Source organism: Humidesulfovibrio mexicanus, from assembly GCF_900188225.1.
Lineage (GTDB): Bacteria > Desulfobacterota > Desulfovibrionia > Desulfovibrionales > Desulfovibrionaceae > Humidesulfovibrio > Humidesulfovibrio mexicanus.
Genome location: NZ_FZOC01000002.1, coordinates 1 through 55,632, shown reverse-complemented (window position 1 = coordinate 55,632; position 55,632 = coordinate 1). Strand labels below are relative to the sequence as shown.

At 65.4% G+C, this 55,632-nt stretch carries 55 protein-coding genes and 2 tRNA genes (1 of these 57 only partly in view); 32 read left to right on the top strand and 25 right to left on the bottom strand.

The features are described from left to right. The 4 genes in view from lpxB to CHB73_RS04030 are tightly spaced (at most 56 nt apart) and all read left to right on the top strand, a layout consistent with a single transcriptional unit that may run on beyond the window. Nucleotides 1-1,114, top strand: the 3' portion of a protein-coding gene (gene lpxB, locus CHB73_RS04045; protein ID WP_089272389.1) for a lipid-A-disaccharide synthase. 62 nt of this gene lie to the left of the window's left edge; 1,114 of the gene's 1,176 nt are visible here — the last part of the coding sequence; the start codon falls outside the window, past its left edge; the stop codon is at nt 1,112-1,114. 9 nt (nt 1,115-1,123) lie between these two features. Then, nucleotides 1,124-1,447 (top strand): hypothetical protein, encoded by a 324-nt coding sequence (locus CHB73_RS04040; RefSeq protein WP_089272387.1) that lies wholly within the window; start codon nt 1,124-1,126, stop codon nt 1,445-1,447. A gap of 56 nt (nt 1,448-1,503) precedes the next feature. Further along, nucleotides 1,504-1,902, top strand: a complete 399-nt coding sequence (locus CHB73_RS04035) for a YccF domain-containing protein (RefSeq protein WP_089272385.1) — start codon at nt 1,504-1,506, stop codon at nt 1,900-1,902. 47 nt (nt 1,903-1,949) lie between these two features. After that, complete coding sequence (locus CHB73_RS04030; protein WP_089272383.1) at nt 1,950-2,975, top strand: DUF3644 domain-containing protein; 1,026 nt, start codon at nt 1,950-1,952, stop codon at nt 2,973-2,975. A 47-nt stretch (nt 2,976-3,022) separates the two neighbouring features. Here CHB73_RS04030 and CHB73_RS04025 read toward each other — a convergent pair whose 3' ends face one another. From CHB73_RS04025 to CHB73_RS04015, 3 genes are all read right to left on the bottom strand, one after another. Beyond that, a complete protein-coding gene (locus CHB73_RS04025) occupies nt 3,023-3,250 on the bottom strand; it encodes a cold shock domain-containing protein (protein WP_089272381.1) in 228 nt (75 codons plus the stop codon). Between the two features lie 217 nt (nt 3,251-3,467). Next, a complete protein-coding gene (infA, locus tag CHB73_RS04020) occupies nt 3,468-3,686 on the bottom strand; it encodes a translation initiation factor IF-1 (RefSeq protein ID WP_089272379.1) in 219 nt (72 codons plus the stop codon). Nucleotides 3,687-3,766: 80 nt separating this feature from the next. Further along, nucleotides 3,767-4,486, bottom strand: a complete 720-nt coding sequence (locus CHB73_RS04015; protein WP_089272376.1) for a phosphoribosylanthranilate isomerase — start codon at nt 4,484-4,486, stop codon at nt 3,767-3,769. Between the two features lie 76 nt (nt 4,487-4,562). Here CHB73_RS04015 and CHB73_RS04010 point away from each other — a divergent pair, with 76 nt between their 5' ends. Further along, nucleotides 4,563-5,777 (top strand): GAF and HD-GYP domain-containing protein, encoded by a 1,215-nt coding sequence (locus CHB73_RS04010; protein WP_089273349.1) that lies wholly within the window; start codon nt 4,563-4,565, stop codon nt 5,775-5,777. Here the strand turns inward: CHB73_RS04010 and CHB73_RS04005 are convergent. The 3 genes from CHB73_RS04005 to CHB73_RS03995 form a co-directional block, all read right to left on the bottom strand. After that, entirely contained in the window at nt 5,774-6,679 is a 906-nt protein-coding gene (locus CHB73_RS04005; protein ID WP_089272374.1) for a HesA/MoeB/ThiF family protein, read from the bottom strand. The genes CHB73_RS04010 and CHB73_RS04005 overlap by 4 nt on opposite strands. Before the next feature lie 2 nt (nt 6,680-6,681). Continuing rightward, nucleotides 6,682-6,909, bottom strand: coding sequence for a MoaD/ThiS family protein (locus CHB73_RS04000; RefSeq protein ID WP_089272372.1), 228 nt, complete (start codon nt 6,907-6,909; stop codon nt 6,682-6,684). Between the two features lie 115 nt (nt 6,910-7,024). Next, entirely contained in the window at nt 7,025-8,575 is a 1,551-nt protein-coding gene (locus CHB73_RS03995; RefSeq protein WP_089272370.1) for an L-lactate permease, read from the bottom strand. Nucleotides 8,576-8,891: 316 nt separating this feature from the next. Here CHB73_RS03995 and CHB73_RS03990 point away from each other — a divergent pair, with 316 nt between their 5' ends. Further along, a complete protein-coding gene (locus CHB73_RS03990) occupies nt 8,892-9,395 on the top strand; it encodes a hypothetical protein (protein ID WP_089272368.1) in 504 nt (167 codons plus the stop codon). Here CHB73_RS03990 and CHB73_RS03985 read toward each other — a convergent pair. Both CHB73_RS03985 and CHB73_RS03980 read right to left on the bottom strand, forming a co-directional pair. Further along, nucleotides 9,352-9,966, bottom strand: a complete 615-nt coding sequence (locus CHB73_RS03985) for a flavodoxin family protein (RefSeq protein ID WP_089272366.1) — start codon at nt 9,964-9,966, stop codon at nt 9,352-9,354. The genes CHB73_RS03990 and CHB73_RS03985 overlap by 44 nt on opposite strands. After that, nucleotides 9,966-10,277, bottom strand: coding sequence for an MTH1187 family thiamine-binding protein (locus CHB73_RS03980; RefSeq protein ID WP_089272364.1), 312 nt, complete (start codon nt 10,275-10,277; stop codon nt 9,966-9,968). The genes CHB73_RS03985 and CHB73_RS03980 overlap by 1 nt, the downstream gene beginning before the upstream one ends. A 365-nt stretch (nt 10,278-10,642) precedes the next feature. Here CHB73_RS03980 and CHB73_RS03975 point away from each other — a divergent pair, with 365 nt between their 5' ends. The 4 genes from CHB73_RS03975 to CHB73_RS03960 all read left to right on the top strand — a co-directional run bounded on the left by CHB73_RS03975 (nt 10,643) and on the right by CHB73_RS03960 (nt 14,280). Next, nucleotides 10,643-11,620, top strand: a complete 978-nt coding sequence (locus tag CHB73_RS03975; RefSeq protein ID WP_089272362.1) for a hydrogenase small subunit — start codon at nt 10,643-10,645, stop codon at nt 11,618-11,620. Between the two features lie 77 nt (nt 11,621-11,697). Beyond that, complete coding sequence (locus CHB73_RS03970) at nt 11,698-13,398, top strand: nickel-dependent hydrogenase large subunit (protein WP_089272360.1); 1,701 nt, start codon at nt 11,698-11,700, stop codon at nt 13,396-13,398. 74 nt (nt 13,399-13,472) lie between these two features. Beyond that, the gene (locus tag CHB73_RS03965; protein WP_089272358.1) at nt 13,473-14,012 is read left to right on the top strand and encodes a HyaD/HybD family hydrogenase maturation endopeptidase; all 540 of its coding nucleotides are present in this window, start codon (nt 13,473-13,475) and stop codon (nt 14,010-14,012) included. Between the two features lie 4 nt (nt 14,013-14,016). Further along, nucleotides 14,017-14,280, top strand: coding sequence for a HypC/HybG/HupF family hydrogenase formation chaperone (locus CHB73_RS03960; RefSeq protein ID WP_089272356.1), 264 nt, complete (start codon nt 14,017-14,019; stop codon nt 14,278-14,280). 86 nt (nt 14,281-14,366) lie between these two features. Here CHB73_RS03960 and CHB73_RS03955 read toward each other — a convergent pair whose 3' ends face one another. Then, nucleotides 14,367-14,882, bottom strand: coding sequence for a hypothetical protein (locus CHB73_RS03955; RefSeq protein ID WP_179216886.1), 516 nt, complete (start codon nt 14,880-14,882; stop codon nt 14,367-14,369). After that, nucleotides 14,879-15,991 (bottom strand): 4Fe-4S dicluster domain-containing protein, encoded by a 1,113-nt coding sequence (locus tag CHB73_RS03950; RefSeq protein ID WP_089273347.1) that lies wholly within the window; start codon nt 15,989-15,991, stop codon nt 14,879-14,881. Before CHB73_RS03950 ends, CHB73_RS03955 begins: the two co-directional genes overlap by 4 nt. Before the next feature lie 313 nt (nt 15,992-16,304). Here CHB73_RS03950 and CHB73_RS03945 point away from each other — a divergent pair, with 313 nt between their 5' ends. Together CHB73_RS03945 and CHB73_RS03940 are read left to right on the top strand one after the other, a co-directional pair. Next, the gene (locus tag CHB73_RS03945; RefSeq protein WP_089272353.1) at nt 16,305-17,585 is read left to right on the top strand and encodes a citrate synthase; all 1,281 of its coding nucleotides are present in this window, start codon (nt 16,305-16,307) and stop codon (nt 17,583-17,585) included. A 111-nt stretch (nt 17,586-17,696) separates the two neighbouring features. Next, a tRNA-Leu gene (locus tag CHB73_RS03940) sits at nt 17,697-17,783 on the top strand. A gap of 417 nt (nt 17,784-18,200) precedes the next feature. Here CHB73_RS03940 and CHB73_RS03935 read toward each other — a convergent pair. Beyond that, nucleotides 18,201-19,484 carry a nitrogen regulation protein NR(II) gene (locus tag CHB73_RS03935; RefSeq protein ID WP_089272350.1) on the bottom strand — a complete coding sequence of 428 codons (1,284 nt, stop codon included), beginning with the start codon at nt 19,482-19,484 and terminating at the stop codon, nt 18,201-18,203. A gap of 626 nt (nt 19,485-20,110) precedes the next feature. Between CHB73_RS03935 and CHB73_RS03930 the strand changes: the two genes are divergently transcribed. The 15 genes from CHB73_RS03930 (at nt 20,111) to CHB73_RS03860 (ending at nt 39,830) form a co-directional block, all read left to right on the top strand. Beyond that, on the top strand, nt 20,111-20,767 hold the full coding sequence (locus tag CHB73_RS03930; RefSeq protein WP_235641508.1) for a FadR/GntR family transcriptional regulator: 657 nt from the start codon (nt 20,111-20,113) through the stop codon (nt 20,765-20,767). A 4-nt stretch (nt 20,768-20,771) separates the two neighbouring features. Next, the gene (locus tag CHB73_RS03925; protein ID WP_089272346.1) at nt 20,772-21,020 is read left to right on the top strand and encodes a hypothetical protein; all 249 of its coding nucleotides are present in this window, start codon (nt 20,772-20,774) and stop codon (nt 21,018-21,020) included. A 35-nt stretch (nt 21,021-21,055) separates the two neighbouring features. Next, on the top strand, nt 21,056-22,459 hold the full coding sequence (locus tag CHB73_RS03920; protein WP_089272343.1) for a hypothetical protein: 1,404 nt from the start codon (nt 21,056-21,058) through the stop codon (nt 22,457-22,459). Between the two features lie 24 nt (nt 22,460-22,483). Next, nucleotides 22,484-23,650, top strand: coding sequence for an MBL fold metallo-hydrolase (locus tag CHB73_RS03915; protein ID WP_089272341.1), 1,167 nt, complete (start codon nt 22,484-22,486; stop codon nt 23,648-23,650). Nucleotides 23,651-23,711: 61 nt separating this feature from the next. Next, nucleotides 23,712-25,535: a CobW family GTP-binding protein gene (locus tag CHB73_RS03910; protein ID WP_089272339.1), complete on the top strand. Its 1,824-nt coding sequence runs from the start codon at nt 23,712-23,714 to the stop codon at nt 25,533-25,535. Then, nucleotides 25,532-26,134 carry a MotA/TolQ/ExbB proton channel family protein gene (locus CHB73_RS03905; protein ID WP_089272336.1) on the top strand — a complete coding sequence of 201 codons (603 nt, stop codon included), beginning with the start codon at nt 25,532-25,534 and terminating at the stop codon, nt 26,132-26,134. Before CHB73_RS03910 ends, CHB73_RS03905 begins: the two co-directional genes overlap by 4 nt. Further along, nucleotides 26,131-26,571: an ExbD/TolR family protein gene (locus CHB73_RS03900; RefSeq protein ID WP_089272334.1), complete on the top strand. Its 441-nt coding sequence runs from the start codon at nt 26,131-26,133 to the stop codon at nt 26,569-26,571. Before CHB73_RS03905 ends, CHB73_RS03900 begins: the two co-directional genes overlap by 4 nt. After that, on the top strand, nt 26,568-27,095 hold the full coding sequence (locus tag CHB73_RS03895; protein WP_089272332.1) for an energy transducer TonB family protein: 528 nt from the start codon (nt 26,568-26,570) through the stop codon (nt 27,093-27,095). Before CHB73_RS03900 ends, CHB73_RS03895 begins: the two co-directional genes overlap by 4 nt. Nucleotides 27,096-27,134: 39 nt before the next feature. Further along, nucleotides 27,135-29,552, top strand: coding sequence for a methyl-accepting chemotaxis protein (locus CHB73_RS03890; RefSeq protein WP_089272330.1), 2,418 nt, complete (start codon nt 27,135-27,137; stop codon nt 29,550-29,552). Nucleotides 29,553-29,766: 214 nt separating this feature from the next. Beyond that, the gene (locus tag CHB73_RS03885; RefSeq protein ID WP_235641507.1) at nt 29,767-31,080 is read left to right on the top strand and encodes a hemolysin family protein; all 1,314 of its coding nucleotides are present in this window, start codon (nt 29,767-29,769) and stop codon (nt 31,078-31,080) included. 130 nt (nt 31,081-31,210) lie between these two features. Beyond that, nucleotides 31,211-33,952 (top strand): cation-transporting P-type ATPase, encoded by a 2,742-nt coding sequence (locus CHB73_RS03880; RefSeq protein WP_089272328.1) that lies wholly within the window; start codon nt 31,211-31,213, stop codon nt 33,950-33,952. A gap of 31 nt (nt 33,953-33,983) precedes the next feature. Next, nucleotides 33,984-36,035, top strand: coding sequence for a cation:proton antiporter domain-containing protein (locus tag CHB73_RS03875; RefSeq protein WP_089272326.1), 2,052 nt, complete (start codon nt 33,984-33,986; stop codon nt 36,033-36,035). A 24-nt stretch (nt 36,036-36,059) separates the two neighbouring features. Then, entirely contained in the window at nt 36,060-37,517 is a 1,458-nt protein-coding gene (locus tag CHB73_RS03870) for a hypothetical protein (protein ID WP_089272324.1), read from the top strand. Next, the gene (locus CHB73_RS03865) at nt 37,498-38,625 is read left to right on the top strand and encodes a pyridoxal phosphate-dependent aminotransferase (RefSeq protein ID WP_089272322.1); all 1,128 of its coding nucleotides are present in this window, start codon (nt 37,498-37,500) and stop codon (nt 38,623-38,625) included. The genes CHB73_RS03870 and CHB73_RS03865 overlap by 20 nt, the downstream gene beginning before the upstream one ends. Continuing rightward, the gene (locus CHB73_RS03860) at nt 38,622-39,830 is read left to right on the top strand and encodes an MFS transporter (RefSeq protein ID WP_089272320.1); all 1,209 of its coding nucleotides are present in this window, start codon (nt 38,622-38,624) and stop codon (nt 39,828-39,830) included. Before CHB73_RS03865 ends, CHB73_RS03860 begins: the two co-directional genes overlap by 4 nt. A gap of 23 nt (nt 39,831-39,853) precedes the next feature. Here CHB73_RS03860 and CHB73_RS03855 read toward each other — a convergent pair whose 3' ends face one another. From CHB73_RS03855 to CHB73_RS03825, 7 genes are all read right to left on the bottom strand, one after another. Then, nucleotides 39,854-40,240, bottom strand: a complete 387-nt coding sequence (locus CHB73_RS03855) for a zinc ribbon domain-containing protein (RefSeq protein WP_089272318.1) — start codon at nt 40,238-40,240, stop codon at nt 39,854-39,856. Between the two features lie 13 nt (nt 40,241-40,253). Beyond that, nucleotides 40,254-41,048 (bottom strand): M48 family metallopeptidase, encoded by a 795-nt coding sequence (locus CHB73_RS03850; protein WP_089272316.1) that lies wholly within the window; start codon nt 41,046-41,048, stop codon nt 40,254-40,256. Nucleotides 41,049-41,151: 103 nt separating this feature from the next. Continuing rightward, nucleotides 41,152-42,735: a DNA repair protein RecN gene (locus CHB73_RS03845; protein WP_089272314.1), complete on the bottom strand. Its 1,584-nt coding sequence runs from the start codon at nt 42,733-42,735 to the stop codon at nt 41,152-41,154. After that, nucleotides 42,728-43,393, bottom strand: a complete 666-nt coding sequence (locus CHB73_RS03840; RefSeq protein ID WP_089272312.1) for a YkgJ family cysteine cluster protein — start codon at nt 43,391-43,393, stop codon at nt 42,728-42,730. Before CHB73_RS03840 ends, CHB73_RS03845 begins: the two co-directional genes overlap by 8 nt. 12 nt (nt 43,394-43,405) lie before the next feature. Further along, nucleotides 43,406-44,200: an ABC transporter permease gene (locus CHB73_RS03835; protein WP_179216932.1), complete on the bottom strand. Its 795-nt coding sequence runs from the start codon at nt 44,198-44,200 to the stop codon at nt 43,406-43,408. Nucleotides 44,201-44,295: 95 nt separating this feature from the next. Next, nucleotides 44,296-45,297, bottom strand: coding sequence for an ABC transporter permease (locus CHB73_RS03830; RefSeq protein WP_089272308.1), 1,002 nt, complete (start codon nt 45,295-45,297; stop codon nt 44,296-44,298). Nucleotides 45,298-45,356: 59 nt separating this feature from the next. Then, nucleotides 45,357-46,262, bottom strand: coding sequence for an NAD(P)-dependent oxidoreductase (locus CHB73_RS03825; RefSeq protein ID WP_089272306.1), 906 nt, complete (start codon nt 46,260-46,262; stop codon nt 45,357-45,359). 190 nt (nt 46,263-46,452) lie between these two features. Between CHB73_RS03825 and prxU the strand changes: the two genes are divergently transcribed. The 3 genes from prxU to CHB73_RS03810 all read left to right on the top strand — a co-directional run bounded on the left by prxU (nt 46,453) and on the right by CHB73_RS03810 (nt 49,675). Next, entirely contained in the window at nt 46,453-47,172 is a 720-nt protein-coding gene (gene prxU, locus CHB73_RS03820) for a thioredoxin-dependent peroxiredoxin (protein ID WP_089272304.1), read from the top strand. Between the two features lie 91 nt (nt 47,173-47,263). Next, complete coding sequence (locus CHB73_RS03815; RefSeq protein ID WP_089272302.1) at nt 47,264-48,460, top strand: TsoY family (seleno)protein; 1,197 nt, start codon at nt 47,264-47,266, stop codon at nt 48,458-48,460. A gap of 117 nt (nt 48,461-48,577) precedes the next feature. Beyond that, complete coding sequence (locus tag CHB73_RS03810) at nt 48,578-49,675, top strand: glycerol dehydrogenase (protein ID WP_089272300.1); 1,098 nt, start codon at nt 48,578-48,580, stop codon at nt 49,673-49,675. Nucleotides 49,676-49,777: 102 nt separating this feature from the next. Here the strand turns inward: CHB73_RS03810 and CHB73_RS03805 are convergent, their stop codons facing one another. From CHB73_RS03805 to CHB73_RS03795, 3 genes are read right to left on the bottom strand one after another with little or no spacing between them, the layout of a single operon-like run. Then, nucleotides 49,778-50,836, bottom strand: coding sequence for a glycosyltransferase family 2 protein (locus CHB73_RS03805; RefSeq protein WP_235641506.1), 1,059 nt, complete (start codon nt 50,834-50,836; stop codon nt 49,778-49,780). Continuing rightward, on the bottom strand, nt 50,833-51,822 hold the full coding sequence (locus CHB73_RS03800; protein WP_089272298.1) for an ATP-binding protein: 990 nt from the start codon (nt 51,820-51,822) through the stop codon (nt 50,833-50,835). The genes CHB73_RS03805 and CHB73_RS03800 overlap by 4 nt, the downstream gene beginning before the upstream one ends. Before the next feature lie 4 nt (nt 51,823-51,826). Further along, nucleotides 51,827-52,024: a ubiquitin family protein gene (locus CHB73_RS03795; RefSeq protein ID WP_089272296.1), complete on the bottom strand. Its 198-nt coding sequence runs from the start codon at nt 52,022-52,024 to the stop codon at nt 51,827-51,829. Nucleotides 52,025-52,205: 181 nt separating this feature from the next. Here CHB73_RS03795 and CHB73_RS03790 point away from each other — a divergent pair, with 181 nt between their 5' ends. Beyond that, nucleotides 52,206-52,577 (top strand): response regulator, encoded by a 372-nt coding sequence (locus CHB73_RS03790; protein ID WP_089272294.1) that lies wholly within the window; start codon nt 52,206-52,208, stop codon nt 52,575-52,577. On the opposite strand, the gene CHB73_RS03785 is transcribed toward CHB73_RS03790, so the two are convergent. Next, on the bottom strand, nt 52,574-53,299 hold the full coding sequence (locus CHB73_RS03785) for a glycosyltransferase family 2 protein (protein ID WP_089272292.1): 726 nt from the start codon (nt 53,297-53,299) through the stop codon (nt 52,574-52,576). The two genes, CHB73_RS03790 and CHB73_RS03785, sit on opposite strands and share 4 nt — an antisense overlap. A 106-nt stretch (nt 53,300-53,405) precedes the next feature. Here CHB73_RS03785 and CHB73_RS03780 point away from each other — a divergent pair. After that, nucleotides 53,406-53,482: transfer RNA gene (locus CHB73_RS03780), tRNA-Met, on the top strand. Between the two features lie 6 nt (nt 53,483-53,488). Here CHB73_RS03780 and CHB73_RS17325 read toward each other — a convergent pair. The 3 genes from CHB73_RS17325 to CHB73_RS03770 all read right to left on the bottom strand — a co-directional run. Beyond that, the gene (locus CHB73_RS17325) at nt 53,489-53,920 is read right to left on the bottom strand and encodes a hypothetical protein (RefSeq protein ID WP_407656597.1); all 432 of its coding nucleotides are present in this window, start codon (nt 53,918-53,920) and stop codon (nt 53,489-53,491) included. A 235-nt stretch (nt 53,921-54,155) separates the two neighbouring features. Next, nucleotides 54,156-54,455: a hypothetical protein gene (locus CHB73_RS16385; RefSeq protein ID WP_143337305.1), complete on the bottom strand. Its 300-nt coding sequence runs from the start codon at nt 54,453-54,455 to the stop codon at nt 54,156-54,158. A gap of 4 nt (nt 54,456-54,459) precedes the next feature. Beyond that, the coding region (locus CHB73_RS03770) for a VENN motif pre-toxin domain-containing protein (protein WP_089272288.1) at nt 54,460-55,632 on the bottom strand (1,173 nt) is incomplete at its 5' end.

Here is a 55,632-nt window from a genome sequence, read left to right as displayed (position 1 = left end):
CGAGGCCTCCGGAGACATCCACGCCGCCAGCCTGCTTGGCGCCCTGCGCGAGTTGGAGCCCGGCCTCTGCGCCGTGGGCATGGGCGGTCCGGCGCTCTACAAGGCCGGGTGCCAGGTGCGCTTTCCCATGCGCCTCATCTCGCTGGTGGGCTTGACCGAGGTGCTTTCCGGCCTGCCGCGCATCCTGCGCCTGCTGGGCGAGGTCAAGCGCGCCCTCATGGAGCTGCGGCCCAGGGCCATCGTGCTCATCGACTGCCCGGACTTCCACTTCCGCGTGGCCCGCATGGCCGAAACACTCGGCATTCCGGTATACTACTACGTCAGCCCGCAGGTGTGGGCATGGCGCTCCGGCCGGGTGGAATTCCTGCGCCGGTTCACGCGCCGCGTGCTGTGCATCCTGCCGTTCGAGAAGGACTTCTACGCTGCGCGCGGCATGGACGTGGATTACGTGGGCCACCCGCTCATGGACCAGATGCCTCTTGCCGAATTGGACGCCCTGCACCCGGACCCCAACCAGCTGGGCATCCTGCCCGGCAGTCGGCGCAAGGAAATCAGCGCGCTGCTGCCGGAGTTCGCCCGCGCGGCGCTGCTGCTGCGCCGCCAGCTGCCCGGCCTGACCCTGGCCCTGGCCCGCGCGCCGGGCGTGGATGAGAACTTCCTGCGGCTGTTCCTGCCGCCGGAGCTGCCCGTGCGCGTCCTGCCGCCGGAGGACCGCTACCGCGTCATGCGCACCAGCCGGGCGCTTCTGGCCGCCAGCGGCACGGTGACGCTTGAAGCCGCGCTCATCGGCACGCCCACGGTGGTGGCGTACAAGCTTTCGGCCTTAAGCTTCGCCATCGGCAAGGCCGTGGTGCAGGTCAAATACGCCAGCCTGCCCAACCTCATCATGGGCCGCGAAATTTTCCCCGAAATGCTGCAGGGCAAGGCGCGCGGCGACCTGCTGGCGGCGCGCCTGCTGCCCTGGATGGCCGACGGCGACGCCCTGGCCAGCGCACGCGAGGACCTGGCCGGACTGCGCGCGCTGGTGGGCGGCCCCGGCGCGGCGCACCGCGCGGCGGCCATCGTGCTGGACGACCTGCGGACCCTGGGCGAATCGCCCGCAACAACGGCATAAGGACACGACATGGAAGCCGTGCGCGTGTACGCAGACATCCACGGGCTCTCGCCCGAGGCCTTCGAGGAAATCCGCCAGTCCATGCCCTTCGACCAGGTGGTCTACAAGGACCGCCTGCTCGCCGTGGACTTCGAGGGGCACTACATCGACGTGGAGCCGTTTTTGAACGACGTGGCGCGGCTTCTGGACGACGACGGCTGGGGCAAGCTCGATTTCATCGACCAGATCGACTACGCGCTCACCCGCTACGTCATCAAAAAAGGCCACTGGCAGGCCAAGGACGTGCTGGTGGACAACGTGGTGGAGAAGGTGCACCTGGAATCGGGCGTGTAGCCCCAAACAGTCAACGCCGCCCAAAGCTCTTGCGGGCGGAAAAGGAGGACGCGCTCGTGCGGCTTCTGGGCAATCTCATCTGGTTCGTGTTTGGCGGGCTCGCCATGGGCCTGGGCTGGTTCGTGGTCGGGCTGTGCATGTTCGCCTCGATCCTCGGCATCCCCTGGGGGCGGGCCTGCTTCATGCTGGGCCTGTTCTGCCTGTGGCCCTTCGGGCGGGAGGTGGTCATCCGCAGCGCCGTCACCGGGCAGCAGGACATCGGCACAGGCACGCTGGGCGCGTTGGGCAACCTCATCTGGTTCCTGGTGGCGGGCTGGTGGCTGTTCTTGGGGCACTTCATCTCGGCGCTGCTCTGCTTCATCACCATCATCGGCATCCCCTTCGGCGCGCAGCACATGAAGCTGGCCGGGGCCAGCCTAGCGCCCATTGGGAAGACGGTGGTGGAGGTGGGGTAAGACCTGTTTTCCCCAGTCAACATTTCCGATGTGCGAGGAGTGAGCTTATGAGACGGCCATTATGTAAAAAATTCCTAGATAAATCATATGCAGCGATTATAGGTGCAATCGAGATTTACAACAAGCCGAACGCTTTTTACAGAGAAGAAGCGTTTGCCATACTGTCAGTTAATGCATGGGAACTATTGCTAAAAGCAAAAATACTCAAAGATAACAACAATAATAAAAAATCAATCTGCGAGTACAAGAGTAGAAGCACCAAAAGAGGTGAAAAGACTAAAAGGCAGTACCTCTGCCCAAATAGGGCTGGAAATCCGAAGACGATTTCTATTCTAAACTGCATATCAGTAATTGCAAAAACACCTTCAAGCTTGGATAAAGAAATAGTAGACAATGTTAACGCCTTAATCGAAATCAGAGATAACGCCACACATTGCGTAAATACAAACCCAATTCTCGTAAAACAAATTTTCGAAATATCTTGCGCTTGTATTAAAAACTTCATTCTTCTTGCGAAAAAATGGTTTAGCCAGGATTTCTCAAACTCCATCTCACTGGTTGTCCCACTAGCATTTATCGATGGGAGCAAAGAAGTGGAATCAATCACGGTAAGCCCTGACGAGAGCAGGCTTATCAAGTATCTTCAACATATTGCAAAAGAGAATGGATCCACCGACAGCGAATACTCCGTCGCGATACGCCTTGATATAAAATATGAGAAATCGAGCTTAGCTAGTGCAACAAAAGTCATCTCATCAAAAGACCCAGATGCAATCAAAATCGAGCTAACTGAAGAAGACTTTAAACGCATCTACCCCTGGGATTACGGAGAATTGCTCACTCGACTCAAGAATAGATATATTGACTTTAAGCAAAACAGAAAATTTTACGACACTAAACGTCCGCTCATGAATAATCCTCAGCTTGTCCAGCCAAGGTACCTTGATCCAGACAATCACAATGGCACCAAAAAAGACTTTTATAGCCCCAATATTATGTCAAAATTCGACCCCTACTACAAACGAGCAGAAGAAGCCACTAGCTTGCCGATAAACCTTCAAGATAATCAATAAAAAGGGGCCAAACGGCCCCTTCGTCATTTCCTCGTCCAGCGGAAGCCCTACCCCCGCCGCGCCTTCTCGTCGCGCAGCTCCACATTCACCGCGCGCAGGGCGTTGCCGCCCTCGGCCAAATCGAACAGCACGGCCTCGCCCGGCGCCAGCGTCTGGAAGCCCTCGCGCTGAATCTCCGCATAGTGCACGAACACGTCGCGCCCGGCCTCGTCGGTGATGAACCCAAAGCCCTTGCGCTCGTCGAAATAGCTCACCACGCCCCGCAACCGCCGCATACCGCGCCTCCCTGCCGCGCGGGCGCGAAAAGCCCGGCGGACGCCGTGAGCATAGCCCAGGCGGAGCCGTTCCGGCAATGGCCCAGACGTTGCGGGGACGCGCACGCGCTGCAGCGATAAGGCTGGCACGAACGTTGCGCGGTCGCCCAACGGCCCAAACAAACACAAAAAGCCCGCCAAAGGCGGGCCTGAGGTGCTTCGTGTATGCGAGGGGGGATTAACGCAAGCGGAAGGTGATGCGGCCGCGGGTCAGGTCGTAGGGGGAAAGCTCCACCTTGACCTTGTCGCCGGGCAGGATGCGGATATAGTGCTTGCGCATCTTCCCGGAAATGTGGCCCAGGATGCTGTGCCCGTTCTGCAACTCGACGCGGAACATGGCGTTGGGCAGGGCTTCCTGGATGACGCCCTCAACCTCAATGGCTTCTTCTTTGGACATGCAGTCTCCTCAAAATTGCGTCCGGCGCGTTGGGAATTCCCAAAGCATTTCGCGCCAGAACTCTCGAAAGGTGCAGCTTTCTACGCCGAATCGCAATCTTTGGCAAGCCCCGCCGCCCCAAGCGCGGCGAACGCGGCCCGCGCCTGGGTCACAAAACGCCGCAAAAGGGCCTCGTCCTTGCGGCCCTGCGTATCCTCCAGGCCGGTATGGGCGTCTACTCCACCGGGTTGGACTGTGCGGATGGCCTCGGCCACGTTGTCCGCGTCAAGCCCCCCGGCCAGGATAAGGGGCCGGGGCAGGGCGCGGGCCAGGCGCGCGCTCACGGCCCAGTCATGGACCTTGCCCGTGGCGCCGCTGGCCCCGCTGGCCGGGTCAAAGGTGTCGGTGAGAAAGGCGTCCACTAGAGGGGCGTGGGCCTGGGCCTGGGCGAGGATGTCGGCCTCGGGAGCGGTCCCGATCACCAGGCTCTTGATGACGAACAGCTCCGGCGCGGCGGCGCGCAGCCGGGCCGCATGGGCAAGGGGCATGTTTCCGTGCAGCTGCAGGCCGGAAACGCCCAAATACCGACACAGGGCGAGCGCCTCCTCGGCGTCGGAAAGATAGGTGATGAGCACGGCCTGGGCCCCTGAACCGGCCAGGGCCGCCACGATGGCGCGGGCTTCCTCGTCCGTCACGTCGGGCCGGTGCACGGGCAGACGCAGGGGCAGGCCGACGTAACTCACGCCGCAACGCGCCAGCATGAGGGCCTCGCCCACGGAAACGGCCCCCGCAGCCTGGATCAGTTCTGTTCGCCTTGACATATTTCCCCTTCGGTTTCACAACTCAAGCTGCCGCGAAGGCGGAAGGCACACAACCCAGGAGCCCAGCGTGGAGTACATGGACAGAAAACCATACGACATCGTCCGCGAGATCCTCAAGGTCATCGAGGAGCTGAACACCCTCAAGGACGTGGACGCCATTCTGGACAAGGTGCTGGAGGAGGCGCGCGCCATGACCATGGCCGATGCCGGGTCCATCTTCCTGGTGGAGGGCGAGGCGTTGCGGTTCCGCTACGTGCACAACGACACCCTGTTCACCGCCACCGAGGCCAGCCGCCAAATTTATACCGACTACAGCCTTCCGATCAATGACAAGTCCATCGTGGGCTACGCGGCCATGACGGGAGAAATCGTCAACATCCCGGACGCCTACAGCCTGGGCGGAGACGAGCCTTACAGCTTCAACAAGAACTTGGACCAGGAGACCGGCTATCGCACCCGCTCCATGCTGACCCTGCCCCTCAAGACCTTCCAGAACAAGATCGTGGGGGTCATGCAGCTCATCAACGCCAAGGACCGCGAAGGCCAGCCCGAGCCCTTCAGCGAATACGCCCTGCAGTACGCGCCGCTCTTCGCCAACTCCGCCTCGGTGACCATAGAGCGCGGCATCATGACGCGCGAGATCATGCTGCGCATGATGAAGATGGCCGAGATGCGCGACCCCAAGGAAACCGGGGCGCACGTGCTGCGCGTGGGGGCCTACAGCGCGGAGGTATACCAGCAGTGGGCCAAGCGCAAGGGCGTGGACGACCTGACCATTAAACGGCGCAAGGACACCCTGCGTCTGGCCGCCATGCTGCACGACGTGGGCAAGGTGGGCATCGCCGACGCCATTCTGAAAAAGCCCGGCCGCCTCACGCCGGAAGAATTCGCGCTCATGAAGTGGCACTCCATCTACGGGGCCGCGCTCTTCGCCAACACCACCTCGGAACTGGACCAGCTCTGCCGCGAGATTGCCCTGCGCCACCACGAGCGCTGGGACGGCACGGGCTACCCCGGCCGCCTGCCCGACGACCTGTCCCAGGTGCGGGAGCTGTGCGTGGCGCCGCTCTCCGGCGAGGACATCCCCATCGCCGCGCGCATAACCGCCCTGGCCGACGTGTACGACGCGCTCATCTCCACCCGCGCCTACAAGGACGCCTGGCCCGAAGACAAAGTCATTGAGGAGATTCTGCGCAGCCGGGGCACCCAGTTCGATCCCGAGGTGGTGGACGCTTTCATGGAAATCCAGGACGTCATCCGCGCCATTCGCGCCAAGTACCAGGAAGACTAGAGCGAAAACGTCTCGAAGCGCATGTCCGCAAGGTCGAAGGCGAGGAGCTTACCCGCCAGCGCAGCGGGGCGTCCGCACAGAATGTTCAGCGCCTCTCCCGCCATGAGCGAGGCCGCAACGGCCACCGCCGGGGCTGGTGTGCCCTGGGACTCCTCCGCCCCCGCGCCGGACCCGAAGAACTCCGCCGGGCTTTTGCCTCCGGGCAACACCGTGGCCACCAGGCCAGACTGCCCGGACACCGCCGCCGTCACCAACGCAATGCCAGCCTGGTCGGCGGCGCGCGCCAGCTCGGCCCTGCCCGCAAGCCCGCCCAGTGCGTCGAGGCAGACCTGCGCATCGGCCGACAGCTCCGCCATGCCCGCCTCGTCCACGTAATCCGCCACAGGCTCGAACGCCACGGCCGGGTTCACCAGCCCAAGCCGCGCCGCGGCGGCGGCCGCCTTGTAGCCGCCCAGGCTGTGCCGCGTGGCGTACAACTGGCGGTTCAGGTTCGAGGGCTCGAATTCGTCGCCATCGGCGGCGCGCACGGCCCCCACTCCGGCCCGGGCCAGCAGTTCCAGCACGTGGCCGCCCAGCCCGCCAAGCCCGATGAGCACCGCGCGCGACTCCGCCAGGCGCAGCTGCTCGGCCGCGCTGTAGGTGTCGAAATTGCGCAGGTAGCGCTCCGGCCACACGCCCAGGGCCAGCGCCGCGCGCTCCACTTGGGCCAGGGCTCGGCCACGCGGTCTGCCCGGCTGGCCGCTCGTGCCGCGCTGCGCCCCCCTGGGCAGGCTGCGCGCAAGTTCCTTGGCCGCATAAAACCCCAGCACGGACAATTCGCGGCCGTCTGGCAGGCGCCTGGACCGCGCCGTCTCAAGAATGCGCGCATTGAGCTGCGCGACGCAATCAGCTGTGCTCCTCATGGCTAGCCGCCTCCCACGGCGGGGAACAGGCCCAGCCGGTCCCCTTCGGCCAACTGGCGGGACAGTTCGGCGTGGATGCCGTTGACGAAAATCAGCTTCAATTCCTCCGGCGCAATGCCCAGGCGGGCCACCACTTCGGCCACGCGCTCCCCGGGGGCCACGGGGAAGGCCTCCGCGTCCTGCGGGGTGTGGCGCGAAAGGCTGGCGAAGCACTTGACGGTGATGTTCATGCTGCCTCTCTATCGTGCATTCTGGGGCACGTCAAAGGGGTCTGTGCTTCAATAAAAGGGGCCTGACCACCGGTGGCTGCGGCGGCCAGGCCCCGCAAGGGCTGGGAAGTCGGCCCTAATAGGCCCAGAGCATGGTCATCACGGCGCACACCCCAGTAATGAGCATGGAGACCACGAAGGCCGGACGTATGGCGGCGCTGGCCTCGCGGATGCGGTCGATGCTGGAGGCCGCGTTCTGCAACTTTGCCGGGGAAATGACGCTGGCCAGACCGCCGCCGATGGCGCTGCCCGCCGCGATCACCACGCCGGACGCGCCGATGTGCTCGGCAGTGGAGAGGTGCAGCTTGGTCAGCATGGCGATGGACGAGGTCTCCGAACCGGAGATGAAACCGCCGAGCAGCCCCAGGAACGGGGCCACGGCCGCGTAAAACTGGCCGAATGCGTTCGCGGAGGCGCTGGCCATGACATGGATCATGTTGTGCATGGGGTTCGCAAGCGTCCAATCCGCGCCCTTGCCTGAATGGTTCATGACATAGGCGATGGCGAAGAACACCGAGGCGCTCATGATAGGCCGCCCGGCGCGCTTGGCGGCGGTTTTCAGGCCGCGCCGCACCTGCTCGCCCGTGGCGCGCATGATGGGCAGGGCCAGGAACGTGCATATGGCCACCCAGAAGTACGCCTGCCAGAACAGGCGGATCTTTTCCGGATTGCCGGGGATGATCTCAAGCGGCATGGCCCAATCCACGAAGGTCATCTTGAAGAAGGGCAGGAACGGCGCGTTCAGAATAAGGGAAAGCACGGTGAGGATGATCCAGGGCGACACCGCGCGCGGCAGGGAGATGCGCGCCTCGGCGGCCAAGTCCTTTTCGGAGAGCATTCCCCGGTCCTGCAGGGTCTTGCCCGTCAGCTTCACGTAGGCCACCAGCACCAGAATGACCGCAAGCCCGGCCGCGATTCCGGTTATGGTGACCAGCCCGGCATGGGCCATGAGAATGGCGACGCCTCCGGCCGTGACGCCCGCGAGCAGCGCGGGAAACAGGCCTTCCCTGACCATCTTGGCGCCGCCGGTGAGCTGCAGCATCCCAAGGGCGATGCAGGTGCTGATGACCGGCATGAAGTAGGCGAAGTGCAGGCCGACCTCCTGCACGGGCTGGCCCACGAACTGCGCGAACACCACGGCCGGGATGCCAAGAAGCGCATAGGTGCACAAGGCGTCGTAGCCGATGGCCGGGAGCAGGATTGCCGCAACGGTGGAGTAGCCCAGGGCGATCATGATGGGCGGCAGAATGGACACGGTGACCGCGCCCAGACTGGTGAGCAGGATGCCGAAGCCCACGTTGATGATCATGATCTGCACCACCTGCTGGCCGGGGGCGATGGTCTTCATGAGGGCCACCACGCGTGCAACCGCGCCGGTCTCCTGCATGAGGGTGATCTGCATGATGCTGGCCGCCATGACCAGGGCGATGGGCAGCGAGGCCACCAGCCCGGCCGCCGAGGCGGTCAGCACCACCTCCACCGGGGTCTGAAAATACAGCCAGGCCACCAGCGCTGCCACGCCCCAGCCGATGTAGCCCGCGGTGTCCGCGGCCACACGGTACACAAGCAGCAGGAAAAAGATGGCGAGAACAGGAAAAAACGCCAACAAGACCGAAAGAATATCCATTATGATTGCCCACCCTCCCCGAAGATGAATCTGCAGCCTTGCGGCGGGCCGCCGCGTTCCGCGCAGAAAGTGAGCGCCCGCATTCAGGCATATGCTTCCTGCCGTGCGCGGACGCGGTGCGCCCGCGCCGTGCTGCCGAACCTGCCGGAATGCTAGTGACGCGGAATGCTGCGGGACTCGACGGCCGTCATGCGGGCAAACGCCCGCATCGCGGCTTCGCCTGTTGCCTTATGCGTTTGCACCGCACAACGCAAGCCCCGAACAGCGTTTTTCCAGCCGCGTTGCAATCCGCGCCCGGCTGTGCAAGGATACGTACATGTCCACTACGCTGTGCCGCGCCGTGACCGCATTGGCCTGCCTGCTCCTTTGCGCCTGTTCCAGCCCCATCGATGTGGTGCGCGAGGCGCGCCTGCCGTTGGACGAGACCGTCACGGTGGAGCAGGCGCTTGCGCGCTACCCCTACTTCACCGGCATCGAGTGGAACACCTATGAGGACGAACACGGCAAACGCATCGTGGAGGCCGTGTGCGACATTGATGTGGCCGCCACCTGCCGTGGGGTGAATCCGGAAGGGTTGAAACTTGCCCGCCGCGATGTTGAGCGCGACTGCTTCGTGGCCCGCTTCGTGGTGGACGGCCTGCCGCGCCAAGTGCGCGCCCTGGAAGCCCAGCACCTGACCCGCTGCACGAACGGCGCGCGCCTCGTCATGGCTGACCCCAAATACCTGCGCGCCATCTACAACCGCGAGCAGGTGCGGCTGTTCTGCCTGGAGGGCCTCAACTGCCCTGGGGCCGGGCTGGCGACGGGGACGGGCCAATAGCCAGCTCGCGGCCAAGGGCGCGGGCCTGGTCCAGCACCTCGTCCCGGCGCTTGGCGTCGCCCAGATGGTACACCTTGCAGGCGCGCAGCACCCTGCTTTCGGTGAAGCCGAGCCAGTTGAAGAAATACGCGTAGCGCGGAAAGATGTCCGTGAACAGGTCCTCGCGGGGGTGCCCCTGGGCAATGACCATGCAGAAGGTCTTGCCGGGGACAAGCCGCGTGCGCTTCTCCTTGTTGCAGGCATAGTCCGGGGTCAGAAAGCTGTAGCAGCGGTCGATGAAGCCCTTGAGCTGGGCGCTGACCTCGCCAAAGTACACCGGCGTGGCCAGCACAAGCGCATCGCAGCCGCGCACGGCCTCAAGCACTTCGGTCAAATCGTCGCGCAACACGCAGGCCTCGGCCTTGGTCTTGCATTGCAAACATCCCTGGCAGCCCTTGTAGTCCAACGTGTTCAAGGCGAAGGTCTGCGCTTCGGCCCCGGCGTTTTGCGCCGCCTCGCACAGCGCCTGGGCCATGGCGGCGCTGTTGCCGTTGCGCCTGGGGCTCCCCAGCAGGCACACGATGCGCCGCATCACTCCCCTCCCCGCGCAGCGAGCGCGCGCTCCACGCTTTCCGGCTTCGCCGCCAGCCCGCCCGACCGGCCGCGACGCCAGTCGGCCTTCATGGTCAGGTACACGCGGTCGCTGTCCGCCGCCAGTTCCCGGAAACAGGCGTCCACCACGGCCAGCACCTCGCCCCACTCCCCTTCGATGCAGGTGCCCATGGGCGTGAGTTGGCACGACAGCCCGCTGGCCCGTATTCTGCCGACAGCCTTTGCCACATATCGGCTCACGCTCTGGCCCTTGTCCATGGGGAACAACGAAAGCTCCACGATGACGCTCATTTACCCATCCTCGCTGTCTATTGATCTGCTTTTTTGCACAAGCGTGTGTCTTGGCTGAGCATGCCGCCGCAGGCCGTCCTCGTCAACGACTTCGTCCTCCCGGGACGATACCATGTCAATCCGGCTGGTTACAGATTCTCTACCGACCAAGCCCCTTGCGCCTTTCCGCTTTTTTTCCTCCAGAACCTTGCCAAGGCCACCTTGTTCATGTATGGAACAAGCAGCTAAAGCCCTGATATGGTTGTATATTTTTTTAGAAATCGTATGACGTTCGTGCCACCGGATATGTATTCGTAACACGAGCGTCGCGGTCTTCCGGTCATGAGGCGTACACGTCACGTTTTACCATAATCTGGAGGTGTTGTATGAAGGTTTCCGTAGGACATGGCTTGAGCGGCGCCGAGAAACGCCTTGAAGAACGCGGCATTTCTCGTCGCGACTTCATGAAATTCTGCGGCACTATCGCCGCGGCCATGGGGATGGGTCCGGCTTTCGCTCCTGAAATCGCCGCCGCCCTCACGTCCGACAATCGCCCGTCGGTGATCTGGCTGCACAACGCGGAATGCACCGGTTGCTCCGAAGCGATTCTGCGTCTGGCCAACCCGTACATCGACACGCTGATCCTGGACGTCATCTCCCTGGAGTACCAGGAGACCATCATGGCCGCCGCAGGCGAGATGGCCGAAAAGGCCCTGCACGACGCCATGAAGAAGCCCTACCTCTGCGTTGTCGAAGGCGCCATTCCCACCAAGGACAACGGCATCTATGGCAAGATCGGCGGCCACACCATGCTCGACATCTGCAAGAAAGTGGTGCCCGGCGCGTTGGCCACCATCGCCTATGGCACCTGCGCCACCTACGGCGGCGTGCAGGCTGCGGCACCCAATCCGACCGGCGCCAAGGGCGTTGACGAGGTGTTCCCCAAGGCCACCATCATCAATGTTCCCGGCTGCCCGCCCAATCCGGTCAACCTGCTCGGCACCGTGGTTGCGGCCATTGAGACCGTGGTGAACAAGAAGCCCCTGCCCAAGCTCGACGACCTCAAGCGCCCCCTGGCGTTCTTCGGCGAGACCGTGCACGACAAGTGCGAACGCCTGCCCTTCTTCGAGCAGGACAAGTTCGCCCCCTCCTTCGATTCCAAGGAAGCCAAGGAAGGCTGGTGCCTGTACAAGCTGGGCTGCAAGGGCCCCTACACCTACAACAACTGCCCCACCAAGAAGTTCAACCCCCTGGACAAGGGCGTGGGCGTCTCCTGGCCCGTGCAGGCCGGTCACCCCTGCATCGGCTGCTCCGAGCCCAAGTTCTGGGACACCATGAGCCCCTTCTACGAAGAACAGAAGTAGGCTGAACCGGACTGTTCGTTCCCGGTTGTGTGCACGGCAATATCCGCGACTTCAACTCCCCATTAGGAGGATACAATATGTCTGGTTCCAAACCGCAAACCATTCCGGTCACGCCCAAGGGCAATTTCTCCGGCCCGGTCATTGTCGACCCGGTCACCCGCATTGAAGGCCACCTGCGCATCGAGACCGTCGTCGAAAACGGCAAGGTCGTCGATGTGCGCAGCAGCTCCCAGCTGTTCCGCGGCCTGGAGATCATCCTCAAGGGCCGCGACCCGCGCGACGCCCAGCACTTCACCCAGCGCTCCTGCGGCGTGTGCACCTACACCCACGCCCTGGCCAGCACCCGCGCGGTGGACAACGCCGTCAAGGTCAAGATCCCCAAAAACGCCATCCTCATGCGCAACTTGGTCATGGCTTCCCAGTACCTGCATGACCACCTGGTGCACTTCTATCACCTGCACGCGCTGGACTGGGTCAACGTGGCCAACGCCCTGAAGGCCGACCCCGCCAAGACCGCCGCGCTGTCCAACAGCCTGTCGGCCGGCCGCAAGGAGACCGCCGCCCAGTTCAAGGCCGTGCAGGACAAGGTCGGCGCCCTGGTCGCCTCCGGCAAGCTCGGCATCTTCACCAACGCCTACTTCCTGGGCGAGAAGAAGAACGAGGCCTACTACCTGCCCGCCGAGGCCGACCTCATGGCCACCAAACACTACCTTGACGCCCTGCACATGCAGGTCAAGGCCGCGCGCGCCATGGCCATCTTCGGCGCCAAGAACCCACACACCCAGTTCACCGTGGTGGGCGGCGTCACCAACTACGACGCGCTGAAGCCCGAGCGCATGGCCGAGTACAAGGCCCTCACCGACGAAGTCACCGCCTTCATCCGTGACTTCTACATCCCGGACGTCATCGCCATCGGCACCTTCTACAAGGACTGGGGCTCCATCGGCGGAACCACCAACTTCCTGACCTTCGGCGAGTTCCCCACCGACGAGTACGACCTGAACGCCCGCTTCTTCGCTCCCGGCCTCATCATGAAGCGTGACCTCAAGAACCCCACCTCCTTCGATCCGAACCAGATTCTGGAGCATGTGAAGCACAGCTGGTACGTGGGCGACAAGGCCCTGCATCCTTACCAGGGCGTCACCGAACCCAAGTACACCAGCCTTGAGGACAAGGACCGCTACTCCTGGATGAAGGCTCCCCGCTACAACGGCGAGTCCTGCGAAGTCGGCCCCCTGGCCGCCATGCTCGTGGCCTACGCCAAGGGCCACAAGCCCACCGTGGATGCGGTGAACATGGTCCTGGCCAAGGTCGGCGTTGGCCCCGCGGCGCTGTTCTCCACCCTGGGCCGCACCGCCGCCCGCGCCATCGAATGCCTGGTCACCGCCAATCAGATCCCGGTCTGGCTTGAGGCTCTGAGCAGCAACGTGAAGAGCGGCGACACCGAACTCTACACCCCCTGGAAGATGCCGGACGAGGCCGAGGGCGTGGGCTACGCCACCGCCCCCCGCGGCGCACTGTCCCACTGGATCAAGATCAAGAAGGGCAAGATCGAGAACTTCCAGCTCGTGGTGCCCTCCACCTGGAACCTCGGTCCCCGCTGCGCGGCCGGCAAACTCGGCCCCGTGGAAGAGGCCCTCATGGGCACCCCGATCTTCGACCCGGCCCGTCCGGTCGAGATCCTGCGCACGGTCCACAGCTTCGACCCCTGCATCGCCTGCGGCGTGCACGTGCTCGACGCCAAGACCGGCAAGACCGCCAGCTTCAAGGTGTTGTAAACCGTAACGCCATCCTGTATTGGACGGGAATCCGGTTCGCCGGATTCCCGTCCTTTTTCCCAAAACGAGGCTCCATGACTGACACAAAAACACGCATCCTGGTTCTCGGCGTGGGCAACATCCTCTTCACCGACGAGGGCATCGGCGTTCGTGCGGTTGAAGAGCTCACCCGCCTCTATGACTTTTCCGACAATGTCACCCTCATGGACGGCGGCACCCTCGGCACGCGCCTCATGGACCCCATCATGGACAGCGACCTGCTCATCGTGGTGGACGCCGTGCTGGGCGACGGCCCGGCCGGAAGCGTCTACCGCCTTGTGGGCGAGGATCTTCGCAAGAGTTTGGCCTTCAAGGACTCCATGCACCAGACCGACCTGGTGGACACCCTCGTCATGTGCGACATCGTCGGCAACAGACCGGAAGCAGTCATCGTCGGCATGGAGCCGGAAGACTTCCACACCATGGCCTTGGAGCTTTCCCCCGTGGCCAAGGAGCGCCAGGAGGCCCTCATGGGCTTTGTGCTGGAGGAAATCGAAAAGGCCGGCGGCACCTACGCCAAGAAGGCGAACCCCGCCCCGGCAAGACGGGCCGACAGCCCGGCCCACCAGGAGTAATGTCATGTGCCTAGCCGTTCCCGCTGAAGTCATCTCCATTGAGGACCAGGTGGCCACCTGCCGCGTGGGCGAGGGCGACACCACTGTCACCGCCTCGCTCATGATCCTGGACGACACCATCGCTCCTGGAGATTTCCTCATCATCCACGCGGGCTTCGCCATCCGCAAGCTGGACCCGGTGGAGGCCCGCGAAACCCTGCAGATCCTGCGCGATGTCATCGCCGCCGCCGAGGAGGCCGGAATCAAGCAGGACAACCTGGTCATCTAGGCCCGCTTTTCCCAAACGCGACAGAAGGCCACGCGCGACTCTCCGCGCATGGCCTTCTTGTTTCATCCTGCACGCTACGCCAAATTTCAGGACACCGGGGCCCCGCGCCGCGACTCTTGCCGGACCCGCGCCCCCGCCTGCGTCCAGTACGTTCCGCCCGAGAGCTTGCGCCAAAGGGCCAGGCACCCCAGCAGAAACGCCAGCCCCAGGTGCGTCCAGTCCACCAGCATCACCGGCTGGGGCGAGAAGTTGACCCCGTGCAGGTTCTTAAGCACGCGCACCGCGCCTGTGACGATGAGCAAGCCGAGCACTGCCGCGCGCGTCCAGCCCAAAGCCGTGAGCGCATGGGTGCGCCGCCACTCCAGCGCCCAGCGGGTAACGACGTATGCGGTCAAGAAGAGCAGCAGCGCCGCCCCCAGGTAATGCAATTTGTGGGTCAGCCAGAAGTCGCCCAGCCAGCCCAGCCCAGGCACGGCCACGATGCGGTAGCGGCTGGCTATGGGCATCTGCATGGTTCCGGTGAGGGCAAGCAGGGCCACGCAGGCCACATAGAACCAGGCCACAAGACGGGATACGGGACGCAAACCATGCTGTGTGCTCATTTGCCGCCCTCCTTGCCGCCTTGGCCGTCCTTGGGCGCAGGGGAGGCGCCATCGGTGAAGCCCTTGCCGAACCCCCCGGCCAGCAGTTCACTGGCCGAAGGCCGCGCCCCCCCGCCTCCGGAGTCAGGCTTCGGGCCCTCCGGCGGATCCGGCCTGCGTCCGCCCGCAAGACGGGAGCCCAGGCGCAAGGCCCCGGCCACCACGCCAGCCACCGGGGCAAGCAGCGCCGCAAGGGCCAGCTTGTCCTCGTCGGCCATCATGTCCGCAACCGGGGAAAGGTGCGGCTTGCCCGGACCTGTGGTGGCCGCCGCGTCCAGCACATCGAAGGGCACCGGCGACACATACAGGGAGTTGGTGCCGCCATTCTCGGTCTCGCCGTAGATGTACCCGCCCATATCGCGCGCCAGAGCATGGGCCTTGGCCACAATCTCGGAACGCGGGCCGATCTCCTGCACGCCGTAAGGACATGCTTCGATGCAGGCGGGCTGGCCGCCCTTGGCCACGCGGTCGGCGCAGCGGTCGCACTTGTACATGACCCCGTTGCCGCCATAGGTGGGCATGAGCTTGAGGTACAGGCCCACGCCGGTCTGGCGCATGGGAATCTCCCAGGGGCATACCGTCTTGCATTTGGCCCCGCCCAGGCAGATTTCGTCGTCGATGCGCACGATGCCGTTGTTCTGCCGTGCGGCCGCGCCCCAGGGGCACAGGTTGGCGCAGGGAGGATTCTGGCAGTGCATACAGCGCCGGGGGATGTGGATTTCAAACGGCTGGCCCTGGTACTGCCCGCGCGCGGACTGGATGTAGAGCCAGTTGTACGGGGTCAGGCGGTCGTCCACATGCCGACGCGTGGACCAGTCTTCCGCCTTGACCGTTGCCGGGAACATGGGCGGAAAGGGTTTCTTCGGCTCCGGGAACTTGTGGGCGTTGGCCTCGCGGCAGGCCTCCACGCAGGCCCCGCAGCCCACGCACTTGGAAAGGTCATGCAGGGTGGCCAACTCCTCGCCGCCTTCCGCAGGGGCCGTGGCCGCCGCAGCAGCAGCGGCAGCGGCGGGAACCGCCAGGCCCACGCCCGCCATGCCGAGAGTCGCGAGAAACTGCCTGCGCGTCATGTTCTTTTGTGTGTTCGAATCGTCGTTCACTGGGGGATCTCCGTTGGCGTTGTTTCTTTGCCGGAAGTGGAGAGTATAAGCCTTTTGCAGCCGTGCGCAAGCCGGTCCGGCGCATGTTCCACACCTCCCGCGCATGACAGGATTGTCAAACCCGCGCGGGGCTTGCTGGACAACAGGGCTGAATCCTAGTAGGCAGCCCATTGGATTGCGAGGGCTTCGCCCGAGGGCGACAGAATTTTATTCTGCGCCGACAGACCCAGAACGGACGGCGAAACCCCATATGCGTGAACGACAGCACATTACGGAAGAGCACATGACCAAGACCGCACAGCTGATCATTGATGGCAAGACCTTTGAGCTCCCCATCATCGAAGGCGCCCTGGGCGACCGTGGCCTGGACATCACCAAACTGCGCTCGCAGACCGGGTGCATCACCTATGATCCCGGCTACATGAACACCGGGCCCTGCAAAAGCGCCATCACCTTTGTCGATGGCGAACAGGGCATTCTGCGCTACAGGGGCTACCCCATCGACCAGATCGCCTCGCGCGGCTCTTTCACCGAAACGGCCTGGTTGCTTATTTTCGGTGAACTGCCCACACGGGAACAGCTGTCGCGTTTTTCCGCAGGCCTGTGCGCCGAGGAACTGCTGCACGAGGATCTGCGCCACCACTTCGAGGGCTTTCCGCCAGGCGGGCACCCCATGGCCATGCTGTCGGCCGTGGTCAATTCCATGGGCTGCTACCATCCCGACCTGCTGGAGATCGAAAGCAAGGGCGAATTCTATCTGGCGGCCTCCAAGATCATCAGCAAGGTGCGCACCATCGCGGCCTTCAGCTATCGCAAGAGCATGGGGCTGCCGTTCATGTATCCCAACCCGGCCCTGTCCTACTGCCGCAACTTCCTGCACATGATGTTCTCCATACCGCACAAGCACTACGACCCGAGCCCGGAGGCCGTGCGGGCGCTGTCGCTCTTTTTGACCCTGCACGCGGACCACGAGCAGAACTGCTCCACAAGCACGGTGCGCATGGTGGGCTCAAGCCAGGCCAACCTGTTCGCCTCCGTATCGGCAGGCATTTGCGCCCTGTGGGGACGGCTGCACGGCGGGGCAAACGCGGGCGTCATGGAGATGCTGGAGCAGATATCCGAGGGCAAGCGCACCCCGCGCGAGGTGCTGGAACTGGCCAAGCAGAAGAAGTTCAGGCTCATGGGCTTCGGCCACCGCATTTACAAAAGCTACGACCCGCGCGCGGTGATCCTCAAGCAGGCCGCCCACGACCTGCTCACCAAGCTGGGCAAGCTGGACCGGCTCATGGACATCGCCATGGAGCTGGAGGCCCTGGCCCTGGCCGACCCCTACTTCGCCGAGCGCAAGCTGTACCCCAACGTGGACTTCTACTCCGGGCTCATTTTGCGGGCGCTGAACATCCCGATGCAGATGTTCCCGGTGATGTTCGCCATAGGCCGTATGCCGGGCTGGATCGCCCACTGGTACGAGGAGCACCAGCAGCATGGCAGCAAGATCCACCGCCCCCGACAGATTTTCACCGGGCAGGTGCTGCGCGATTACGTGCCCTTCGACGAACGGTAGGCCGCCGCAAAAAAAACGTTGCGGGAAACAAAAAAACCCTTGCCAACGGCACGCGATGCGGCTAAATGATTCCCTCGCAACGACGGGATGGCGACACGCCGCCCGGACAATGCCGAAGTGGTGGAATTGGTAGACACGCTAGGTTCAGGGTCTAGTGGTCGCAAGGCCATGGGAGTTCGAGTCTCCCCTTCGGCACCAGAATGAACAGGGGTCCCGCTAACAAGGCGGGACCCTTTTTCTTTTTCAGCCAAAGCACACGCGCTCCCGGCGGCCTCTGGACGAAGCGGGCTGCGGCGCTTTTGGAGCGGACGCGCGCGCCATCGTGATGAAGCCCACGGATGCGAGCGGACGCGCCACCGCCAATCCCGGTTTGCTCTGCGCCAGCGCTGCACGGCAAAACACGCGCCGCGCCCCAACGGCAAGGCCGAACGCTTCACGCAAGCGGCCCTGCGTGAGGGGCCTACGCAGCAGCTCCCCCACCGCAAACGAAAGAACCAGCGAGTTGCCCCGCAGGCTCCATGCATTCAACTTCCGCTAAAATCACTAAGCGTTACAAAACAAGCCGCCATTCAGCCGGATCGCACAGGCAGTGAACAACGGCGTGCAACGCAACAGCTAGCGCGCGCCCTTTCGCTTAAGGCACCGCTCCAGCCCTTTCAGAAACTCGGGGTACAGCTCGTACAACGGGGCTGGGGCCTCCGGATCGTAGCTCTCGGCCTGGCGCGAGCAAAAGATCAGCACCTTGGTCAGAACGCCATTGTCGAAAAACGGCTGCGCGTAATAGGAGCGGATGCCGCGCGGGATGAACAGCGCCCAGTCGATGGGCTTGATGCTTTTCGATGTTTCCTGGACCACATGCTGGGGCAGATTGAAGCGGACGATGTTCTCCGCGATGGAGCCCTCGTACGGATGCGTGTGGTCCTCAGGCAGGAAGTCGAAGGGCTCGCCCACTCCGGTGACCTGCACCCTGTTCTCGGCAATGAAGATGCGCGAAAGCATGATGCCGCTGGTGGGCGAATCCGGCGGCAAAACGTCGAGCATCGTTTTCAGCAGCTCCGTGATGGTCTTGCACTTGGCCATGGCCTGGATGGTTTTGCGAGGCGGCGTGGGCGCATCGCAGCGCGTCGGCGTCTCGCGGCAGGCCGTGCAGGTGTTGAGATGGGTCAAGGTGACCCAGAGCAGGCTCTTCTCGTCACGTGCAACGGCCTGCACACGGGCCATGCACTGGTGATGCCTGCCCGTGCTGTCGGTCACGATGAGCTCGCCGGCCCAGAAGTCCGAGAAGATCAGCCCCTCGTACACATGGAACATCTGCTCCCTGGTGTTCTTCTGAAACAACCGGCCCAGGTCCAGGGAGGCCATGTCGCTGGCCGAGTAGCACAGCAGGCTCCGCGCCGCGGCGTTGGCCATGAACACCCTGCGGTCGGAAAAACGGATGAGCAGCACCGGCTCGTCCAGCAGGTCGATTCTGTCGCACAGGGGGGGGCGGCCGTCGGTGGACAGAATCGCGTTCACGTGGGCGGTGATGTCCATAAACAGGCCCAAGGAGCAGGTAGGCAGCTCCGGGTCGGGCATGGACATGAGCTTGAACCAGGCGATGGTTCCATCCGCAAGGCGGATGCGGAACGTGCAGGCCGCTGGGTGGCGGTTGCGCATCTGGTCGTAGCAATGCAGAAACCGGTCGTTGTCCTGGCCCACAATCATCTGCCTGGCATAGGCGGGGTTCTGCAGGACCGCCTTGGCCTCTTCCCCAAGCGAGGGGATGGTGTAGGCGTTAAGGTAGGTTATCTCATTGGCCACAATGTCTATCCGCCAGGCCAGGGCGGGCAGCATGGCCAGATAGGCGCCCAGGCGCTGGTCCCCGTTTCCAGGTTCCGTGTTTTCAAGAGTCTTGAGCATTGAGGGTCCCTTGTCGTCGCTTCTCCGCAAGCGCGGGTGACGGGCACGTTACCCCTGTCCCGGTCTGGTTGGCAAACCATCCGGCCTGTTGGCCCCACCAGACACACCGTCAAGTCTGGACATGCACAGCGGCCCCGGCAGGAAGCAAGGCGACGGCAAACACGCGCATGGGCCTGAAAACTGGAGACAATGCCCCGCCAGATCACCAGCCCCCCCATCAGGCGGGGTGACCCGGCGCAGACGCCAAACGGGGGGTGCCCGCCATCGGCAAAACAGATTGTTCCAAAAGCCACGCCACTGGCCCAACCAAAAGACCATTCCCATCGTTTGAACGCCTCACGCCCGCACCATGCGCTAGCGCCAGTCGTCTGTCCCGACCAGCCGGGAAAAACAAAAAAATAATATACATTCAGGTTGTTACATAACAGCACAGCAGCTCCGCATCACCCGTCCCGAAATCTGGCCCAACCAGTTGTGTGTGATTTTTTTACCATTCCCTTGCACTGCCGACAAATTTGGCACTAAGTGGACTTGAAACGATCACATTGGGTCATGCAAACCCTAAACTGGTTGGACCAGATATGGCATCAGCACAACGTCCCATTCTTTGCAAACGGGTCGCGGACATGCTCAAGGGCTCCTCCTTTTCCGTGGGCGATCGCCTGCCCGGCGAACGCCGTCTTGCGGAACTGTTCGAGACCAGCCGCAACACCATCCGCGAGGTGCTCTGCAACCTTGAGACCATGGGCTATGTGGAGATCCGCCAGAAGAGCGGCTGCTACCTCAAGAGCAAGGAAGGCCGCATCAGCTGGGAGCAGCTGCGCAGGCGCAGGTCGCAAACCGCCACGCGGCAGATTCTGGACACCCTGGCCCTGGTGCTTCCCGGCCTGGCGCGCGAGCAGGCCGCGCGCCTGTCGCCCGTGGCCGTGGCTGATCTTGAAAACATCACGGCGCGCCTGGGCGAAGCCATCGTCAATTTCGACATCGCCGCCTTCAGCCGCATCTACATCGGTTTCTTCCTCACCCTGGCACGGGTCTCGGCCAACGACTACCTGATCCTGCTTCTGGAGGAGCTCCAGGCGGCGGCCCACAACCTGGACGATGCGGGCATTGGTCTTGCCGAAGCCCGGACCGGTTTCCTGTTCGAGTACCACGTTGAGCTTTTCAACGCGCTGAAAAGCGCCAGGGCCGAGGAGGCCCAGACGCTGGCCGCGAAATGTATGGATGCCTTTGCAGCAATGGTGCTGCCCGGGGAATGGCCGGGCAACGAAACCACACGGTGAACCCATGAACCGAAGAGAGTTCTTTTGCCGTTTCGTTCCCTTCTTGGGTCAGGCGGTGGATGCGGAGAAGACATCGAGTCGGCCGGAACATCCCGCGCGGATCAGGCTGACCGAGAACGAGCGCTTCCTCCGCGCCATGGCCATGGGGATCGATCCGGCAACGATGACGCCCGGGCAATTGAAGGAACTGGTTCCGGACCCGGAACCGCAAACCCCACCTCAGAAGCAAGAGCGGTTGGACAGCGAGGCCTGATCATCCTCACTGGGAACTCGCCAAGGAGTTGCAGCATGGACAACAGTAGCGTGAGCTACCTTGAAAGCCGGAAACTGGTAAAGCGCTGGAACGGCCCCATACCGGCACTGGTCAACAGCGTCATCATCATGGCGTTCTTCTACGTCACCTGGTGGATATTCCAGGACCCCCGCGGCCTGATGCGCATGTACACCCCCTACGTGGGCTACATGGTCTGCCGCTGGCTCCTCATCCTGTTCATCTGGCTGGCGTACATTTTCGATTTCTGGCCCTTCAAAAGAACCTGGCTCAACAAAACACATCCACTCGTCAAGGGCGCGGTGCTCACGCTGGTGAGCGTTGCGGCCATGGTCCTGTTGATCAAGGGCTTCTTCATTGAAATCCTTGGCAACTTCGGCATCGCCTACTTCTCGCCAAGCCGACTCATCGGCATGGGCATCACGGACTTCTACGCCGAGGAATACGCGGCCGAGGCCATCATGATGTTCGCGGCCATCGCGTCCTGGCTGGCGCCCAGCTGGGTTGTGGCCTGCGAGAACGCGCCCTGGCAAAAGCTCGGCCAGCCCGCGCGGGGCATCACCATCGCGGTGGTGACCTTCTTCATCAGCATGATCGTCTACTTCGTGACCATGCACTCGCACATGGCCATCCTCTTCTACCCCTGGCAGAAGTTCGCGGCCATCTGCCCGCCTTATTGGGAAGACTTCGCCAACACGGTCTCCGGCAACTTCCACATCGCCTGGATCATGTGCGGCACCGTGGTGGTCTGGCTCTATGAGACCATTTGGCAGCGCTACCCCTTCAACCTCATCAAGCACGACGGCCTGCGCCGCACCGCCTCCTTCTTCGGCATCCTGGGCATCGCCGTGGCCCTGTGCTTCTTCCTCTACTACGCCCAGGACCTTGTCTGGGGCGAGACCATCCGCGGCACCCGCCGCCTTGCCGCCCCGGACTGGCGCTGGCTGCACGTGGGCGAAATGGCCATCTTCTGGCTGGTGCCCACCCTGTTCCTGACCTTCTACTGCAACAACTGGCCGAACAAGTTCAGCCGCCCGGTCAACGTCTGCATCCGCACCCTGCTTACCGCCGCCATGGCCGTTGTGCTCTACGTCGTCTACTACAAGACCTCGCACCTGTTCCTGGGCACGCAGAAGGGCTTCTCGCACCCGCAGCAGTTCCCCATGATTCCCATGATCTGGCTGATCAACATCTTCCTGATCAACGTCTGGTTCATGGACGGCTGGCCGGGCTGGAAGGCCGTGCCCAAGACCGAGGCCGAGCTTGAAGAGGTGAAGGAGGAAGTTGTGGCCAGCGACGTGAAGTGGACCGCGGGTCTGGCCAAGGGCCTGGCCATCGGCCTGGCCGCCGGTGCGCTGCTCTACTTCGCCATCATCAACGTCCTGCCCTGGGTCGGCGCCAACATCACCATCATCGAATAAGCGCGGGAAGGAGGAGAAGAAGCAATGAGCGACGAAAAGAAGACGATAAGCAGGCGCGACTTCGTGAAGGGCGCGGCCACGGGTTTGGTGGCCGGGGCGTTCGCGAGCATGGGCATGTACTCGTACACCCCCTGGGCCTACGCCCGCCTTCCGGAAAAGAAGCGCACCCCGCAGGACTTCGGAACCTGCCGCAGCGTGCGCGTGACCAACATCTCGGAAACCAGCTGGTTCAACAACGCCCACCTCATCGGCGACATCAACGAGGCCGGCGGCCTGCTGGTGAACCAGTACACCCTGAACTGGGCGCCCATGGCCAACGGCAAGGGCTCGGCCAAGGGCTCCTACGAGGAAGGCATCAGCACCATCAAGGACCTGCTGCCCCACCACCTGGAAAAGGCCTGGGAAATCCAGAAGAAGCTGTCCCTGCACCCGGACAATCCGGGCGGCTTCTCCTGCCTGCTTGAGGTGGAGGCCCTGGACGGCACCGTGCGCAAGTACCTGCTGGACACCGGCTGGTCGTACGAATGGATGGACGCCTGCTTCAAGCGCGAGGGCATCGACCAGATGCTGCGCAACCGCGAAATCGAGGCCCTGTTCATTTCCCACGAGCACTGGGACCACTTCTGGGGACTGCCCGTCACCATGAAGTACGACAACCGCATTCCCCTGTACCTGCACAACGGCTTCTACAAGGAAGGCCTCCAGTACGTGAAGGACAGCGGGTACAAGGGCGCCCCGGTCATCCTGGACAAGACCATAACCCCGATCATTCCGGGCATGGCCGTGCTCAAGTTCGATGTGCCCATCATCAACCGCGTGTTCGGCGAGACCTCCCTGGCCTTCAACGTCAAGGACAAGGGATTGGTGCTCATCTCCGGCTGCAACCACCAGGGCATTCTCCAGTTCGCGGACCTCGCCTACACCAGCCTCAAGTACGACAACGACAAGTTCTACGGCATTTACGGGGGCCTGCACATCTCGCCCTTCGAGGACTGGGATCCGAAGTACGACGACCTGGTCATCTCCCTCGGCAAATGGGGCTTCGAGCGCATCGGTTGCAACCATTGCACCGGCCACCTCACGGCCAAGAAGTTCATCGAGGCGGGCTACCCCGTGGTGCGCGGCACCGCCCGGTTCCGCTCCTCCTCGCCGGACTACCTCGGCAACGGCGACAAGATAACCTTCGGCTGATCTCCCCCCCATCCTAGCGTCCGGCCCTTCGGGGCCGGGCGCGCACCACGGGTCGTCACACATGAATCTTTCCGCACTGCTCCCCCCCCTGCGCGCCAAAGGCCAGCCCGTGAACACGCCGGGCCTGCTCATGAACAGCCTGCTCGCCGCCTCGCGCCACGACGAATTCATGCGCCTTGTCGGCTGGAAAGGCATGGCCGTGTGCTCCAGGGCGAACCTCGCCTGGACCATGCGGCTGCGCAGTCGGCCCGGCATATACGGCCTGGGCGCGGAAGCGGGCGGACAAGACCAGGACATGCGGACCGCCGTATTGGGCCTGTACTATTTCCCGGCGGCCGATGAAGCGCTCCTGGAACGCATGTCCCTGGCCGCACACCTCGCCACTGCGCAACCCGATTATCTGGATCGGGTCCGCGCCTTCTCGGCCGCGCCGGACTGGGCCGCTCCGTTTCGCCTCGGAGCGGCCCGCATCCTTTTCCACCGCGACGAAAGCGCCATGGCGCTCCAGCTCCGCGCCTTCGATCGCAAGGCCTGCATCGCCATGGACGGCGTGGCCACGGACTCCGGAGACTGGCTCGTCGCTCCGGGAGAACCCGAAGAGGACATCCCCGCCCAGGACATCGCCATGGATCTGTTCCTGGTTCTCTGCGCGGCCATGTCCAACAGCCTGGGCGAGCGCCCCGCGCGCTACGGCCGGGAGGAGGCCCCCTCCGCCATCCCCGGCTACACACGGGACGGTCGGCGCGTCCACAGCGGCGGGCACTGCGCCGACATCACCCACAGCCTCGCCTGGGGCGACGATGCGGCCGCCTGCGAGCTTCTGCTCCCGCTCCGCCGGGAGGACACGCGTACCCCGGACCAGACCGGAGACATGCCGCACGCCATCGCCTCGGCCCTGCTCTGGAAAATCCACGACCTCCCCTCCCTGAGAACGGAGGAGGAGTGCGCCTTCGCCTTCGACACCCGGCCCAGGCTCATCGTCCTGAGCGGGTTCCTGGGCTCGGGCAAGACCACCTTCCTGAACCAGCTGCTGGAGTATCACGCCTCGCGCGACGAACTGGTGGCCATCATCCAGAACGAGGTGGGCCAGACCGGGGTGGACGGCAAGCTTCTGGAAGGCGACGACTCCATCGTGGAAATGGACGAGGGCTGCGTGTGCTGCACCCTGGCCGGCAACCTTTCCCGCGGCATCGAGCAACTCACGGCCCGGTTCAGCCCCAAGGTCATTGTGCTGGAAAGCACAGGGCTGGCCAACCCATTCAACATACTCAGGGAAATCAACACCCTTCGCCCCCTGGTGCGGCTGGACTCCATCACCACCCTGGTGGACGCGGTCAACGCGCCCCTGCTGCTGGACACCAGCGACATCGCCACGGACCAGATCAAGGCCGCGGACATCATCCTGCTGAACAAGTGCGACCTGGTTTCCGAACAGGAGCGCGTCCGCCTCGCCGGGCGCATCCGCGCCCTGAACGCCCGTGCGCTTGTGGCCGAAACCGAATACGGAGCCATCAATCCGGCGACGCTCTACGACTCCGACCCCTTTGACCGGAATCTTCCCGAACCGCCGCCAGGACAGTGCGGCCATGCGCACCACACCCACGCCATGGAGGGGTTCACCTCCAGGCGCTTCGCCTTTGGCGTCCCGCTGGACAGGGATGTCCTGGTCCAGACCATGGAGCGCCTGCTCCCCTGCGGCGTGTTCCGGCTCAAGGGCATTGTGGCCATAGCCGGGCTCGAACACGCCCAGGTGGTGCAATATGTCGCGGGAAGGCATGAGTTCTCCAGTCTTGGCAAGCCGTTCGACGATCAGTCCTTCCTGGTCGCCATTGGCAAGGACATGGACCTGTCCCCCCTTGAGGCGCTTCAGGAGGCGTGCGCATGAACCTGTTCCAGCAAGGCGGCCCGCTGATGTGGCCGCTTCTCGCGCTTTCCGTGGCGACCCTCGCCGTCATGGCCGAACGTTTCGTGGTATTCACCACCACGCATTTCCCGGACCGCGACAGCCTCTCCTCCATTCTGGAGATGCTGCGCCAGGGCAACACACGGGATTCGCTCGCCCTGGTTCAGGACAGCGCGCCCTTTTTCGCCGCATACTTCGTCGCGCTGCTTGCGCCGGGCACGGCGCGCCAACGCGAGGCGCACGCCCAGCTTGCCGGAGAGGAAGCCCTGTTCTCCCTGAGCCGTCGCCTGGACTTCCTCTCCACCGCGGCCTCGGCGGCGCCCCTCATCGGCCTGCTGGGCACGGTCGCGGGCATGATCTCGGCCTTCTCCAAACTGGCGAGCTCCGGCAACGTGGACATCACCATGCTGGCGGGCGGCATCTGGCAGGCCCTGCTGACCACCGGGGCGGGGCTGTGCATCGCCATACCGGCGCTGTTGGCCCACCGCTGGTTCCTGCGCCAGCACGAAAAAACGGCCTTCGCCATGCAGCGGGCCGCGGCGCTGCTTCTGGAGGTGGAGCCGCCGGAGCCGAAAGCGTGATCTCCTTCAAGCGCTGCACCCCGAAGCCCTCCTCTCCGGACATCACCTCCCTCTTGGACGTGGTGTTCATTCTTCTGCTCTTCTTCGTGGTTTCCTCGGTATTCACCGCCCGCGGCATGGACATGGAACTGCCCGATGCGGAAACCGCGCATCCGGTCTCCGGAAAGTCCATGGAAATCCAACTCGCGGCCGACGGCTCGCTTTCCTGCGACGGGAACCCGGCCACCCTGCGCGACCTCTCCTTCATACTGGAGCGCACAGCGGGCCTTCCCCCGGCCAGCCAGCCCGGCCGCATCCTGCTCAAGGCCCAGCCCGAGGCGCACGTGGATGTCTTTGTGCGCGTGGTGGACATGGTGCGCAAGCACGGGTTCAGCAACGTGGTCATCGCCACGCGCACCAGCGGGCAACCCGCCAACATCGACGGGGACGCGCAATGACGTCCAGTCCGGTGCTGAACGCCTGCGTCGCCGTCTCGCTGTGCGCGCACGTTCTGCTGTTCCAGCTGCGCTGGACTTCCGAGGCCTGTTCCGGCGGCGAGCAGCTCCTCATTCCCGCGGATTTCGACGTGGCCGTCATGCCGAGCGGCGATGCCCTGAGCCTGGGCCAGGCGGCGGATCCGACCGAGGACGGGGACAAGGGGGAAAAGGGCCAGGCGAGCCGACAACGGCAGGCGCTCCGCCAGTTCACGGCCTCCGTGTGCAAGGCCATAGAACAGCGCAAGTTCCAGCCAAGCCGCCAGGGGCTGGAAGACCTGATCGGCAACGCCAGCTACGCCTTCACCATCATGGCGGACGGCTCCTTCGCCGACCTGCGGCTGGTGCGCGGCTCGGGCGTGGCCCGGCTGGACCAGACCGCCCTGCTCGCCATCCACGCGGCCAGCGGCGTGGTCAAACGCCCCAAGATCACCGGCAGCGCGCCCCTACACATCTCCGTGACCGTCAAGTATCAGCATTCGCTGTAGAAAGTATCGAAAAATGCGACCAATTCAAGAGGGAGCATCATGAAGGCAATCGCGAGCAAACGGCTTTCCTTCCGGTACATCGGCTGTGTGGTCCTCATTCTCTGCCTGTTCCTTTCGGGCTTTGGACTGTACCTGCACAGCAACCAGGCGCGCAAGGAAACGCAATCCAGCGAAGAAAGCAGCCGCGCCGCCCTCAAGAGCGCGGCCCTGGCCCTGCACGACTGGATAGACGGGCAGGTCAAGCTCGGCACGGTGCTGTCGCACGCGCCGGAGGTGGTCCGGGCCTGCCGCAATCCTGCCGACCCGGCGGCCACGGCCCCGGCCAAGGCGCTGCTGCAAAAGGTGCACGACGCATACGGGTTTTATGAAAACATCCCCCTTGCCGCCCATGTTCCGGGGGGCGGGGCCATCACCGTCACGGTGAACGGCGAGCCGCGCAGCGTGCGCGACGGCGCGTTCTTCACCGACACGGTAAACGGCAACACCATCGGCAAGTGCGGCGCGCAGATGCGCTTCATCCAGGAATCCCGGCAAGGCCGCGACTATTTCATCAGCGACGTGTACCCAAGCCTGCTGCGGGGCAACCCCATCTTCGTCATCGCCTTCCCCGTGCGCGACCAGGGCGAGCACGTGGGCACGCTGATCCTGGCGCCGCGCATGGACAAATTCTCGGACATGTTCGTGAACACGTCCAAAATCGGCGAGACGGGGCACCTCTTCTTCCTGGACGACCGGGGCATGGTCATCGCCCACCCGGACCAGGCCATGGTGCTGAAAAAGGATCTGGGCGACCACGCGGGCTACCTGAAGCGGCTCGCGGCAGGGGAGGACAACTTCGTTGCCAGCGCCGGGGCGGAAGCCGACATCCGCTACCTCGCCCAGCCCATCGCCATCCCCGAGGCCAACATCCAAAACCGCTGGCTGCTCTGCGCCTCGCAGTCCATGGCGGAAATCAAGAGCGGAGCGGACCGCTTCGCCAAGGTCCTGGCCGTGTCCGGCGCGCTGTTCCTGGTCGTGCTGGCCTGCGCCCTCTACCTGCTGACCCGCGCCCTGGTCACCCGGCCCCTGAACACCGTGGCGGAATACGCCAAGGCCGTGGAGCAGGGCGACCTGGACGCCACGCTCACCCTGAACCGCAGCGACGAAATCGGGATGCTGGCGGACTCCCTGCGCAACATGACCGTGCACATCATCGGGGCAATCCGCGAGGAGATGGGCTTCATGCAGGGCATCCTGGGCGGCATACGCAACCCCTTCGTCGTGGTGGACACGGAGCTCAAGGTACGCAACTGCAGCCAAAGCATGGTTGAAGTCACAGGCCTGGGCGGGGACGCCAAGGACGTTCAGGGAATGCACGTGGCCAAGCTGCTCTTCGGCGATCCCGCGCGGCACGTTATTTTGGAAGATGTGCTCCGCGACGGACAACCGCGCCACAACGTGCCGTTTTCCTACACCAATCCCAAAGGCCGCGACTACGAGATGGTCATCGACGTGGTGGTCATCCGCGACGAGAAGGGGGTGCTGCTTGGCGGCATCACCTTCTGGAACGACGTCACCGAGCTCAAGGCCAGGCAACGCGCCATCGAGGCCCAGAACCGCCGCATCGAGGAGGCCGCCGCCGCCGCCGAAACCCTGTCCGTGGAGACCGACGCCTCCATCCGCACGCTGACGCAGGACATCGCCCAGTCCAGCGAGCGCACGGACCAGCAAAAGGGGCATCTGCTCGAAACCGTCACGGCCATCGACGAGTTGAGCGCCACGGTGCAGGAAATCGCGCGCAACGCCGCCAAGACCGCGTCCAACGCGGAGGACACCCGCACCCAGGCCGACAGCGGTGTCGAGGTCGTGCGCGAATCCATGCGGGCCATACAGGCGCTGCAAGGCGTGGTGGAAGCCATGGGGACCGACCTGGAGCAGCTCAGCACGCAGGCCGACGGCATCGACAACGTCATGAAGATCATCAACGACATTGCGGACCAGACCAACCTGCTGGCCCTGAACGCGGCCATCGAGGCGGCCCGGGCCGGGGACGCGGGCCGGGGCTTTTCCGTGGTGGCCGACGAAGTGCGCAAGCTTGCGGAAAAGACCATGGCCGCAACCGGGGAAGTGGAAACCGCCATTGCGGCCATCCAGGGCGGCACGCGCAAATGCGTGCAATCCATCCGGCAGGTCGACGCCGAGGCCAACCGGAGCGTGACCAGCGCGGACAAGACGCATGGCGCGCTGACGCAGATCGCCGAACTGGCCCGCACCACCAGCGGCATGGTGGCCAGCATCGCCACCGCCGCGGAACAACAGTCCGCCGCCACGGAGCAGATCGCCCGCACGGCCAGCGGCGTGGGGGCCATGGCCGAGGAGAACCACCTCGCCATGCGGCAGTCCGAATCCAACGTCCGGGGCGTGGAAACCTCCTTCAAGGAGCTCAGGGAAATCATCAAGGCCATGCGCGGGCAATGACGCGCCGTGCAACGACGCAGGGACGCGGGCAACGCCTGCAATACAGCCTGACGCCAGACGGCTTCACAACGCCAAGGCCCCGGGCGCACGACCGGGGCCTTTTTGCGTTCTCCCGGCCGCAGCGTGCGGGCGCATTGTCTTTCCGGCGTCAAGGCCATATCCTGGAACATCGTTCCGCGCCGCCGACGCCGAAACAGCAACGGGGAGAGCCGCCGTGCCCGTCGAAGCCCTCTGGGAGATCCTGGCCATACTCCTGCTCATTCTCCTGAACGGCTTCTTCTCCTTGGCGGAAATGGCCCTGGTGGCCTCCAGAAAGTCGCGGCTGGCCACCATGGCCCGGCAGGGAAACAGCAGGGCCGCACAAGCCCTGAAGCTGCTGGAGGAGCCCGATCGGCTCTTCTCCACGGTGCAGATCGGCATCACCCTGGTGGGGGTGCTGGCCGGAGTGTTCGGCGGCGCCACCCTGTCCGTGCACCTGGAGGCCTGGCTGGCCGCACAGCCCCTGCTGGCGGACCACGCCGCAGGACTCTCCCTGGGCATCGTCATCCTCTGCATCACGGTCTTGAGCCTTGTCCTGGGCGAACTGCTACCCAAGAAGGCGGCCTTCTCCGACCCGGAACGCTTCGCCTGCCTCACCTCCCCGGCCATGCTCCTGGTGCGGGCCGCGGCCCGCCCTGCTGTCGGCCTGCTCGCCATGACCTCCCGCGCCCTGGCCCGGCTCATGGGGCTTACGCGACAGCGGCAACACATCACCGAAGAAGACATCAAGGCGCTCATCAACGAAGGCGTGCACGCCGGGGTCGTGCCCCTTCAAGAGCGCGACCTGCTGGAACGCGTGTTCCGCCTGGACGACAGAGGCGTGGCAACGCTCATGACGCACCGGTCACGCGTGGAGTGGCTGGACTTGGACGCCCCGGAGCAGGAGAACCTCGCGCGCATGGCCCAGAGCGCCCACTCCCGTTTTCCGGTGTGCGCGGGCGAGCTGAACGACATCGTCGGCGTGGTCAAGGCCAGGGACTACCTGGCCGCCCGCGCCACAGGCCATGCGGCCCCGCTTTCCGAGCACCTGCGGCAGCCCGTGTTCATACCGGACACGGCCCGCTCCTCCGCCCTGCTGGAAGCCTTCCGCAACCGCAGCGAGACGCGCTTCGCCGTTGTGGTGGACGAATACGGCGACATCATGGGCATCGCCACCCTGCGCGACCTGCTTGAAGCCATTGTGGGCGACCTGCCGGACCAACACGACGAAGGCGAGCCCCAGGCCGTCGCGCGGGAAGACGGCTCCTGGCTGCTGGACGGGCTGCTGCCCCTGCGGGAGGCCTGTGCGGTCGTGGATTTCTGCTGGCCGCAGGACGAGCCCCGGCGCATCGAGACCCTGGCGGGCTTTCTCATGCACCAGTTGGGCAGGCTGCCCAAGATCGGCGACGTGATCCACTGGAAAGGCCTTCGCTTCGAGATCGTGGACATGGACGCCCGCCGCATCGACCGGGTGCTGCTTTCCAGGGAGCAGACGCAAGCGGAACAGTAGCCCCTTCCCTCGGCCCGGCTTGCCATCATGGCGGCAATGGGGCAATATCGGCATAGATGCGGACCTTCCGGCCCCCCGGTCCCAAGGGGCGCCGCAGCCGCAAGACCCCGCTCGCAACAGGGAGACCGGCATGAACGAAACCGCCCCCCTCTGGCACGCCATGAGCGCCCAGGATGCCGCCAAGCGCCTGGACACAGACCCGGAACGCGGACTCTCGTCCGGGGAGGCCGCAGAACGCCTGCGCCAGCACGGCCCAAACGCCCTGCCCGTGCGCAAGGGCAAGTCCGCCCTCACGCGCTTTCTGCTCCAGTTCCACCAGCCGCTGGTGTACATCCTGCTGGCGGCGGGCGTCATCACCGCCCTGCTGGGCGAGGTCGTGGACTCCAGCGTCATCCTGGGCGTGGTGCTGGTCAACGCCGTCATCGGCTACCTGCAGGAGTCCAAGGCCGTGCGCGCCCTTTCCGCGCTTTCGGCCACCATGACCACCGAGGCCACGGTGCTGCGCGACGGCGCCCCCGTGCGCCTGGACGCCGCCGCCCTCGTGCCCGGAGACGTGGTCATCCTGCGCTCCGGCGACAAGACGCCCGCTGATGTGCGCATCCTGTCCTCGCGCGAACTGCGCTCCGACGAATCCATGCTCACGGGAGAATCCCTGCCGGTGGAAAAATCCGCCGACCCCGTTTCGCCCGACGCCGTGCTGGCCGAGCGGCGCTCCATGGCCTTTGCCGGGGCCCTGGTCACCTACGGCCAAGGCCGCGCCGTGGTGGCGGCCACCGGAGCGGGCACGGAGTTGGGCCGCATCTCCTCGCTCATGGAATCCGCCGACGAACTGGAGACCCCGCTCACACGCAAGATCAGCCGCTTCAGCCATCTCCTGCTGGTGGCCATCCTTGTCCTGGCCGGGCTGAACTTCGCCCTGGGCCTGTGGCGCGGCGAAACGGCCGTGGACATGTTCATGGCCTCGGTGGCCCTGGCCGTGGGCGCCATTCCCGAAGGGCTGCCCGCAGCGGTGACCATCATCCTGGCCATCGGCGTGTCGCGCATGGCCGCGCGCCGGGCGGTCATCCGCCGTCTGCCCGCGGTGGAGACGCTGGGCAGCGTCACGGTCATCTGCACGGACAAGACCGGCACCCTCACCGAGAACCAGATGACCGTGCACAGCCTGTGGGCCGCCGGGGTGGAGGCGCTGGTCGGCGGCACAGGCTATGCGCCGGAGGGCGAGATCACCGCGCCCGGCGGACTTTCCGCCGCGCACCGGGAGTGCCTGCTGGCCGGGCTTTTGTGCAACGACGCCGTGCTGCGCGCCCCGGGCGAGCCCGGCGGCAACGGCGCGCCGAGCGCCACTTGGCGCGTGGAGGGCGACCCCTCGGAGGCGGCGCTGCTGGTCAGCGCGGCCAAGGCCGGGCTTTCCCGCGCAGAGGAGCAGGCCGCCTGGCCGCGAGTGGACGAGCTGGCCTTCGAGTCCGAGCGGCAGTACATGGCCACCCTGCACAAGAATGCGGACGAGGCCGTCATCTGGCTCAAAGGCTCCGTGGAGCGCGTGCTGGAGCGCTGCGGCCAGGCCCTGGCGGCAGATGGAACGCTGGAGCCGCTGGACGCTGCGGCGGTGACGCGCAAGACAGAGGAGCTTGCCGCTCGTGGCCTGCGCGTGCTGGCCTTCGCCAAGGGAACCCCCGCTCCGGACGCCGCGGCCCTGGAGCATGAGGACGTGGCCCTGGGACTCGTCTTCCTTGGCCTGCAGGGCATGATCGACCCGCCCAGGGCCGAGGCCGTGGACGCGGTGGCCGCCTGCCGCCGCGCCGGGGTGCTGGTCAAGATGATCACCGGCGACCACGCCGGGACCGCCGTGGCCATCGGCCGGATGCTGGGCCTTTCCGGACCGTCCTGCGAGGCCGACGGCCACTGCCGCGCCCTGACCGGGGCGGAGCTTGCGCGCTTGTCCGATGCGCAGTTCGCGGCCGAGGCCCGCGCCGTGTCGGTGTTCGCCCGCGTCTCGCCGGAGCAGAAGCTGCGCCTGGTGCGCGCCCTGCAAGCCCAGGGCGAGGTGGTGGCCATGACCGGCGACGGCGTCAACGACGCTCCGGCACTCAAGCAGGCGGACATCGGCGTGGCCATGGGCCAGGCTGGCACCGACGCAGCCAAGGAGGCGGCGGACATGGTGCTCACCGACGACAACTTCGCCAGCATCGCCGCAGCGGTGGAGGAAGGCCGCGGCGTGTTCGACAACCTGGTCAAGTTCATCGCCTGGACGCTGCCCACCAACCTGGGCGAGGGCATGGTCATCCTGACGGCCTTCCTTTTCGGCGTGGCCCTGCCCATCCTGCCGGTGCAGATCCTCTGGATCAACATGACCACCGCGGCGGCCCTGGGCCTCATGCTCTCCTTCGAACCCAAGGAGCCGGGCATCATGGACAGGGCGCCGCGCGCACCCGGCAAACCCATCCTGGACCGCCTGCTTGCCGGGCGCATCGCGTTGGTGGGCGCGCTCCTGCTGGTGACGGCCTTCGGGCTCTTCGAGTACGAGCTTTCGCGCGGGGCCAGCCTGGAGCAGGCCCGCACCGTGGCGGTCAATGTCTTCGTCCTGGTGGAGACGGCCTATCTGTTCAACGCGCGTTCGTTCCGCCGCTCGCCCTTTGCCCTGGGCTTCTTCTCCAATCCCTGGGCCAGTTGGGGCGCGGGGCTGATGCTGGCGCTGCAAGGCGCCTACACCTACGTTCCGGCCATGAACGCCCTTTTCCAGAGCGCGCCGCTGGCCCCAAGGCAATGGCCCCTGGTGCTCGGCTCGGCCGTGGCGGTGTTCCTGCTGGTGGAAATCGAAAAGAAGCTGCGCAACGGCTTGAGAAGAACCGCCAGCGCATCACATTCGACTTGACACAAAACGCGTTGGAGGCAAATTTCACCGCATGGAAATGCCTTTGTTCAAAGAATTCGTCATCATTTTCGCGCTGTCCATCGCGGTCATCTATTTTTGCCACAAGATAAAGCTCCCGGCCATCGTGGGCTTCCTCATCACCGGCGTGCTCGCCGGGCCGTACGGGCTCGGCTTCGTCAAGGCCGTGCACGAGGTGGAGACCATCGCCGAGGTTGGCGTGGTGCTGCTCATGTTCACCATCGGCATGGAGCTTTCCCTGGGCGAGTTGGCGCGCCTCAAGCGCCAGGTGTTCCTGGGCGGCGGCGCGCAGGTGCTGCTCACCATCCTCGTTTTCGACGCCCTGGCCATGCTCATGGGCTACGAGCCGGGCCAGGCCACCTTCTTCGGCTTCCTGGCGGCGCTCTCCTCCACGGCCATCGTGCTGCGGCTCTTGCAGCAGCGGGCCGAGATGGACAGCCCCCACGGCCGGGTCAGCCTGTCCATCCTCATCCTGCAGGACCTCATCATCGTGCCCATGATGCTGCTGGTGCCCTTCCTCTCCGAGCGCGGCTCGGCCTTGAGCACCTCGCTGCTGCTCACGGGCCTGCAGGGGGCGGGGCTGATCCTGCTGGTGTTCTTTCTGGCGCGCAAGTTCACCCCGCGCATCCTGCGCTCCATCGTGGGCACGCGCAGCCGCGAGCTGTTCCTTTTGTCCACCTTGAGCCTGTGCCTGACCATCGCCTGGTTCACGTCCAGCCTGGGGCTGTCCTTGTCCCTGGGCGCGTTCATGGCCGGGCTCATCATGTCCGAGTCGGAATACAGCCTAAGCGCCCTGGAGGGCATCCTGCCCTTCCGCGACGTGTTCACCAGCGTCTTCTTCATCTCCGTGGGCATGTTGCTCGACGTGCAGTATGTGGTGGCCAACGTGGCCCTGGTGGGCGGAGCCACGGTGCTGGTGCTCCTTATCAAGGCGCTGCTGGCGGGGGGCGCGGCCTTCATCCTGGGCTTCCCGCTCAAGCCCGCGGTGATGGTGGGCCTGGCCCTGTGCCAGGTGGGCGAGTTCTCCTTCGTGCTGGCCAAGGCCGGGGTATCGCACGGCCTCATGAACCAGGAGAACTACCAGCTTTTCCTCGCGGCCAGCATATTGACCATGGCCGCCACGCCGCCGCTCATCGCGCTCTCGCCGCGCGTGGCCCAGCGCCTGGCCTCGCTGCCCGTCTTCGCCCGCATGAAGCCCCGGCCCCTGGAGCAGGAAATGGAGCAGGCCTGCTCCGGCCACGCCTGCGCGTCCGACCACCTCATCATCGTGGGCTACGGCATTGGGGGCCGCCATCTGGCACAGGCCGCCAAGCGCTTCGGCATCACCTACCGCATCATCGAAATGAACCCCGAAACCGTGCGCAAAAGCGCGGCCGAGGGCGAGCCCATCATGTTCGGCGACGCAAGCCAAAGCGCCGTGCTGGAGCACGTGGGCGTGGCCCAGGCCCGCGTGCTGGCCATCATGGTCAACGATCCCCCCAGCACCCGGCGCATCACCGACGCGGCGCGCAAAACGAACCCTGGTCTGCACATCGTCACGCGCACGCGCTTCCTGGCGGAAATCGGCCCGCTCATGGAGCTTGGCGCAAGCGATGTCATCCCTGAGGAATTCGAGACCTCGGTGGAAATCTTCACCCGCGTGATGATGCGCTACCTGGTGCCCAGGGCGGACATCGAACGCTTCACCCAGGCCGTGCGCGCGGAGGGCTACCAGATGCTGCGCACGCCGGACGCCCAGGGCGAGAGCTTCGAGGCCCTGAGCAGGCAGTTCCCGGACATGGACCTGAGCGCGCTGACCATCGAACCCGGCTGCGTGCTGGACGGCAAGACCCTGCTGGAAAGCGACCTGCGCCGTCTGCACGGGCTGACCATGGTGGCCGTGGGGCGCGGCGGCGAGGTGATGGCCAACCCGGACGGCACCCTGCGCCTGCAGGGCGGCGACGTGGCCTACGTGTTCGCCTCCCATGCGGACATCGCCGCCAAGGCCGGGCTGTTCACGGGCCGCAAGCGCGCCTGGGAGACGGCAGACAGCCCAAACGCCGCGCGGCAGGACCAACAAGGCTGAGGCGCGCCGCCGCGCGAAAGACATATGCGCCAGCTTTTTCCAACGCCAGCGGGCCGTAAGCGTGACGCCCGCACGACCTTCAACGCCCGCGAGGACGCCGTGCCAGCACAACACTCCCAGCGCATCAGCCTTGAGCTTCCGCCGGACGTCGAGTTCCTGCCCTCGGCCACGGCCGCGGCAGAAAACGCCGCGCGGGTCTTCGGCCTGGACGACACCGGCGCGCTCAGGCTCTCCCTGGCGGTGGAGGAGTTCTTCGCCTACCTGTGCCGCTTCGCCGGACGGGAGGAGCCCCTGCGCATGACCCTCTCCCAGGGCGGCGCCTTTACGCGGGCCGCCTTCCGCTTCCGCGCGGGCGAGGTGAGCCTCAGGGCGCTGAACTTCGCGGCCAGCGTGGACCTGTGCGCCGAGGGCGAAAGCTGCTCCCAGGAGGCCGAGCTGGGCCTGCTGGTGGCCTCGCGCACCACGGACAGGTGCAGCCTGGAGGCCAGCGGCGCCGACGTCTATGTGCTGACCGCCGAGGTGGACCGCCAGTACCCCGAGGCCGAGCCCCTCACCACGCCCAGGGAGCTTTCCGGACCGATCAGCATTCCGGACACGGAGCACGCCTCCCCCGGCGAAGGCCAGCTGCGCCACGCGGCGCTCCTCGCCGCCGGGCGCTACCCCGCGCGCTCCTGCCCGGCCAGTTTCTTCCGCCCCGGACGCTTTGCGGACATGGTGGCCAGCGGGCAGTACCGCGCCCTGCTCGCCCAGGACGCGGCCGGCCGACCGGCCGGGCTTTTGTGCTGGCGGCAGTCCGGCCCGCGCGCGGTGGTGTTCTCCGGACCCTACGTGTTCGACGACTCCCCCGGCCGCCCCCTGGCCCGCGAGACCGCGCGGCTGCTCACGGAGCGTTTTCTGGCCACGGTGGCCCGCAGCGAGGTGGTCTGCGCCTTCAGCGAGCGGCCCACCGCCGATGTTCCGGAAGGCTGGTTCGAGTCCCTGGGCGTGCTGACCCTGCGCGGGGGAGCCGAAGAGGCCCCCGGCGAACAGGAAGCGCTGTTCCGCCACCTGCGCGAGGACGCTGGCGGCGCGGTGTGGGCCAGCCCGGATCTTGCCCCGTTCCTGGAGCGGCAGTACGGCCTGCTGGCCTTCCCGCGCGACATCCTCCGCGCCGAGCCCGCGCACGAAAAGCTGTTGCCCGCCCACTCCCTGCTGGCCACCTCCTACGACCGCAGGCGCGGCCTGGCGCTTTTGAAGCCCCTGCTGGACGGCCGGGACTTCCAGGCCAATCTGGCGGCCCATGTGCGGGCCATCGCCGAGCAGGCCGAGGAAGCGGGCGTGGCCCACGGCCCGGACCTGCTGCTGCACCTGGACCTCTCCGAACCGTGGCAGGCCGCGAGGTATCCGGCCATCGCCGCCTGCGGCTTCGCCCCCAGGCTCATCCTGCCCCACGCGGGCGTCTCCGACCTTCTGGTGTGCCAGCATGTCCCTGCCGATTGCTGAGCTGGTTCCGCCGCACATCCGGGCCTTCGAGGCCTATGTGCCCAGCCGCCCGGACCCGGAGCTGTGCCGCACCTACGGCGTGCAGCGCCTGCACCGCCTGAACAACAACGAGAATCCCCTCGGGCCGCCGCCGGCCGCCCGCCGCGTCATCGAGGGCTTTCCGCCGCCGGGCGCGGCCGTGTACCCCAGCGGCGACTGCCACTACCTGCGCGCCGCCCTGGCCGAACGCTTCGGCAAGGATCCGGAGCGCTTCCTTGTGGGCAACGGCTCCTGCGAGGTCATCGCCAGCGTCATCAAGGCCTTCTGCGACAAGGGCGACAACATCGTCACCGCGGACAAGACCTTTGCCGTGTACGAATGGGTGGCGGAGTTCTCCGGCTTCCACGCCCGCCTCATCCCCCTCAAGGACTACGCCTTCGACGCCCAGGGGATGCTGGCGGCCATGGACGCGCGCACCAAGATCCTCTTTGTCTGCAATCCCAACAACCCCACAGGCAAATGGTGGCGGCGGGACGAGATGGAGCGCTTTCTGGCCGGGGTGGACGGCCGGGCAATCGTGGTGCTGGACGAGGCCTACCGCGAATACGTGGACGACGAGGACTTCCCCGACGGCATGGAGCTGATGGAGCGGCACAAGAACGTGGTGGTGTTCCGCACCTTCTCCAAGATGTACGCCCTTGCCGGGCTGCGGGTGGGCTATGTGTGCGGGCAGAAGGAGGTGGTGGACTACATCCGCCGCACGCACATCGTGTACTCCGTCAACACCCTGGGCCAGCCCGCCGCGGCCGAGGCGCTCACGGACGATGCCGCGCACATCCGCGCCACGCGCGAAATGGTGGCCCGGGCCAAGGCGCTCCTGCTGCCCGCCTTCGACGAGATGGGCCTGGAGCACGTGTCCGGCGCGGGCAACTTCGTCATGGTGCGCACGCCCGCGTCCGATTCGCTCATGTACCGCCACCTCATGCGCCGGGGAATCATGGTGCGCACCATGACCGGCTTCCGCTTCCCCAACTGGATCCGTGTGAGCCTTGTGCAGGAGCCGGTGATGCGCGAGTTCCTGAGCGCCTTCCGCGATGTGGTGGACCTTGTGCGCGGCGGCCCGGCATGAGCGGCGACGGCGGCGGCCCGCCACGGCTGGGCTTCGAGGTTCTGGCCCTGTGCCTGGTAAGCCTGCTGTGCTTTTGCAACCTGGCGATTTTCTACGGCTTTTACAACTACCTTGAGCACCTGAACATCGACCCCGCCCTGCGCGGCCCGCTGCTGGCTCTGGAGCCGCTCACGGCGCTGGCCCTGCGGCCGTACCTGAGCACCCGGCTGACCCTGGGCAACAGCGTGGCGGCCATGGGCCTGGGCATCGGCCTGGCTGTGCTGGCCCTGGCCAGCTACCCCGTGGCCACGGCCGCGCCCGCGTTGGCTGCGGTGCGCGTGCTGCACGGCGCTGGCTACGTCATCCTGGCCTCCGGGCTCATGACGGCCTTCACGCACCTCATTCCGCCCGGCCGGGTGGCCCAGGCCTACGGCCTGCTTTCCCTCACCACGCTCTTGCCCAGCGCGCTCATGCCGCCCTTTGTGGAGGCCGTGACCCCGCACCTGCCCGGCCCCGGCTGGGCCTACGCCATGGCCGCGCCGCTGATGCTGGTCACCGCGCCCCTGCTTCTGCCCGTGGCCCGCAAGGTCCGTGCCCTGCTGGTCGAACTCGCCCCCGGACAGGACGCCCGCCCCGGCTGGAGCGAGGTGCTGCGCGGACTGAAGGCCCCGGGCGTGCGCACGCTGCTGGCCGGGCAGCTCTTGCTCATTTCCGGGCACACCATTGTGTATTTCTTCATGAAAAGCTGGGCGCTCCACATCGGCGCGGGCAATCCGGGGCTGTTCTTCACCTGCGTCAACCTGAGCACCATTGCGGTGCGGGTGCTGGGCATGGAGCAGCTGGACAGGCTCAATCCCGCGCGGACAACGGGCCTGGCCCTGCTGTTTCTGGCCGGACTGGTGCCGATGTTCTCCCTGGCGGAAAGCGAAGCCGCGCTGCTGGGCCTGGCCGTACCCTTCGGCGCGGCGCTGGGCTTGATGATGCCGCTTGTGAACGCGGCCATGTACCGGGTCAGCCCGGAACACCTGCGCGCGGCCAACGCCAATCTGCTGCTGGTGGCCCTGGACGCGGGCTTCATCCTGGGACCGGTCATCGGCGGGCACATGCTGGCTGCGGGGGCGTCGTTGCCCCTTCTGTTCACCGTTTGCGGCGGCGTGCTGCTTCTGGGCGGGCTGTGCGTGCTGCCCGTGGCCCGGCAAACCCCGGCGCAGGGCAAGGCGGCCTAAGACGGCACAATGCCGAGCGCAGGCTAGATGCCGCGCGCCCAGGCCAGCCCGGCGGCGATGACCAGTCCGCCCGCCAGATAGCGCCAGTCTTGGAACACGACCATCGCCACCGCGCTGGCCACCAGCAGCAGGGCGTAGGTCCAAATCTCCGCAGCGGAGCGCACCAGCTTCACGGCGTGCTCGTCCAGATCCCGCTCCGCCGGGGCAAGGTGTTCCCATGCTCCGCCCGCCTGCCCGGTGGCCGGGTCCGGCTCGCCCGGCGGCCTGCCAAGAGCATCCAGATCCAGCGGTGCCTGGCCATTGCGCTCGGTCTGGGGCGCGGTCCGGCGCGACTGCAGCTTGCGGCCGCAGACCGAGCAGACGTGCGCATCGTCCGGGTTCCTGGCGCCGCAGCCTGTGCAGACGATCATGCGTGCCGCCGCGCTAGCGCAAGGCCTGGCGCTGGTAATACTTGGCGCGAATTGCGCCCATTTTGGACTTGATGGCCGCTATGCGGTCCTCTGTGGTGGGGTGGGTGGAAAGCCAGCCCGGCGCGTTCTGGCCCTTGCTTTTGGCGTAGGCGTCCATCTTGCGCCACAGGGAAAGCGCGCCCGAGGGCTCGTACCCCGCCTTGGCCGCCAGGATCATGCCCACTTCGTCGGCCTCGGATTCCTGGGAGCGGCTGTGCGGCAACATCACGCCCACCTGCGCGCCCACGCCGTACACCTGGTTGAACACCTGGCTTGCGGCGGGGCTGACGCTGGAGCCCAAGGCCAGAGACGCCGCCTGTCCGCCCATCTGCGCCATAAGGGCCATGCTCACGCGCTCGCCGCCGTGGCGCAGCAGCGCGTGGGCGATCTCGTGCCCCATGACGGCGGCCAGTTCGTCGTTGCTGGTGGTGAGATCCAGGATGCCGGTGTACACGAAAACCTTGCCGCCCGGCAGGCAGAAGGCGTTCACGGTGTCCTTCTCGATCAAGCGGAACTCCCACTTGTAGTCCGGCTTGTTGGCCGCGACGGCGATGCGCTGCCCTACGCGCTTCACGCGCTCGACCTGGAGGTCGTCGCCGCTCTCCTTTTCCTTTTTGAGCACTTCCTGAGCGCTCTGCAGGCCGAGCGCCACCTCCTGGCCCTCGCTGATGAGCAGGAGCTGGCTGCGGTTGGTGTAGGCGGTCTTGGCGCAGGCCGCGGCCACCAGGGCGAGCAGGGTCACGAAGGCCCAGGCGAGTCGGCGGGTCATGGTCGGTCTCCTTGCCGGGCTGGTCAGCTCCCGGCCGGGAACAGCATACCCCGCCCGGAGCCGACGCTCAAGGGGGGAATAGCGGGCGCGCCCAGGGGGGCGATCAGGCCGTGACGCCGCTCATGCGGGCCAGTTCGGCGGCGATGGCCGCCTGGTCCAGCCGCGCGCAGCCAGTGTAGGTCATGCCGTCCACCACGTCCTTGCGCACCTGGAAATGGCGGTCGGCCAGCCGGGCCAGCTGCGGCCAGTGGGTGATGAGGATCATCTGCTGGCGCGCGGCGAGCGCCTGCAAGCGTTCGCCCACCCGGGTCAGCGTATGCCCGCCTATTCCGGCGTCCACCTCGTCGAAAATGAGGGTGGGCCGGGCGCTCTCGGCTTGCAGCCCGGCAAGGGCCAGCAGGAAACGGGACAGTTCGCCGCCCGAGGCGATCTTGTCCAGGGGCCGCGGCGGCTGGCCGGGGTTGGGCACCCAGAACAGGCGGCCGCGCAGCTCGCACAGCTCGCCCTCCGGGCCGGAATAGACCGGAGCGGGTTCGAAGGCGAACTCCACGCGGGCGTACTCGGAGAAGCCAAGCCCGGCGAGTTCCTGGCCAAGGCGCGCGCACAGGCGATCCGCCGCGTCCTTCCGCGCGGCGTTCAGGCGCTCCAGCACGGCCCCCAGGGCCTGGGCCGCCTGGGCCTCCTCGCGCTCCAGGCGCTTGGCGTCCAGGGCGCAGGAATCGAGGAAGGACAGGTTCTCCTCCACCTGGCGGCCAAGGTCCACAATCTCGTCCAGGCCCTTGTTCAGCTTGCGCTTGAGCTTGGCCAGCTCGAAAAGCCGGGCCTCGATGGCCTCGATGTCGTCCTCGCCCTCGTCCAGCCGCAAACGGCGGATGCGCGCGTCCAGGGCGGAGAGCTGGTGGCGAAAATCCTCGGCCGCCTCCCGGTCCGCGTCAAAGGAGTCGTCGAAGGGGGCCAGCTGGGCCAGGGCGCGGGCCAGCTCGCCCAGGCGCGCGGCCAGGGGAACCTCGCCCAGAAGCGCCTCCAGGGCGCGGGCGCGGGCTTCCTCCAGACGCTCGCGGCCCTTGAGGGCCTCCTTGCGGACGAGCAGCTCGTCCTCCTCGCCGGGCAGGGGGTTCACGCGGCCGATCTCCTCGCGCTGGAACTCCAGGAACTCGCGCTGGCGCGAAAGCGTCTCCATGCGCTCGGCCAGTTCCTGGCGGGCGGCCTGCACGGCGCGAACGCCCGCAAGCGCCGCATCGCGTTCGGCTGGCAGTTCCGGCGCGGCCAGAAAGCCGTCCAGAATGCGCTGCTGGAAGGCCGGCTGCAACAGCTTCTGCTGGCCGTGCTGGCTGGTGTGCAGCACCAGGCCGGGCTTGAGCTCGCGCAGGGTCTCCAGGGAGGCCAGGCGGTCGTTGACGTAGACGCGGCTGCGGCCGGTTTCAGCGGCCAGCTCGCGGCGGATGATGAGGTCTTCGGGCGCGCCGTTTTCGCCTTCCGCCACGAACACGGCCTCCACCACGGCCTTGTCCTTCCCCGGCCGCACCAAGTCCGCGCCCATGGGCTCGCCGGTGAGGAAATCAATGGCGCGCACGATGAAGCTCTTGCCCGCGCCGGTCTCGCCGGTAAGGGCGTTCATGCCGGAGGCGAATTCCAGTTCGGCGTCCTCAATGAGCGCCAGGTCGCGAATGCGCAGAAGTTCAAGCATGGTTGTCGGTCTTCCGTTTCGCCGCGGCGTCCATGTGGGTGACGAGATTGGCAAGCGGCAGGGAGTGCAGATCCCGGCTGCGGCCTTGCACATACCCCCTCTCGAAGCGGCGATCAATGTCGTCCTGGGCCACGCCGTAGAGGGGCAACAGCAGCCAAGCCATGTCCCTGGCGCGGTCCTGGGCGGTGTTGAAGATGTCGCCGGGGCGGGCCTGGCGCAGGTTCTCCCCCGGCTGGCAGGGCCGCCCGAACACATGGTGCTGGCGGCAAATGAAGGGCCGGACCGGATACACCGCGCAGGAGCGCCGCACCAGAAACGGGCAGGCGACAGGCGTCGGCCGCGTGTCCTCGGCCCCGCGCTCCAGCAAATTTTTCCGCACGCCGTGCCTGGCCCGCCCCTTGAGCATCTCCGCAACATACCACCACAGGCCCAGCACCTCGAATACCGAAACCGGGATCACCTGCCCCTCGCAGCACACGGAGCAGCCCGGCCCGCAAGCGGGCGGCGCGGCGCGGCGGGCGGTCTCCCGCGCCAATTCCTCGCGGGCGGCGGTGTCGGAAATGTGGTAGGCGTCCAGCAGGGCCGAAAGCCAGGGGTGCCGGACCTCGTGGGCGGGGTAGCGCGTGCGGTGGGGTTCGGCGGAACGCGTGGCGGCCATGGTCCACTCCCCTCAGCGCCTGAGGCGCGGGTCCAGAATGTCGCGCAGGCTTTCGCCCAGCAGGTTGTAGCCCAGCACCGTGAGCAGAATGGCCACGCCAGGGAACACCGAGAGCCAGGGCGCGATCTCCAGCACCTCCTTGCCGTCCATGAGCATATTGCCCCAGCTGGCGTCCGGGGGCTGCACGCCCAGGCCCAGGAAGGAGAGCGAGGACTCCACCAGGATGGCCCCGGCCACGCCCAGGGTGGCGGACACCAGCACCGGGGCCAGCGCGTTGGGCAGGATATGCCGGAGGATGATGCGCAAAGGCCCGGCCCCGGCGGCGCGCGCCGCCAGAACGTAGTCGCGGCCGCGCAGGGCCATGGCCTCGGCCCGCACCAGCCGCGCCACGCCCATCCAGGAGGTGAGGCCGATGACGGCCATGATGTTGGTCAGGTCCGGCTCCAGGAAGGCGATGACCGCGAGGATAAGAAAGAAGGACGGGAAGCAGAGCATGACGTCCACCCCGCGCATGATGAGCTCGTCCGCCAGCCTGCCGAAGTACCCGGCCACAAGCCCCAGGGCCAGGCCTATGGCCGTGGAGATGCCCACGGCCACAAAGCCCACCCACAAAGACACGCGCCCCCCGTGCAAAATGCGCGAGAGCACGTCGCGCCCGAGGGCGTCGGTGCCCAGCGGGTGCGCGAAGGACGGGGTGAGCAAAAGCGCGTCCACGTTGATGGCGTTGGGGTCGTACGGGGCTATCCACGGGGCCAGGAGCGCCGCCAAACTCATGCCGCCCACCAGCAGCAGGCCCAGGGCCAACATGCCATAGCGGGCCAGCCACGAGGGCGGAGCCAGGGGCTTGCGCTTGCGGGCGGCGGGACTGGCCTTGGCGCTGGCCTGTGGAACCACTGTGGCGTTCATTGCCCGCCTCCGTTGCGGACCCCGGCCCGGATGCGCGGGTCCGCCAGGCCGTAGCCCAGGTCGGCCAGCAGGTTGCCCAGAAGGGTGAGCACCGCGCCCAGCACCAGGCTGCCCATGATCAGCGGGTAGTCGCGGCTCATGACCGCCTGGTAGAAGAGCTGGCCCAGGCCCGGCAGGGCGAAGATGGACTCGATGATGACGCTGCCGCCGATGAGCCCCGGCACGGAGAGGCCCAAAAGCGTGATGACGGGCAAGAGCGCGTTGCGCATGGCGTGGCGGAAGATCACCACGCGCGCGGGCAGGCCCTTGGCGCGCGCCGTGAGGATGTAGTCCTGGCGCAGCACCTCCAACATGCTGGCGCGCATGAAGCGCGACATGCCCGCCAGGCTGCCGAAGGTGTACAGAAACACCGGCAGAACCAGATGCAGGGCGATGTCCCAGGCCTTGCCCCAAAAGGAAAGCTTTTCGAACCCCAAACTGGTGAGGCCGGAAATGGGCAGCACCGGCCAGACGATGCCCAGAAGCAGCATGAGCAAAAGCGCCAGCCAGAAGCCGGGCATGGCGAAGCCGATGAACACCACCACGGTGGAGATGCGGTCAAAGGCCCCGCCCTGCCGCCAGGCCGCGGCCACGCCGATGGGAATCGCCACGGCCAGGGTCAGAAAGAGCGAGACCACGTTCATGCCGAAGGTGAGCGGCAGACGCTCCTTGATCTTGTCCCACACGGGACGCGAGTCGCCGCTCATGGACCGGCCGAAGTCCAGCCTGGCCATGCGGCCGAGCCACTGCCCGTACTGCACGTGGATGGGCTGGTTCAGTCCGTAGAGCTTTTCCAGGCGCTCGCGGGCCACGGCCGAGGCGCCGGGATTCAGCGTGGTCTGCAGGTCCGTGGGCTTGCCCGGCGCAAGGTGGATGACCCAGAAGCTGATGACCGTGATGCCAAAGAGCACCACCGCCACCCAGGCCAGCTTCAGAAGTATCCGCGAAAGGATGCGCATTGCCCCTGCATACGCGAGGGCGGCCGCGGAAGCAATGCGTCAGCGCGGCCGCCCGCGCCTCATGCCCTGGCGGCCAGCTTCTCCAGCGCCAGGAAAAGGGCCTGGGTGCCGCTTTTGCCGTGTCCGGCCCTGGCCGCCTCGGCGTACAAACCCTCCACAAGGGCCAGGCCCGGCAGCGTAATCCCCATGCGCCGGGACTCCTCCAGGGCGATATCCATGTCCTTGATGAAATGTTCGATCATGAAGCCCGGCGCGAAGTCGCCCTTCAGAATGCGCGGGGCCAGGTTGTCCAGGCTCCAGCACCCCGCCGCGCCCTTGGAGATGGCCGCAAGCACGGCCTGGGGGTCGAGCCCCGCCCGTGTGGCGTAGAGCAGGCTCTCGCACACGCCGATCATGCTCCCGGCGATGACGATCTGGTTGCACATCTTGGTGTGCTGCCCCGCCCCGGCCGGACCCTGGTGCAGAATGATCCGCCCCATGCGCTCGAACAAGGGCCGCACCGCCGCAAAGGCTTCGGCCTCCCCGCCGACCATGATGGACAGGGCGGCGTTCTTTGCGCCCACGTCCCCGCCGGACACGGGCGCGTCCAGGGCGTGCGCGCCCCTGGCCCCGGCCGACTGAAAAATCTCCACGGCCAGGCTGGGGCTGGTGGTGGTCATGTCCACGGCGATGGTTCCGGGCTTCAAGCCCGCCAGCACGCCGTTGGCCTCGAAATACACGCGGCGCACATCGTCCGGGTAGCCGACGATGGTGAACACCACGTCGGAGGCCTCGGCCACGGCGCGGGGGCTCTCCGCCCAGGCGGCGCCCTTGTCCAGCAACGGCCGCGCCTTGGCCTCGGTGCGGTTGAACACCGTCGCCGGGTGGCCTGCGGCCATGAGGTGTCCGCACATGGACAGGCCCATGACGCCGGTGCCGATCCAGCCGATGCGGGTGCTTGTGGTTCCTGTGGGCGTCGGGTTCATGGAGGGCTCCTGTATGGTTGGGGCTGTGTGCTGCGTCGGACGCCCGCCGGGGCCGTCACGACAAGGCAAAAGGGAAAGGCCGCCAGCGCCTGGCACGACGGAAAGCATTCCAGACTTGACATCCGCGCGCAAGAAGGGTTTTATTGATGAGAATAATTCCTATTAAAACCCTCAACTTTGGAGGAACGCTATGGGAGAAGAATTGTCGGCCGCCTGTTCGCGGCCAGGCGTTGAAATCGAAGCGGAGCAAAAGCCCGCGCAGCCATCCTCCACACCACAACCGCAAGGAGAGCGTCCCATGATCCAAATCGGCAAGAAGGCGCCGGACTTCGCCGCCCCGGCCTATTTCAACGGCGCGTTCACCCAGGTCAGGCTGTCGAACTACCTCGGCAAGTGGGTGGTGCTCTGCTTCTACCCCGGCGACTTCACCTTCGTTTGAGCCACCGAGATCTCGGCGGTCGCCGAGATGCATCCCGAATTCGACAAGCTGGGAGTCCAGGTCCTTTCCATGAGCACGGACAGCATGTTCGTGCACAAGATGTGGGTGGACGACGAACTTTCCAAGATGGTCACCGCCAAGACCGTGCCCTTCCCCATGCTCACCGATGCGGGCGGAAACATCGGCAAGCTGTACGGAGTCTATGACGAAACCGGAGGCGTGGACGTGCGCGGCCGCTTCCTCATCGATCCCGACGGGGTGGTGCAGGCTTTTGAGGTGGTGGCCCCTCCCGTGGGGCGCAACGTCAAGGAGACGATCCGGGAGATCCAGGCCTTCCAGCTGGTTCGGGAGAGCAAGGGCGCAAACGCCACGCCGTCCGGCTGGCGGCCCGGCAAGCCGGTGCTGACCCCCGGCGTCGGCCTTGTGGGCAAGGTCTGGGAGCACTGGACCGTGGACAAGGCCTTCGACTAGCTGCGTACACAATGAAACAGGCGCGGCGTCTTTCGCGGACGCCGCGTCCCCCGGCCGCCCCAAACGGCCCAACCTGAAACACGAGGCGCGCATGGCTGCATCCACAACGACCGATCCAGACGGCTATTCCCCGCTCTACTTCCTGTCATCCCTTGGCGCGGGGGGGCTCGCGGTCACCTTTTTCATGTGGCTCATGCACTGGACTCCGCACCCCGGCAAAAGCGTCCCCGTCTTCGAGGACATCGCCAAAGCCTTCGAAGCCGGGGACCTGGCCATGCGCGCCATGCTGCTTCTGGCCGTGGCCGGAATCGTGTATTACGCCGTGCTCAACATCAAGCTGCTTGTCTGGAACCTGCAGCGCTACCGCGCCTGGAAAGGCGGCGGCGAGCACGCCAAGCTGATCGCCTCCAACGGCGAGACGCAGCTGCTGGCCCTGCCCCTGGCCCTGGGCATGAACGTCAACGTCTTGTTCATCCTCGGCCTGGTGCTGGTTCCGGGCCTGTGGAGCGTGGTCGAGTATCTGTTCCCGGCGGCCATCGTAGTGTTCCTGGCCATTGGGGTCATGGTTCTGCGGATGCTGGGGCGCTTCTATGTCCGGGTGCTGACTGCGGGCGGCTTCAACTGCGCGGCCAACAATTCCTTTGCCCAGGCCCTGCCCGCCTTCGCCCTGGCCATGGTGGGCGTCGGCCTTGCGGCCCCGGCCGGCCTGTCCTCCGTGGCCCCCATCTCCGGCGCCGGACTCGTCCTGTCCACGTTCTTCCTGGTCGCCACGGCGCTTACCGGGGCCACGGCGCTGCTGCTGGGCCTGCGCTCGCTTCTGGAACACGGGGCCGACATCGAGACCGCGCCCACGCTCTCCGTATTCATCCCGGTGCTGACCATCGTGGCCATCCTCAGCCTGCGGCAGGGCCACGGGCTGCACGAACACTTCGCCCTGGACAGCGGTGCGGGCGACCGGCTCATGGCGCTGTCGCAGTTTCTCTCCGCGCAACTGCTCTTCGGCCTGTTCGCGGGGGCCATCCTCAACAAACTGGGCTATGCGAAGCGGTTCGTCACCGGCCCGGAGAGTTCGCCGGGCTCCTACGCGCTGGTGTGTCCAGGCGTGGCCCTGGTGGTCATGCTGCAGTTCTGGCTCAACCGGGGTCTTGCGGACGCCGGACTGGTCGCGAAGTTCTCCTTCGCTTACTGGGCGCTTACAGCGCCCGGCCTGGCGCTTCAGTTCGCCACCATGTGGCTGGTATTCATGCTCAACCGCAAGCATTTCCGAAAACCGAAGCACGGGTGCTGAGGGCGCGCCAGGCCAGAACCCTTCCGAAGGGGCCGGGGAACCGCTTGTCATTCCACTGGCATGAGGCGTAAGGGGGGAAGAAACCCCCTGCCGCTTTGCGGCCAAAGGATGCCCGCCATGATCACCACCACCCTGTTCCCCGGCAGATACGTGCAGGGCGCGGGCGCGCTCTCCCGCCTGGGCGGCGAACTTGCCCGCCTGGGCGCGCGGCACCTGATCGTCTGCTCGCCCAGCCCTCTTGAAACGCTGCTGCCGCCCCTTCTGCCCGACCTTGAACAAAGCGGCCCCGTGCGCGTGGAGCGCTTCGGCCGCGAGTGCACCGATGCGGAAATCGACCGCCTGCTCGGCGTGGCGCGGGATTTCGAGGCCCAGACCATCACCGCCATGGGCGGCGGCAAGACGCTGGACGCGGCCAAGGCCGTGGCCGCGCGCGCGGGGCTGCCCGTGGCCGTGGTGCCCACCATCGCCTCCACGGACGCGCCCTGCAGTTCCGTGTGCGTGGTGTACGACCAGGACGGCGTGTTCAAGCGCGTGGACCTGCTGCCGCGCAACCCGGATCTGGTGCTGGTGGATACGGAGGTCATCGCCAAGGCCCCGCCGCGCTTCCTGGCCTCCGGCATGGGCGACGCCCTGGCCACCTGGTTCGAGGCCGAAAGCTGCCGGGTGGCGCGCGGCAAAAACATCGCCGGGGACCAGGGCTCCATGACCGCCAACGCCCTGGCCCGGCTCTGCTACGAGACCGTGCGCGACTGGGGCGGGCTGGCGCTCTCGGCCTGCGCTGCGGGCGTGGTCACTGCGGCGCTGGAGCGCGTGGTGGAGGCCAACACCCTGTTAAGCGGCCTGGGCTTCGAAAGCGGCGGTCTGGGCGCGGCCCACTCCATCCACAACGGGCTTACGGCGCTTTCTGGAACCCACGGCCTGTACCACGGCGAAAAGGTGGCCTTCGGGGTGCTGGCCTCGCTGTTCCTCACGGACAAGCCGCCCCAGGTCATCGACGAGGTGTACGCCCTGTGCGCGGCCCTTGGCCTGCCCACAACCTTCGCGGCGCTTGGCGTCGCCGGGGTTGCGGACGCGGAGTTGCTGCTGGTGGGCGAAAAGTCCTGCGCCGAGGGCGAAAGCATCCACAACGAGCCGGTGGACGTGAGCCCCGCGCGCGTGCTGGCCGCCCTCAAGGCCGCAGACGCGGAGGGAAGGCGACGCGGAAAAGATGCGTGAACCGCGCCTGGCCTCGCCGGAGCCGGGGAAGCCCTGTGCACCACGCTGCGGGGACCGAAGCGCACAAGAACGCACGCACGGAAGCGGGCATGTCTGCCCTCCTCACCCCATGGCCACGCAATCCAGCCCGGCCTGATACCCGCGTGCGGCCAGCCAGCCCACTATTTCCTCCCGCGCGCCGCGCGACCCCACGTTGACCAGGACGAAAGGCGAGTCGGGCGTGTGCGCCGGGGGGACGGCCTCGCGCCCGAACACGGGAACGCCGTGCACCGTCTGGCCCAGCTTGCGCGGGTCGATGTCCACGTAGCCCGTCACCGCGACGCCCAGTGCCACCAGCGGCGCAAGGCGCCTGCGGCTGGCCCTGCCCGCGCCCCAGGCCAGCACGCGCGGATGCCTCGGGTTATGCTGCTTCAGCCAGTCCAGCAGGTAGCGCGCCTTCACCCGCGCAAAGGCCTCTTCCGAGTATTCCGGCTGCGTGCGCGAAAGCCGCGTGGGCGGGTCGTTCCAGACGAGGATTTCCTCCCGCGCCTTGGCCATGCGCGCGCCCTGGCCCAGCCAGCGCAACCACTGCTCGTAGTCCTCTGGAAAGGGGTTGTGACCCAGGTTGGGGCGCGCCCCGCCGAAGCGCAAAAGCGCCTCGCGCCGATACATGACGGAGGGATGCGCCAGGGGCGACTCCACGAAGCGGTTCAGCGAGATGTCCTGGTGGGTCAGGAGGGTGTTCAGCCAGTCCACGTGCAGGGCGTAGCCCAGGCGCTGCGCCCTTTCGCCGCCGAAGCGCACCAGGCCGGACGCCAGGTCCAGCCGAGGCTCGGCCTCGAACAGGGCCATTTGCGCGGCCAGCCTGCCGGGCAGGCAGAAATCGTCAGCGTCCATGCGGGCGATGAGGGGCGCACGCGCGGCCTCCGCGGCGGCGTTGCCAGCAAGGGCCACGCCCTGGTGCGGCAGGCGCAGGGGGCGAATGCGGGCATCGCGCGCGGCGAAAGCGCACAGGATGTCCCAGGTGCCGTCCGTACTGCCGTCGTCAACCGCAATGAGTTCGAAGTCCGGCATGGTCTGGGACAGCACGCTCTCCAGGGCCGCGGGCAACGTCTGCGCCGCGTTATGGCAGGGCATGGCCACGCTGACGCGCGGGGTCGGCGTCGGCGAGGCGTTGGTCACGCTTCGACCCTGAATGCAGGGTCGCCTTCGGTCCGTTCCTGGCCTCCGGCGTGCCCGCCGGACTGCAAGGACGGGTCGGCGGCGCGGCGCTCGGCCACGGTGAGCGCAAGTCGGCACACGCCGCAGATCTCCGCGCTGGTGGGCGAACCGCAGCGCGCGCAGGGGGCCAGGGGCAGGCCCGCCTCCTGCTCCAGCCGGGCGAAGGCCGGTCGGCCATTTTTAAGGAACCCGTCGTAAAAGGCAATTTTTGCGCCGGGGCTGGTGTGCTCCAAGTCGGCCCAAAGGCGCTTGTGCCCGGTAAAGCTGGCCTTGCCGCTGTAGGGGCAAGGCGCGGCGTGGATATCGATGCCGTTCAGGAAGGCGTAGCAGGCGGTTTCGTATTCCGTCAGCCGGTACAACGGCTTGATTTTCCTGGCGAAGCCGTTCTCCGCCGGAAGGCAAGGCCCCTGGTCCGAGAGGTAGGAGGCGTCCCAGCGCAGGGTGTTGGCGAAAAGCCGCGCCACCTCGTCATCCAGGTTGTGGCCCGTAGCCAGCACCTGGAAGCCTTCCGTGAGGGCGACGCGATTGAACCAGTGGCGCTTGATCTTGCCGCAGGCCGAGCACACAGGGCGGTTCACGTAGCGTTTCACGTCCGGGATGGGCAGCCCCTCTTTCTCCAGCTCCACCACGCGCAAGTCCAGGCCGTGGCGCTGGCAGAACCCCTGCACCTTGGCCCGCGCGGCCGGGGAGGACGCCGGGATGCCCAGGTCCACATGCAAGCCGGTGACATCGTGCCCCAAGCGGGCAAGCTCAAGCATCAGGCTGAGCGAGTCCTTGCCGCCGGAGAGCGCCACCAGCACGCGTTCGCCGGGTTCGATCATGTGGTGGCGGCGGATGGCCTTTTCCACCTGCCCGGTGAAGAAGGCGGAAAAGCACTCGCGGCAGAAGGCCGTGTTGTGGCTCGGCAGGGGAATTTCCGCTTGGGCCTTGCATTTGCGGCATTTCATGCGCCTACCCCCGGCTGATGACCTTGCGGACGGTTATGGCGTCGCCGTCTTCCAGGCGGCGGTCGGGCGTGAGCAGTTCCCCGCCACGGATGACCAGGGCGTCGTTGACGCGCAGGCCCAGGCGCTTTTGCAGCATGAGCACGGTGTTGTGCCGTTCAAGGGTGAGGGTCTCGCCATCGGGTTCCAGGGTGACGGTGATCATGTGGCTCCTTTGGTCTGCGCGGCCGGGCCGCCGCGCCCTTTCTGGTGCCCGGCTCCGGCGCGGCTTGTCAAGCCGAAGAGGCCGCCCGGTCCGTGCGGATGCATAATTGTGTTGACCGCGCGGGAAAACGGCATATACCGTTCAAAGTAAGAGAAGCCCTTCCCCCCAGAGGAGCATCGTTATGAGCAGTCCGAAGATTCTTGTAATCGACGATGAAAAGCACATCCGGATGCTGTACCAGGAGGAGCTCGAGGACGAGGGCTACACCGTCGCCACTTCCGATGGCGATGAGCCCGTGCTTGCGCTTATGGAGCGCGAGGCCCCGCAGGTGGTGATACTGGACATCCGGCTCGGTCCGGACCGTTGCGGCCTGGACCTGCTGCAAGAGATACGAAGCCGCACGGAGCACGTGCCGGTCATCCTCTCCACGGCCTACGACACCTTCCAGCACGACCTCAAGAGCATCGCCGCGGATTATTACGTGGTCAAGTCCGTGGACCTCTCGGAGCTGAAGGCGAAGGTGCGGCAGGCGCTCAAGGCCCCGGCGGCCTAGCGGTTCTTCTCGCGGATCTCGTAGTTGAAATGGCGGTCCTGCAGCCAGCGCACGCCCAGCAGATCGCGCACGCCGGCCACGGCGCGCTCCCAGTTGCCGTATTTGGACACGCCCATGTGGCGCTCGCGGTGGTTCACGGGCATCTCGGCCACGCTCGCGCCCTCAAGCTTCATGAGGGTGGGCAGGTAGCGGTGCATCCCCTTGAAGCGCGGGATGCGCAAGAGCACGTCACGGCGCATGATCTTGAGGGAGCAGCCGGTGTCGCGCACGCTTTCGCGGGTAATGCGGTTTCGTATGGCGTTGGCGATTTTCGAGGCGTAGCGCTTGCTGGCGGTATCCTGCCGTTTTTTGCGCCAGCCTATGGCCATGCCATAGCCCTGGTCGAAGAGGGCGAGCATCGCCGGTATGTCGGCGGGATCGTTCTGCAGGTCCGCGTCCATGGTGACCACGATGGGGAAGGCGGCCTGGTCGAACCCGGCGCAGAAGGCGGCGGACTGGCCGCGGTTCTTGGTGAAGGCTATGTAGCGGACCTCCGCGTTCTCCGCAGCCAGGCGCTTGAGCACGCCGAGGCTTGCATCGGAACTGCCGTCGTCCACAAAGACGACTTCCCATTCCCTGTTGAGGGGGCGCATGGCCCGGGCGATTTCGTCGAAGAGTACGGGCAGGTTGTCCTGTTCGTTGTACACGGGGATGACGATGGAGACGCTTTGGGTGTTCGGCATGGGCGGGGTATAGGAAATTTCCTGGTCCGTGTAAATAAGCGTTGACAGCTCCGCCGCGGGAGACTACATACCCCTTCTCGACGCGGGGAACGCCGCATCGACGTGTCGCGGGGTGGAGCAGTACGGTAGCTCGTCGGGCTCATAACCCGAAGGTCGTAGGTTCAAATCCTGCCCCCGCTACCAAGAAGATCAAGGGCTTAGAGTCGAAAGGACTTTAAGCCCTTTTTCTTTTGCTACCCTATTGCTACCCACCAGAAAAATGCACCTCTGTGGGGGGAGGCCTGGGCTTGACTCTGCTCGGATTTCGCGCGGACAATCGCATCCAAGCTGGGCAGCCCAGTTGCTGTATGTCTTTGTGAGTCCATCGACTGGGTGGCTGATAAAATTCTTAACCGCCGCCAAGCTGCCGTCAATAGTCTGGTTATAGCGCTCGTATTCCGCCTTCTTGGACGTGACGCCCACCACTGCCCCAAGCGCGCCGCTGGCGGCATCCTTGCCATCCGCAGCGGCCATGGCACCGCCAAGGGCGGCGTGGGCGATCTTGTGGGTCACGTAGTCCAGATCGCCAGCCTTGGCGGCCGCGCCAATCTCATTGGCGGCTTTCGCCCCCAGGGCATCCACCGCCGCGCCGCGCAGGCCGTCGAGCAGATTCTGGCCCAGGTCGCCGCCATAGAGGGGCGCGGTGAATCGTTATTCGGCTTTCAAAGAACAAAAGCCCCGGCGGGGCCGGGCTGGAGCATTGTTGCACGAGCCAGATGTTGTAGTGCCAAGTGAATACTTGAGTCTTTACGTCGTGTTGATCAACCATCTGTAAATTGATACTTGACACAAATCCTTGGACATCACTAACGGGGCCTTATTTGCTACAGTACATATAGTAACGACTTGTTGCCCTGAGTGCATCTTCAGACAATTCAGGATGCAGAATTGCCATCCTCTCGTAAACTCGCTCTCCAGCGGTGATTAGGTCGCACACATCCCAATCAATATTTGTTTCGAAAGCTTCACTAGTCACCTTGTCAATGTAGCCGATAATTGTTTCTGCATGGCGCTCCCCAAACTCTTGAATTATTGCTGCTCTGTCAGATTTTGGAAATACATCCGGCCAATTCCTATAGATGATTATGGCCTTACTGTAGTCGATTCTCTTTTCCATTTCCCTACCTCTTGAATATAACAACTTCTGCCTGTGTCTTCGGGTCAATTCTTATGATCCGAGTAACATTTTTGTTCGCTTTCAGCGTAGGAAGTTCGACGGTATTCCATATGCTCTCTGGCCTTACAGAGTCCCCCAAGATTACCTTGACATCACCTTTCGCATTCTCTGCAAATGCCTTTGATGCTTCCTTCCAAATCTGCTGTACTGACAAGTCGCTGGGGACATAGTCTGGCATTATGCCCTTCGCTACATTTTCAAGAGTCTTCCCACCGTTTTTTATCGCATACTGTGCGGCGATCTGTTCGCCTTTCTCTCCCAACCCAGACCAAAACACCGCTTCATCCGTTTTTGTCGCAAGCTGGGCCAGCTTGTTTGCTTGGGATGCAGCAGCCTCGCTTGCAGCAACGGTCACACGTTCAGCCTGCCGCAACTCCACGGCAGTTTCCCGCAGGACTTTAATCTTTTTGACGCAATCAGCTGGCAGGTCAATGCCTACAACTGCAATACCACCTACAATCTTGGCGCGGGTGGATTCGTCCAGTTCGTTCCAATTTCTGCTTACTACCTGACCTGTGGAGTCATCAAGGTATGTGATCGTGGCACCGAGCTTTTCGGTAAGGCCAGACAACAGGCCCAGAACCTTCTTTGTCTCCTCGGGGTATTTCTCCGAGGACAGCGCGACAGCGCGCTCCACTCCACCGGCAATGGCCTGGCTGAGTGGGTCTTCACCTCTGCCAATCTGCTCCAGGGCTTGCCCGACATCACTCTTTCCGATCGCGACGAGGTAGGCCAGCTTAATGAGGTTGATGACTGTTTTATAGGCATTGTTTTCCGCCGCGTTCCCGCCTGTCTGCGCGGCTGTGCTTACATCCATACCTGCGGCGGCGGCGGTGAGACCTGCAGTGAGTTTGGAGAGATTGACGCCACGGTCTATCCACTCCTGTACCTTGTCCGGCCCAATCTCTCCGGTGCGGATCGCTTTTTCCAACGAGGCGCGTAACGCCTGCGCCGCCACCTCCCCCACCACTGCCCCAAGCGCGCCGCTGGCGGCGTCCTTGCCATCCGCAGCGGCCATGGCCCCGCCAAGGGCGGCGTGGGCGATCTTGTGGGTCACGTAGTCCAGATCGCCAGCCTTGGCGGCCGCGCCAATCTCATTGGCGGCTTTCGCCCCCAG

Bases quoted from the DNA above. Each gene is read 5' to 3' on its own strand.
- CHB73_RS03995 (WP_089272370.1), bottom strand. From the start codon at position 8,575: ATGGATATTCTTTCGGTCTTGTTGGCGTTTTTTCCTGTTCTCGCCATC.
- CHB73_RS03795 (WP_089272296.1), bottom strand. From the start codon at position 52,024: ATGATCACCGTCACCCTGGAACCCGATGGCGAGACCCTCACCCTTGAA.
- CHB73_RS16385 (WP_143337305.1), bottom strand. From the start codon at position 54,455: ATGGAAAAGAGAATCGACTACAGTAAGGCCATAATCATCTATAGGAAT.
- CHB73_RS03960 (WP_089272356.1), top strand. From the start codon at position 14,017: ATGTGCCTAGCCGTTCCCGCTGAAGTCATCTCCATTGAGGACCAGGTG.
- CHB73_RS03865 (WP_089272322.1), top strand. From the start codon at position 37,498: ATGTCCCTGCCGATTGCTGAGCTGGTTCCGCCGCACATCCGGGCCTTC.
- CHB73_RS03950 (WP_089273347.1), bottom strand. From the start codon at position 15,991: ATGACGCGCAGGCAGTTTCTCGCGACTCTCGGCATGGCGGGCGTGGGC.
- CHB73_RS03890 (WP_089272330.1), top strand. From the start codon at position 27,135: ATGAAGGCAATCGCGAGCAAACGGCTTTCCTTCCGGTACATCGGCTGT.
- CHB73_RS03990 (WP_089272368.1), top strand. From the start codon at position 8,892: ATGTCCACTACGCTGTGCCGCGCCGTGACCGCATTGGCCTGCCTGCTC.
- CHB73_RS03845 (WP_089272314.1), bottom strand. From the start codon at position 42,735: ATGCTTGAACTTCTGCGCATTCGCGACCTGGCGCTCATTGAGGACGCC.
- CHB73_RS04000 (WP_089272372.1), bottom strand. From the start codon at position 6,909: ATGAACATCACCGTCAAGTGCTTCGCCAGCCTTTCGCGCCACACCCCG.
- CHB73_RS03870 (WP_089272324.1), top strand. From the start codon at position 36,060: ATGCGCCAGCTTTTTCCAACGCCAGCGGGCCGTAAGCGTGACGCCCGC.
- CHB73_RS03915 (WP_089272341.1), top strand. From the start codon at position 22,484: ATGAGCGACGAAAAGAAGACGATAAGCAGGCGCGACTTCGTGAAGGGC.
- CHB73_RS03840 (WP_089272312.1), bottom strand. From the start codon at position 43,393: ATGGCCGCCACGCGTTCCGCCGAACCCCACCGCACGCGCTACCCCGCC.
- CHB73_RS03970 (WP_089272360.1), top strand. From the start codon at position 11,698: ATGTCTGGTTCCAAACCGCAAACCATTCCGGTCACGCCCAAGGGCAAT.
- CHB73_RS03880 (WP_089272328.1), top strand. From the start codon at position 31,211: ATGAACGAAACCGCCCCCCTCTGGCACGCCATGAGCGCCCAGGATGCC.
- CHB73_RS03945 (WP_089272353.1), top strand. From the start codon at position 16,305: ATGACCAAGACCGCACAGCTGATCATTGATGGCAAGACCTTTGAGCTC.
- CHB73_RS03935 (WP_089272350.1), bottom strand. From the start codon at position 19,484: ATGCTCAAGACTCTTGAAAACACGGAACCTGGAAACGGGGACCAGCGC.
- CHB73_RS03985 (WP_089272366.1), bottom strand. From the start codon at position 9,966: ATGCGGCGCATCGTGTGCCTGCTGGGGAGCCCCAGGCGCAACGGCAAC.
- CHB73_RS04030 (WP_089272383.1), top strand. From the start codon at position 1,950: ATGAGACGGCCATTATGTAAAAAATTCCTAGATAAATCATATGCAGCG.
- CHB73_RS03790 (WP_089272294.1), top strand. From the start codon at position 52,206: ATGAGCAGTCCGAAGATTCTTGTAATCGACGATGAAAAGCACATCCGG.
- CHB73_RS03875 (WP_089272326.1), top strand. From the start codon at position 33,984: ATGGAAATGCCTTTGTTCAAAGAATTCGTCATCATTTTCGCGCTGTCC.
- infA (WP_089272379.1), bottom strand. From the start codon at position 3,686: ATGTCCAAAGAAGAAGCCATTGAGGTTGAGGGCGTCATCCAGGAAGCC.
- CHB73_RS03855 (WP_089272318.1), bottom strand. From the start codon at position 40,240: ATGATCGTCTGCACAGGCTGCGGCGCCAGGAACCCGGACGATGCGCAC.
- CHB73_RS03825 (WP_089272306.1), bottom strand. From the start codon at position 46,262: ATGAACCCGACGCCCACAGGAACCACAAGCACCCGCATCGGCTGGATC.
- CHB73_RS03975 (WP_089272362.1), top strand. From the start codon at position 10,643: ATGAAGGTTTCCGTAGGACATGGCTTGAGCGGCGCCGAGAAACGCCTT.
- CHB73_RS04040 (WP_089272387.1), top strand. From the start codon at position 1,124: ATGGAAGCCGTGCGCGTGTACGCAGACATCCACGGGCTCTCGCCCGAG.
- CHB73_RS03925 (WP_089272346.1), top strand. From the start codon at position 20,772: ATGAACCGAAGAGAGTTCTTTTGCCGTTTCGTTCCCTTCTTGGGTCAG.
- CHB73_RS03830 (WP_089272308.1), bottom strand. From the start codon at position 45,297: ATGCGCATCCTTTCGCGGATACTTCTGAAGCTGGCCTGGGTGGCGGTG.
- CHB73_RS03980 (WP_089272364.1), bottom strand. From the start codon at position 10,277: ATGAGCGTCATCGTGGAGCTTTCGTTGTTCCCCATGGACAAGGGCCAG.
- CHB73_RS04025 (WP_089272381.1), bottom strand. From the start codon at position 3,250: ATGCGGCGGTTGCGGGGCGTGGTGAGCTATTTCGACGAGCGCAAGGGC.
- CHB73_RS03895 (WP_089272332.1), top strand. From the start codon at position 26,568: ATGACGTCCAGTCCGGTGCTGAACGCCTGCGTCGCCGTCTCGCTGTGC.
- CHB73_RS03965 (WP_089272358.1), top strand. From the start codon at position 13,473: ATGACTGACACAAAAACACGCATCCTGGTTCTCGGCGTGGGCAACATC.
- CHB73_RS03850 (WP_089272316.1), bottom strand. From the start codon at position 41,048: ATGACCCGCCGACTCGCCTGGGCCTTCGTGACCCTGCTCGCCCTGGTG.
- CHB73_RS03785 (WP_089272292.1), bottom strand. From the start codon at position 53,299: ATGCCGAACACCCAAAGCGTCTCCATCGTCATCCCCGTGTACAACGAA.
- CHB73_RS03955 (WP_179216886.1), bottom strand. From the start codon at position 14,882: ATGAGCACACAGCATGGTTTGCGTCCCGTATCCCGTCTTGTGGCCTGG.
- CHB73_RS03835 (WP_179216932.1), bottom strand. From the start codon at position 44,200: ATGTTGGCCCTGGGCCTGCTGCTGGTGGGCGGCATGAGTTTGGCGGCG.
- CHB73_RS03860 (WP_089272320.1), top strand. From the start codon at position 38,622: ATGAGCGGCGACGGCGGCGGCCCGCCACGGCTGGGCTTCGAGGTTCTG.
- CHB73_RS03910 (WP_089272339.1), top strand. From the start codon at position 23,712: ATGAATCTTTCCGCACTGCTCCCCCCCCTGCGCGCCAAAGGCCAGCCC.
- CHB73_RS04010 (WP_089273349.1), top strand. From the start codon at position 4,563: ATGGACAGAAAACCATACGACATCGTCCGCGAGATCCTCAAGGTCATC.
- CHB73_RS03800 (WP_089272298.1), bottom strand. From the start codon at position 51,822: ATGAAATGCCGCAAATGCAAGGCCCAAGCGGAAATTCCCCTGCCGAGC.
- CHB73_RS03815 (WP_089272302.1), top strand. From the start codon at position 47,264: ATGGCTGCATCCACAACGACCGATCCAGACGGCTATTCCCCGCTCTAC.
- CHB73_RS04005 (WP_089272374.1), bottom strand. From the start codon at position 6,679: ATGAGGAGCACAGCTGATTGCGTCGCGCAGCTCAATGCGCGCATTCTT.
- CHB73_RS03905 (WP_089272336.1), top strand. From the start codon at position 25,532: ATGAACCTGTTCCAGCAAGGCGGCCCGCTGATGTGGCCGCTTCTCGCG.
- CHB73_RS03810 (WP_089272300.1), top strand. From the start codon at position 48,578: ATGATCACCACCACCCTGTTCCCCGGCAGATACGTGCAGGGCGCGGGC.
- CHB73_RS03920 (WP_089272343.1), top strand. From the start codon at position 21,056: ATGGACAACAGTAGCGTGAGCTACCTTGAAAGCCGGAAACTGGTAAAG.
- CHB73_RS03930 (WP_235641508.1), top strand. From the start codon at position 20,111: ATGCTCAAGGGCTCCTCCTTTTCCGTGGGCGATCGCCTGCCCGGCGAA.
- CHB73_RS04015 (WP_089272376.1), bottom strand. From the start codon at position 4,486: ATGTCAAGGCGAACAGAACTGATCCAGGCTGCGGGGGCCGTTTCCGTG.